The sequence below is a fragment of the Caldimonas sp. KR1-144 genome (assembly GCF_049446155.1).
Taxonomy (GTDB): domain Bacteria; phylum Pseudomonadota; class Gammaproteobacteria; order Burkholderiales; family Burkholderiaceae_C; genus Rivibacter.
The window spans coordinates 55,585-112,139 of the sequence record NZ_JBMSEE010000010.1 but is presented as its reverse complement, the minus strand read 5'-3'; the positions used below and the strand labels follow the sequence as shown (position 1 = coordinate 112,139).

Here is a 56,555-nt window from a genome sequence, read left to right as displayed (position 1 = left end):
CGGCAACGTGCGCCAGCTCGAGAACATCTGCCACTGGCTGACCGTGATGGCGCCGGCGCAGATGATCGACGCCAAGGACCTGCCGCCCGAGCTGCTGTCGAGCGCGCCGCTCGAGCTGCCGGTGGCCATGCCGCCGGCGTCCGCGCAGTCCGTGGCTGCCGAGCCCGCCGTGGCCGCGCCGTCGACCGGCGCCGCGGCGCTCGCGCCGGTGGCATCGGCGCCGGCAATGACGGCAGCCGGCTGGCTCGCCGACCTCGAACGCGAGGCGCGCAGCCTGCTCGAAGCCGGCGTGCCGGACGTGTGGGATTCGCTCACGCGCAAGTTCGAGGCGCAGCTCATCCATGCGGCGCTCGACATCACGCGCGGCAGGCGCATCGAGGCCGCGCACAAGCTCGGCATCGGCCGCAACACGATCACGCGCAAGATCCAGGAACTCGGCCTGGACGATTGAGCGACCCGCAGCGGCCGGCCACCGTGCCGCGCCGCCAGCTCAGCCCAGATCGATCTCCGCGAGTACCGGCGCGTGATCGCTCGGCCGCTCGTTCTTGCGTGGCAGCTTGTCGATGCTGCAGGCCTTGACGCTGGCCTTGAGCGCGTCGCTCACGAGGATGTGGTCGATGCGCAGTCCCTGGTTCTTGCGGAACGCGAGGTTGCGGTAGTCCCACCAGCTCCAGCTCTTGGGCGGCTGCTCGAACAGGCGAAACGCGTCGTGCATGCCCAGCCCGATCAGGCGCTGGAAATGCGCGCGCTCCTCGGGCGTGCAGTGGATCTGACCGGCCCACAGCACCGGGTCGAAGACATCGCGGTCTTCCGGCGCGATGTTGAAATCGCCCATCAGCACGAGGCGAGGGTGGCGCGCCATCTCGGCCTCGAGCCAGTCACGCAGCGCGCGCAGCCACTGCATCTTGTACTCGAACTTCTCCGTGCCCGGCGCCTGGCCGTTGGGGAAGTACGCGCCGATCACGCGCAGTCCGCCCACGGTGCCGGCGATCACGCGCGCCTGCTCGTCGCCGAACTCGGGAATGTTGCGCTGCAGATCGGTCGCGCCCACGCGGCTGAGCAGGGCCACGCCGTTGTAGGTGCGCTGGCCGTGGCATTGCGACTGGTACCCGGCGGCAGCCAGCTCGGCCGCGGGGAACTTGTCGTCGGTGAGCTTGGTTTCCTGCAGCACCATGACGTCCGGCTGATGCAAGGCCATCCAGTCGAGCAACTGGGGCAGGCGCACGGCCAGCGAGTTCACGTTCCAGGTGGCGAGCTTCACGGGGTGGATCCTTCCTGCATCGGCGGCGCGGCAGTCTAGCGCGCGGGCACGCGCGAGCCGGTCGCGAATTGATCACCGATCGGTCACGGGGCGTGGGCGGTGGCCGGCCACACTGGCGGCTCGCCATCGCCATCACGACGACCGACATGCTCGCCATGCCCCTTGCCTGCTCCCGGGCTGCCGCGGCGGTGACCATCGAGCCGCGCCAAACGTACCGGGGTGCGGCGTCGCCGAGGGACTGCCGATGAACGAGAGCGCGGGCGGCAAGCGCACATCGGCCCGCGTTCGCGTGCGACGCGGCGGCACCGCCGGACATGCGCGCCCGCCGCGCGATGCCTCGCCGTGGCAGCGCAAGCCGCGCGCCCAGGCGCGGCGCCGCTGCGGCGCCGTCGAGCGGGCCGCGCGCGTGTCCGATGGGCTGGACGAGCCGCTCGCCGCCTGGCTGCGCGATCTCTCGCGCGATGCCGCCGGCTGGACGCTGCTGGTTGCGCAGGGCCGGCCGCTGACCAGCCGGCGCGTGTGCCGGCGCCTGGGCCGATTCGTCACGGCAGCGCCGCTGCTGGCGCAACTCGCGCCGCGCCTGGCGAGCCAGCGCGCGGCCTGCGATGCCGTCGATGCGTGGCTGTTCGGCAGCCTGCTGCCGCATTGCATCGAGCACTTCGACGCGGTCGACGATGGCGAGTTCGATCTCGTGCGGCACTTCGCCGACGCGGTCGCCGGGATTGCCGCGTCGGGTTACGCGCCCGCCCAGGGCGCGGCCTTGCGTCGCGCCTTCGCCTGCCTGATCAAGGCCTGCCTGCACGGGCGGGCGCGCTCGCCGCGTGCGGCCGCCGCCGCGCTCGGGGCATTGGGCGTTGGACTGACGATCCGGGCGATCGGTGCGGCGACGCCCGGCGTCGGGCAGGCCTGCGAACACCTTGCGGCGCGCCTGGCCAGCGGGGAGCTGCAGCGCCTGGAGCCGTGCGTGCGCCAGCGGGCCTGCGCCGGGCTGCGCGCTGCGATCGAGCACGGCCTGCTGCGAGCGGCGAGCGACGCTTCGAATTGATCACGAATCCGTCACCGGCGGCGCGGTGTGCGAGAGACACACTGAGCCGAACCTCCCATCGCCATGGCCACCTTCATTCCCTTCGAGCATCCGTCGTTGACGCTGGGACGCGTCGTCGATGCCAGCATCCTCTCGCTGATGGGCGAGATCGGCGCGGCGCAGGCCAAGACCGACGCCGCGCTCGACAAGATGAATTCCCTGATCGCGATGCGCCGCGGCCTGCAGAACACGGTCAACGAGCTCATCAGCCTGGAGGTCGACATCGCTGAGCTCACCGAGCGCATCGCCGGTCTCAACGACGAGATCGCCAAGTCGGCGCGCGACTACATGACCACGCGCATCGCCAACGACAACGCGATCCAGGCCAGCCGCGAGAAGCTCGCCGTGGTGGATGTCGACGACACGCTGGAAACGCCCGTGGACTTCAGCGCCACCGAGATCCTGCGCAAGCCGCTGGCCTCGGACTCGATGCGCCTGGACCTGCAGTACTTCCGCTATGGCGACACCAGCGAGTCGGCCGAAACGACGGTGTCCGAGATCGAAGAGGCCATCCGCGAGATGACCGCGCCGCTGGGCTCCAGGTCGCGCGAGCTGGCCAAGGCCGCCAGCGCGCAGATCAGCCAGCAGCGCAAGAGCCACAACCTGACCGGCACGCTGGTGATCACGGCCACCTGCACGCACCGCAACGTGGCGATGCTGGTGCCGATGGTGCTGGACCCCGACCGCGCGCTGACGACGTGGAACCATCTCTATGGCGAGGCCGAGCGGATCGATCCCGACGACATCGAGGCGCTCGGCAAGCTCGCAGTGAGCGCCCGGCCCGGCGCCGACGCGCACAGCATCCCGCTGCTGAGCGGCGTCAACTACGGCTCGAGTTTCGTCGGCATGGTGCACACGGTCGACTTCGAGGACCTCGAAAGCAGCCGCAGCGTCGACGACATCGCGGGCATGGAAGACAAGGTCCGCCTGGGCGCCTGGCTCAGCGATATTGCCGGCAAGTTCGGCATGGACAGCGTCGTCAACCAGGAGATCCGCAGCGTGCTGGGAATGCGCCGCGTGTCGTCGCACGTGAACGTGATTGCGATGGGCGCGGTGCCGTCGTTCACGTCCAAGGCGCTCGCGGGCGGTGTCGACAAGGTGCTGCAGTCGGAGGGCAAGCGCACCGCGCAGCAGCTCAACAGCCTCAACAACGCGACGGCCAACCACCGCGAGACCGTGCAGACCGGGTCGCTGCGCGCCCGCGTGGGCAGTCAGCTGCTCAGCATGCAGGGTCAGATGGCCGACAGCATGATCCACAGCCTGGGCAAGCTCGACCAGGCGTCCAACAAGGCGCTGGACCTGAACTCGATGATGATCGCGTTCGAGAACTACATCGAGGACATCAAGGCCAAGGACAGTGCCGTCGGCGTGCCGATCGGCTTCCAGATCCGGCGCATCACCGCGCCGAACGTGGCGCAGCTGCTGCTCGACAAGTACTTCCCGGAGAGCTCGCCCAAGACGGCCCCCAAGACCACGCCCGCCGGCGGCGCGCCGCAGCAGCAGGCAAGTGATCAGCGGCGCCGGTAGGTGACCCAGGCCAGCGGCCAGCGTGCGTCGCTGGCTTCGCCGGTCTCGGCCTGGCGGGCGACTTCGACGAAGGTCTCGCGGTCCCAGGCGGGGAAGAAGGTGTCGGCATCGGGCACCGTGGCGTCGATTTCGGTGAGCTCGAGCGCGTCGGCTCGCTGCAGCGCCTGCGCATACAGCTCGGCCCCTCCGATGACGAAGACCTTGGGTTCGCCATCGAGCCGGGCCAGGGCCGCGTCCAGCGACGGCGCGGCCTCGGCGCCGGGCTCGGACCAGCTCGCATTGCGCGTGACGACGATGTTGCGCCGGCCCGGCAGCGGCCGGAATCGCGGCGGCAACGAGTCCCAGGTCTTGCGGCCCATCACGACCGGATGGCCTTGCGTCACGGCGCGAAAGTGCTTCAGGTCGGCCGGCAGGTGCCACGGCATCACGCCGCCGCGGCCGATGGCGCCGTCGCGGGCCACCGCGGCGATCACGATCAGTTCGCTCATCGCGTCACAGCCTCGACTCAGACGGCCACCGGCGCCTTGATCGCCGCATGGTGCTGGTAGTCCAGCACCTCGAAGTCCTCGTAGGCGTAGTCGAAGATCGACGGCGGGCGGCGCTTGATGTTCAGCACCGGGTAGGGGTAGGGCGTGCGCGAGAGCTGCAGGTCGACCTGCTCGCGGTGGTTGCTGTAGATGTGGCAGTCGCCGCCGGTCCAGACGAAATCGCCGACCTCGAGATCGCACTGCTGCGCCAGCATGTGGGTCAGCAGCGCATAGCTCGCGATGTTGAACGGCACGCCCAGGAAGATGTCGGCGCTGCGCTGGTAAAGCTGGCAGCTCAGCTTCCCGTCGGCGACATAGAACTGGAAGAACGCATGGCAGGGCATCAGCGCCATCTTGGGCAGATCGGCCACGTTCCAGGCGCTGACGATGATGCGGCGCGAATCGGGATTGGTCTTGAGCTGCTTGACCACCTCGGCGATCTGGTCGATATGGCCGCCGTCGGGCGTCGGCCAGCTGCGCCACTGCACGCCGTAGACCGGTCCGAGTTCGCCGTCGTCGCGGGCCCACTCGTCCCAGATCGTCACGCCGCGCTCCTGCAGCCAGCGCACGTTCGAGTCGCCGCGCAGGAACCACAGCAGCTCGAGGATGATGGACTTCAGGTGCACCTTCTTCGTCGTCACGAGGGGGAAGCCTTCGGACAGGTCGAAGCGCATCTGGTGGCCGAACACGCTGGTCGTGCCGGTGCCGGTGCGGTCGGTCTTGGGCGTGCCGTGATCCCGCACGTGGCGCATGAAGTCTTCGTATTGCGAGCGGACGGGGCGGGCGGTGGAGGTCATCGGGCGATTGTAGGGAGGGCATCAAAAAGGCCGCCCGAAGGCGGCCTTTCTGCGCAGGCGGAGTCGATCAGGACTTCTTTTCCGGCTCGCGCAGGAAGATCTCCACGCGACGGTTCCTCGCCCGGCCGTCGGCGGTCTCGTTGCTGGCGATCGGCTCGTGCGAGCCGCGCCCGGCGGTTTCGATGCGCGACGACGAGATGCCGCGGTCGGCGATGTAGGTCCGCACGCTTTCCGCGCGGCGCAGCGACAGCGGGTCGTTGATCGCGTCGCTGCCGGTGGCGTCGGTGTGGCCGACGATGCGCACGATGGTCGACGGGTCGCTGGACAGGCCGCTGGCGAACTGGTCGAGCACCGAGCGCAGCTCGGGGCGGATGTCGGCGCGGCCGGTGTCGAAGGAGATGTCGCTCGGCACGTTGACCTTGAGCTGGTTGTCCTGGGTGCGCGTGACCTCGACGCCGGTGCCCTGCGTCGCCTGCTCCATCGCGCGCTTCTTTTCCTCCATCTTCTTCGACCAGATGTTGCCGCCGACGGCGCCGGCCACCGCGCCGATCGCGGCACCGGTGGCAGCCGACTTCTTGCTGTCGCCGATGATCGCGCCGAGTGCGGCACCGGCCAGCGCACCGGCGCCGGCGCCGGTGGCCGTGTGACGCTGCTCGTCGGACATGTTCGCGCAGCCGGACAGGCCCGCGAGGCCGACCGAAGCCGCGACGATGGCGGCGAGCGGACGGGGGGAGCGAAGGTTCATGAGTGCTTCTCCTCGGTTCTTGGTGCCGCCCAGGATGCCCGAGGCGGCGCGGGGGATGTTGTATCGAACTGTGCTGCGGCTAGCCTTTGGTAGAGCTCGCAGCGCGACAGCAGTTCCGCGTGGCGGCCCTGATCGACGATGCGGCCCTGGTCCATCACGAGGATGCGGTCGGCATGCACAACGGTTGCGAGCCGGTGCGCGATGACGAGCGTGGTGCGCCCGCGCATCGCCGCGTCCAGCGCCGCCTGCACCGCTCGCTCGCTCTCGCTGTCGAGCGCACTGGTGGCCTCGTCGAGCAGCAGCAGCGGCGCGTTCTTCAGGATCGCGCGCGCGATCGCCAGGCGCTGCCGCTGTCCGCCCGACAGGCGCACACCGCGCTCGCCGAGGAAGCTCGCATAGCCTTCGGGCAGCGCGCGGATGAAGCCGTCGGCATGCGCTGCGCGCGCGGCCGCCTCGACCTCGGCGTCGCTCGCACCGGGGCGGCCGTAGCGGATGTTGTCGGCGGCGCTGGCCGAGAAGATCACGCTGTCTTGCGGCACCAGGCCGATGCGCTCGCGCAGCGCCTGCAGCGCCAGGCGCGGCACCGGCACGCCGTCGAGCCGCACCTCGCCGGACTGCGCGTCGTAGAAGCGCAGCAGCAGCTGGAACACCGTGCTCTTGCCGGCGCCGCTCGGGCCGACCAGCGCGACCGTCTCGCCCGCGTGGACCTCGAAGCTTACGCCGTCGAGCGCCGGCGTCTGCGGTCGCGAGGGGTAGTGGAAGCGCACGCGGTCGAATGCGACCACCGCCTGCTGCCGGCCGGATTCAGCCGGCAAGGCCAGCGGATGCGGTGCTTCGCGCACCGGCGAGCGCGCATCGAGCAGTTCCATCAGCCGCTCGGTCGCGCCGGCGGCGCGCAGCAGGTCGCCCCAGACCTCGGCCAGCACCGCGACCGAACTCACCAGCAGCAGCACGAAGACGATGGTCTGCCCCAGGTGGCCGGCGCTGATCTCGCCGCGGATCACCGCCTGCGTGCCCTGGTACAGGCCCCACAGCAGCGCGCCGAAGGTCGCGGTGATCAGGAAAGCGACGAGACCCGAGCGCAGCCGCGTGCGGCCGAGCGCGGCCGCGAAGGCGCGCTCGCTCGCGGCGGTGAAGCGCTTGGCCTCGCGCGCCTCGGCGGTGTGGCTTTGCACCACCGGCATCGCCGCCAGCACCTCGGCGGCGATGGCGCTGGTGTCGGCCACGCGGTCCTGGCTGGCGCGCGACAGGCGGCGCACGCGCCGCCCCGCCGCGATGGCCGGCAGCACCACCAGCACCAGGATGCCCAGCACCTGGGCCATCACCAGCGGGTTGGTCACGACCAGCATCGCCAGTGCCCCAAGGCCCATGACCGAGTTGCGCAGGCCCATCGAGAAGCTCGAGCCGATGACGGTCTGCACCAGCGTCGTGTCGGTGGTCAGGCGCGACAGCACCTCGCCCGAACGCGTGGTCTCGAAGAACTCGGGGCTTTGCTGCAGCACATGCGCGTAGACCGCGCTGCGCAGGTCGGCGGTGATGCGCTCGCCGAGCCAGGTCACGCAGTAGAAGCGCGCCGCCGAGAACAGGCCCAGCGCCGCGCCGACGCCGAACAGCGCCGCGAAATGGCCGCGCAGCGCCATCGCGCGCTCGCCCGGCGACGCGCCGACGATGCCCTGGTCGATCAGCGACTTCAAGGCCACCGGGACGGCCAGCGTCGCGAGCGCCGCCAGTAGCAGGAACAGCAGCGCCAGCGCGATGCGGCCGCGGTAGGGTGCGAGAAAAGGCAGCAGGGCGCGCAGCGGTCGCACCGAGCGCTGCCCGGCGGCGGCCGGCGTGATGGTCGGATCGGTCATCGTTGGGCCAGTGTAGGCAGCCGATGTTGCCGGCAGGTTGACGAATGGTGCATTGACAAAGACTGCATAGGCAACTAATATCCGCCCATGTCTCGTTCACCTGCCTGCTTCTACACCGGTGCCGACTACCGCCCGGAGGAAAGTGTCGGCTACCTGATGCGCCGCGTGCTCAACATGGTGTCGCAGGAGGCCGATCGCCGGCTCGGCGAGCATGAGCTCACCAACGCGCAATGGGCGCCGCTTTACAAGCTGCGCGCCGGCCACGTGAACACGGTGGCCGAGCTCGCGCGCGAGCTGCAGGTCGACACCGGCGCGATGACGCGCATGCTCGACCGGCTGGAGGCCAAGGGCCTGTGCAAGCGCGTGCGCTCCACGGTCGATCGCCGCGTGGTGCACCTCGAGCTCACGCCGGCCGGACGCCGCGTGGCCGACAAGGTGCCGGCGGTCCTGGCCGACGTGCTCAACGAGTGCCTGGCCGGCTTCAGCAAGGCCGAGTGGACGACGCTGAAGGACTCGCTGCGCCGCATGCTGGCCAACGCCGAGGCGATGCGCCAGGAGTCCGCCGACGACTGAGCGGGCCTGGACACAAGACCCGAACGCCCGCAGGGCGTTTTTTTCGCCCTGATACTTGTCTAAGCAAATGAAGCCTGAGCAATATATGAGCAGACAGGTAAGCGAATCGTCAGCTCGGCGGCTGGTGGTGCTGCCGTTCGCGTTGTCGCTGGCCGCGGCCGTGGTGCTGACGCTGGCCGGCTGTGCGACGCCGGGCGAGGCGACCTCGCGTTCGAAGCCGCTCGATGCCGCATCGCTGCAGCTCGACCCCGCCGCGACCACCGCGCCGGCCGCCGACTGGTGGAAGGCATGGCGCGACCCGCAGCTCGACGCGCTGGTCGAGCGCGCGCTGGCCGACAGCCCCTCGCTGAGGCTGGCGCAGTCGCGCCTGGCGCGCGCCGCGGCCTCGCGCGAGGGCGTCGATGCGCAAGGCGCGCCGCAGGTCGGCCTGGAGCTCGACGCCACGCGCCAGCGCTACACCGAGAACGGCCTGATCCCGCCGCCTTTGGCCGGCGCGACCGAAACCAGCGCCACGCTGCAGGCCAGTGCACGCTGGGAGATCGACTTCTTCGGCCGCCACCGCGCCGCGCTCGATGCGGCGCTCGGCAGCGAGCGCGCCGCCGCGGCCGACGCGCAGGCCGCGCGCGTGCTGCTGGCGACCAACGTCGTGCGCGGCTACGTGCAGCTCGCGCGCCTGGTCGAGCAGCGTGAGATCGCGCAGCGCACGCTGGCGCAGCGCGAGGAAACGCTGCAGCTCGTGGCCGCGCGCGTGTCCAGCGGGCTCGACACGAACGTCGAGTTGCGCCAGTCCGAAGGCTCGGTGCCCGACGCGCGCCAGCAGATCGCCGCGCTCGACGAACAGATCGCGCTGGCACGCCACGCGCTCGCCACGCTGACCGCGCAGCGCCCCGACGCGCTCGATGCGCTGGCGCCGCGCCTGGGCGCGCTGCCGCCGCTGGCCGCGCTGCCTTCGCGGCTGCCGGCCGACCTGCTCGGCCGCCGCGCCGACATCGAGGCCGCGCGGCAACGCGTGCAGGCCTCGCGCAGCGGCGTGGCCGAGGCGCGCGCGGCCTTCTATCCGAACGTCGACCTGGTCGCGTTCGCCGGCTTCAGCTCGCTCGGCCTGAACCAGCTGCTTGACGCCGGCAGCCGGCAGCTCGGCATCGGCCCGGCGATCACGCTGCCGATCTTCGACGGCGGTGCGCTGCGCGCGAACTACCGCGGCCGCAACGCCGAGCTCGACAGCGCGATCGAGAGCTACAACCAGGCGCTGCTCGGCGCCTTGCGCGAGGTCGCCGACCAGGTCGCCAGCACGCGTTCGATCGCGCAGCAGCAGTCCGAACAGGCGGCCGCGCAGGCCGCTGCCGAAAGCGCCTACGCGCTCGCGCTGCAGCGCTACCGCGCCGGCCTGGGCACCTACCTCACCGTGCTGAGCGCCGAGACCACGGTGCTCCAGCAGCGCCGACTCGGTGCCGACCTGCGCGCCCGCGCGCTCGACACCCAGGCCCTGCTGGCGCAGGCGCTGGGCGGCGGCTACGACGCCGAAGCCGCGCCGAGGCTCGCCGCCGCGCACTGAACCCGATCGACCGACTTCAACGAGAGACAGCCATGAATGCTCCTGTTGCCAATGCCGCGGCTGCCGCGTCGAACCCCAAGCGCCGCAAGGCGATGATCGCGATCGCCGTCGCGGTGCTTCTTGCCGGCGGCGCCTACACCGCGTGGCAGGTGCTCGCCGCGTCGCGCGTGGAGACCACCGACAACGCCTACGTGCAGGGCAATGTCGTGCAGATCACGCCGCAGGTCGGCGGCACGGTGCTCGCGATCCACGCCGATGACACCGACCGCGTGCAGGCCGGCCAGGTGCTGGTCAAGCTCGACGCCGCCGACGCGCGCGTCGCGCTCGACCAGGCCGAGGCCCAGCTCGCGCAGACCGTGCGCGAGGTGCGCACGCTCTACGCCAACAACGCGACGCTGGCGGCCCAGGTCGCGCTGCGCGATGCCGACGTCGCCAAGGCCCAGGCCGACGTGACCCGCGCTGCCGACGACGTCTCGCGCCGCGAGCCGCTGCTGGCCAGCGGCGCGGTCGGCAAGGAGGAGTTCCAGCACGCCACCGCGCAACTCGCCGCCAGCAAGAGCGCGCTGGCGGCCGCGCAGTCGGCCGCGGTGGCCGCGCGCGAGCAGCTCGGCGCCAATCAGGCGCTGACCGATGGCACCACCGTCGAGCAGCATCCCAACGTGCTGCGCGCCGCGGCGCGCGTGCGCGAAGCCTGGCTGGCGCTGGCGCGCGTCGAGCTGCCGGCGCCGGTCGACGGCATCGTCGCCAAGCGCAGCGTGCAGGTCGGCCAGCGCGTCGCGGCCGGCGCGCCGCTGATGTCGGTGGTGCCGCTCGACTCGCTGTGGGTCGACGCGAACTTCAAGGAAAGCCAGCTCAGGAAGCTGCGCGTCGACCAGCCGGTGACGCTCGAGGCCGACGTCTACGGCCGCAAGGTCGAGTACCACGGCCGCGTGGCCGGCCTGGGCGCGGGCACCGGCAGCGCGTTCTCGCTGCTGCCGGCGCAAAACGCCACCGGCAACTGGATCAAGATCGTGCAGCGCGTGCCGGTGCGCATCGCGCTCGATGCGAAGGAGCTTGCCGAGCACCCGCTGCGCGTGGGCCTGTCGATGGAAGTGACGGTCGACGTGCGCAACACCGACGGACCGCTCCTGGCCGAAGGCCGCGCCGGCCGGCCGGTCGCGCAGACCCAGGTCTACGACGCGACCGCGGCGCAGGCCGATGCCGATGTCGAGCGCATCGTCGCGGCCAACCTCGGCCGCGCGCCGCGCGTGCTGGCCAAGGCCGGCGCGGGCACGAACCAGCACTGATCGATCGTTCGACCGCGAGGCATCGGGCATGTCTTCTCCTTCAGCCGCGCCGGCGGAACTGCCGCCGCTGAGCGGATCGACGCTGGCGCTGGGCACGGTCGCGCTGTCGCTCGCGACCTTCATGAACGTGCTCGACTCGTCGATCGCCAACGTGTCGCTGCCCGCGATCGCCGGTGACCTCGGCGTGAGCCCGAACCAGGGCACCTGGGTCATCACGAGCTTCGGCGTCGCCAACGCGATCTCGGTGCCGCTGACCGGCTGGCTCACGCAGCGCTTCGGCGCGGTGCGGCTGTTCGTCACCAGCGTGCTGCTGTTCGTGCTGGCCTCGTGGCTGTGCGGCTTCGCGCATTCGCTCGAGGCGCTGATCGCGTATCGCGTGCTGCAAGGCCTGGTGGCCGGGCCGATGATCCCGCTGTCGCAGACGCTGCTGCTGTCGAGCTACCCCAAGGCCAAGGCCGGCATGGCGATGGCGATGTGGGCCATGACCACGCTGGTCGCGCCGGTGATGGGGCCGCTGCTCGGCGGCTGGATCACCGACAACATGTCGTGGCCGTGGATCTTCTACATCAACGTGCCGGTGGGCCTGCTCGCCGCGGGCATCGCGTGGTCGATCTACCAGCATCGCGAAACGCCGCGCAAGACGCTGCCGATCGACACCGTCGGCCTGGCGCTGCTGGTGCTGTGGGTCGGCGCGCTGCAGATCATGTTCGACAAGGGCAAGGAGCTCGACTGGTTCCACTCCGGCCAGATCGTCGCGCTCGGCGCGGTGGCGCTGGTGAGCTTCGCGTTCTTCGTCGCGTGGGAGCTGACCGAGAAGCATCCGGTGGTGGACCTCAAGCTGTTCGCGCGGCGCAACTTCGCGCTGGGCTCGCTGACGCTGGCGGTGGCCTACGGCCTGTTCTTCGGCAACGTGGTGCTGCTGCCGCTGTGGCTGCAGCAGTACATGGGCTACACCGCCACCGCGGCCGGCATGGCGCTGGCGCCGGTGGGCCTGCTGGCGATCGTGCTGTCGCCGCTGGTGGGCAAGAACGTCTCGCGCATCGACGCGCGCGTGCTCGCCAGCGTGGCCTTCATCGGCTTCGGCTTCGTGCTGTGGCTGCGCTCGAACTTCACGCCGCAAAGCGACCTCGAGACCATCCTGATCCCGACGCTGCTGCAGGGCGCGGCGATGGCCTTTTTCTTCATCCCGCTGAACTCGATCATCCTGTCGGGCCTCGCGCCCGAGCGGCTGCCGGCGGCCTCGGGGCTGAGCAACTTCGCGCGCATCACCGCGGGGGCGTTCGGCACCTCGATCTCGACCACGCTGTGGGACGACCGCGCGACGCTGCACCACGCGCACCTGGTCGAGCGCCTCGCCAGCGGCGACCCGGCCTTCACCGACGCGATGGGCAAGCTGGCCGCCGCCGGCCTGAGCCCCGAGCAGGCCGCCGCGCAGATCAACCGCCTGGTCGACCAGCAGGCCTTCACGCGCGCGGCCGACGACATCTTCCTCGGCTCGGCCTTCCTGTTCGTGACGCTGATCGCGATGGTCTGGCTCACGAAGCGCGCCCGCGGCGCGGCGGCCGATGCGGGCGGCGCGCATTGAGCGATTCGCGGCGCTAGATCGACAGCGGTGCCGCGTAGCCCGTCATCTCGAGGTAACCATCGCCGACGGGCTCGCCGCCGCCGGCGCGATGCAGCCGGCTCAAGCCCTCCCAGTAGACCGCGCCGCTCGATCGCCGCGCGTCGAGCTCCTGCGCAGCAAAGCGCGCTCGCAGCTCGTGCACGCCCAGCGGGGTCTCGAGCCGCCAGGCGACCGGATAGCGCCCGCCGGTTGCGGCGCTGGTCCAGTGCGCCAGCGGCGTGAAGCGCAGCTCGTCCGGCCCGAACGCGCGCGTCGCGCCACCGGCCGGGCGGTGGCTGCCGCCGGCCCACAGCGCGCTGCCGTCGGCGCGGCGCAGCCGAAAGGCGGTGAGGGCGCCGCCGTCGTCGAGGTTGATGCCGCACCAGTCCCAGCCGACCGCCTGGGGCGGCAGCAGCGCGTCGCTCCACTCGTGGTCGAGCCAGGCGCGTCCGCGCACCGCGACGCGCCGGCCGTCGAGCGTGATCTCGCCGGCAGCGTCGAGTTGAGGCTCGCTCAGGTAACCGCTCGCGTCCTCGGGACGCGGGCCCTTGCGCGACCAGCCGTGCTCGCCTTGCAGCAGCACCGGCTGCGTCGCCGCGAGCTGCAGCTCGAGGCCGATCTCGCCGCCCTGCAGGCGCGCGAGGTAGCGATGGCTACCGGCCTGCGCCTCGCGGCGCAGCGTCCAGTCGTGCAGGCGCAGGTCGGTGTCGTGCGTCGCGGCCTCGGCGAGCCCGAAGCCGGCGCGCGCGACGCGCTCGGCATGGCGCAACCGCTGCGCGCGCACGTCGCTGATCGCGAGGTGGCCGACGATGAGCTCGCGCGCCGCGAAGCGGCTCGGATGATCCGCCGCGGCCGGGCCGAGGCTGCGAAAGAAGGTGAGCTGGAAGCCGTACTCGGCCTGCGCGTCGGACTCGGCCAGCAGGCGGCCGGTGATGTACCACCACTCGATGCGCTGCTCGGGATGCGCGCCGAAATCGCGCGGCAGCGCGATCGTCATGCCGCGGTGCGGCGCGTCGGCGCGTGCGAGACCGAGCCCGCCCGAGGCTGCCAGCAGCGCGAGGCAGCGGCGGCGCGTGAAGCCGGGCACGTTCACCAGTCCTCCTTCACCGCCTGCACCGCGTCGTAGGACGACGCGCGGCGCGCCGCGAGCCATGCGGTCAGCGTGCCCGAGGCCAGCACCGCCGCGACCAGCGCGGCGACGCGCGCCAACGGCACGCGCAGCTCCATCGTCCAGTGAAAGCTCTGCGGATTGACGACGTACACGAGCACCACCGAGACCGCGAGCCCGAGCGCGAGGCCGACGACCGCGCCGGCGCCGGTCCACAGCGCCGCCTCGCCGGCCACGATGGCCAGCACCTGGCGGCGCGTGCAGCCCAGGTGCGCCATCAGGCCGAACTCGCGCCGCCGCGCCAGCACCTGGGCCGAGGTGCTGGCCGCCAGGCCGACCAGGCCGATGCCGATCGCGACCGCCTGCAGCCAGACGGTGACCGCGAAGCTGCGGTCGAAGATCGCCAGCGAGGTCGCGCGCAGCTCGTCGGCGCGCGCGAACTCGAGCAGCGCCGCGTCGCCGGCGAGCGCAACGAGCCGCGCGCGCACGGCATCGGCATCGGCGCCGCGGCGCAGCGTCAGCGCGAGGTCGTTGACGCGCTCGTCGCCGGTCAGCGCGACGTAGTCGGCGCGCGCAATGATCACCGCGCCGTGCTGTCGCGCGTAGTCGCGCCAGACGCCGCGCACGAGGAAGCGTACCTCGCGCGTGCGGCCGTCGGCGGCGGTGAGCGGCACGGCGACTTCGCGCCCGGGCGCGGCGTCGTAGAGCGCCGCGAAGGCTTCGCTGACGTAGGCGCTCGACAGGCCGGGGCGCGCGGGCCGCAGCGCGCCCACCAGCGGCAGGCTGGCCGCCGGATCGGGGCCCAGCTCGCGCGCCAGCAACGCGGGCGGCGCGCGATCGGGGCGCAAGGCGATCGGCAGCACGCGCTGCGCGCGCGCCTGCTCGACGCCGGGCAGCGCGGCAGCGGCGGCGACGAACGCCGGCGGCAGCCACGCGGCCTGCGACGAGCCGGGCGCGGTGCGCACGTAGAGGTCGGCCGGCAGCACCACGTCGAGCCAGCGCGAGACCGCGTCGCGAAAGCTCGCCACCATGATCGTCAGCGCGACCGACAGCGCCAGGCTCGCCACGACGCCGGCCACCGCGACCGTGGCGGTGGCGCGCTGGTGGCGTGCGCGCTCGATGGCGAGCAGTTTGAGCGGGTTGCGGCCGGGTCGCGCGTATCGCAGCAGCGCCGCGACGACGCTGGGCACGGCCGCGATGCCGCCCAGCAGCAGCACCGCGACCGAGGCATAGGCCGCCAGCGGCAGCCCGGCCACCGGCGGCAGCAGCGCGAGCAGGCTGCCGGCGGCCATCGCGCCGAGCGCGAGGCGCGGGTGTTCGCGGCGCCCGGCGTCGGTGCCCAGGCCCTTGAGCGCCTGGGCCGGCGGCAATTGTTCGGCCGCGCGCGCCGGCGCCCAGCCGCCCACCATCGCCGCGACGATGCCGAGCGCCCCGTAGCCGGCGGCCGCCAGCGGCGAGGCGCGCAGCGCCGGTGCCAGATCCTCGAAGTAGCCCCCGCCGAGGTCGCCGCCCAGCCAGCGCAGCGCGGCCAGCGCGAGCGCGGTGCCGAGCAGCAGCCCCAGCGCGCTGCCGATCACGCCGACCACGGCCGCCTCGGCGATCACGAGCCGGCGCCGCTCGCGCGCCGCCAGGCCCAGCACGCCCAGCAGCGCGAACTGCGGCTGGCGCTGCGCGACCGCCAGCGACAGGACCGAATAGACGAGGAAGGCCCCGGTGAACAGCGCCACGAGGGCCAGCACCGTGAGGTTGACGCGGTAGGCGCGCGAGACGTTGGACAGCCGCTGCTCGGAGGCGCGCGGCTCGAGCACGCGGCGCTCGCCGTCGAGCAAGCCGGCGCGCCGCGCCGCGGCCTCGAAGGCCGTGCGGTCCACGCCCTCGGCAAGCCGCAGGTCCACGCGCGTGATGCGCCCCGGCGCACCGAAGCGCGCCTGCGCACCGGCGATGTCCATCACCGCCAGCGGCGCGCCGGCCGCCGCCACGCCGCCAGCGATGCGCAACGGCACGCGGGCCAGCCCGCTTTGCAGCGCCAGCGTTCGGGCCGCGCCGACGTGCGCGCGCGCGGTCGGGTTGAGGAAGACCACGTCGGGGTCGAGCGCGACGCGCGCCGGCTGGGCTTCGTCGTCGTTGGGGCGCGGCAGCACGTCGGGCGCGAGCATCGGCGCGACCAGCGCGTCCAGCCCGAGCACGCGCAGCGTGAAGCGCCGGCCATCGGCGGCCTCGGCCTGCGTCTCGACCTCGATCACCGGCGACGCGAGCGCCACTTCGGGCAGCGCGGCGACGCGCGCGTAGTCGGCCTCGTCGAGGCTGCCGGCGCTGCCGGCCAGGATCAGGTCGGGCTCGCCGTTGACGCTGCGCACCGCGGCGCCGAACTCGGCCAGCGCCGAGGCGTTGATCAGGTGCACCGACCAGGCCAGCGCCACGCCCAGCATCACCGCCAGCACGGCGGTCGCGTGGCGCAGCGCGTGGCGGCGCGCTTCGGGCCACGACAGCGCGCGCAGCAGCGCGGCAAGCGGCACGTCGAAAGCGGCGGGAGCGGAAAGGGGAGCGGCCACGGTTCATTGTGGCGACGCGCCGGCCGGCGCCGCAGCGACCGCCGGGCAAAAAAAAAGGCCGCCCGTGAGGGCGGCCGGAGGGAGGGAGGAAAGAACAAATCGTCTGCCGGAGCAGACGAGCGGTAGATTAGCACCGACAGGCGGCGCGGTCGGTGTCTGGTTCCAAACGCTACCCCTGTTCGCGGGGGGGGGCCGGCACGACCCCTTGCGGCGTCAGCCGCAGCACGCGATGCGCACGCGCGGCCGCCGCCTGGGAATGCGTGACCAGCAGGCAGGCCGTGCCCTCGCTAGCCAATTCGGCGACCAGCAGGTCGAGCACGCGCTCGGCGGTGGCCGGGTCGAGGTTGCCGGTCGGCTCGTCGGCCAGCACCAGGCGCGGGCGGTGCACCAGCGCGCGCGCGATCGCCACGCGCTGCAGCTGGCCGCCCGACAGTTGCTGCGGCAGCCGCGCGCCCAGCGCGCCCAGGCCGACCGCGTCGAGCATGCGCTGCACGCGCGCGGCGTCGGGGCGGCCGAGCAGCAGCAGCGGCAGCGCGACGTTGTCGGCCACCGTCAGGTGCGGCAGCACGTGGAAGGCCTGGAACACGAAGCCTAGCGCGCTGCGGCGCAGCTGCGCGCGTCCGTCGTCGGGCAGTGCCTGCACGTCGCGGCCGTCCAGGCGCACGCGGCCGGCGTCGACCGGCTCCAGCCCGGCGATCGCATTGAGCAGGGTCGACTTGCCGACGCCCGACTCGCCGACCAGCGCGACGAACTCGCCCGCCGCGATGCGCAGCGACACCTGCTCGAACACGACCGTCTCGCCGAAGCGCTTGGCGAGGCCTTCGACCTCGAGCACCGCGGCGGGCTGCGTGCTCATGCGAGGCTCAGCCGGCGCGCCAGCGCGACCACACGTTCGGCGGCGTCGGGCGCGTCGCACTCGACCACGTGGCGCCACGGCATCGAGCGCAGCCAGGTGAGCTGTCGCTTGGCGAGCTGGCGCGTCGCGGCGATGCCGCGCTCGCGCAGCGCGGCGAGGTCATCGCCGGCGTCCAGCAGCTCCCAGCCCTGGCGGTAACCGACGCAGCGCATCGACGGCAGATCGGCGCGCAGATCGGCGCGCGCGTGCAATCGGCGCAGCTCGTCGACGAAGCCGGCCGCCAGCATCGCGTCGAAGCGCTGGGCGATGCGCTGGTGCAGCCAGGCGCGATCGGCGGGTTCGAGCGAGATCAAGGCGGTGCCCGAAGGTGCACCGCCCGCGCCGTCGAAGCGGCCGCTGTGAAAGCTCGACAGCGTGCGGCCGGTGGCCTGCCAGACCTCGAGCGCGCGCGAGATGCGCTGCGCGTCGGCCGGTGCGAGCCGCGCGGCGGTCGCGGGGTCGATGCGCGCGAGCTCGGCATGCAGCGCCGGCCAGCCCTCGCGCTGCGCGCGCGACTCGATCGCCGCGCGCCGTGCCGCGTCGGCGGGCGGCAGCGCGTCGAGGCCGTCGAACAAGGCCTTGAAGTACAGCATCGTGCCGCCCACCAGCAGCGGCAGCGCGCCGCGCGCGCGGATCTCGGCGACGAGCCGCGTCGCATCGGCCACGAAGGCGGCGGCCGAATAGCTCTGCGTCGGCTCGATGAGATCGATCAGGTGGTGCGGCACCGCGGCGCGTTCGGCGGCGCTGGGCTTGGCGGTGCCGATGTCCATGTCGCGGTAGACCAGGGCCGAGTCGACGCTGACGATCTCGACCGCGCGGCCCTCGGCCGCGAAGGCGCGCGCAACGGCCAGCGCCGCGGCGGTCTTGCCGGAGGCGGTGGGGCCGGCGAGGCACAGGTAGTCGATCGCCATCGCGCGGGCTCAGGCGGGCTTGGGCACCGCGGCTTGCGGCTCGCCGTGCCGCTGCACGCCGGTCCACGCGATCGCGGCCGTGAGGATCGACCAGAACGCGATCGTCAGCACCACCGGCGTCGCGCTGCCGTCCATCGCGAGGCCCAGCCAGGCGCCGACCGCGAACGCGCCGCCGGCCAGAACGAAGCCGGCGAGCGCCGAGGCGGCGCCGGCCTGGCGCGGGAAGGGCCCCACCGCGCCGGCCTGGCCGCAGGGCTGGTGGATGCCGTGGCCGAAGGCATAGAACCACTGCGGAACGAGGAGGCTCCAGGCGCTGGCGCCGGCCCCCAGCGTCAGCGCGGCCATGCCGACGCCGCCGACCAGCGTGCACCAGCCGGCGCGCCGCACCGCGACGCGCGCGCCGTGCAGCGCGAGCCAGCGCCGGCACGCGAAGGTGCCCAGCAGGTAGGCGACCGAGCTCGACGCGACCGACAGGCCGTAGGCCGTGCGCGACAGCCCGAGCGCCTCGATGAAGACGAACGACGAGCCGGCGAGAAAGGTGTAGAGGCCGGCGTAGGTCGCGAACGTGAGGCCGGCGTAGGCGCGAAAGGTCGGGTGCGCGGCGATCTCGCGCCATGAGGCCATCAGTGGCTTGAGCCGCGTGGCCTGCGGGTTGCGCTGCACGATGGTCTCGGGCAGGCGCCACAGCACGAAGGCCAGCGTGGCGGCGCCGAACAGGGCCAGCACCGCGATCGCGGCGCGCCAGCCCAGCCACGCGGCGATCACGCCGCCGAGCGCCGGGCTGGACAGCGCGATCACGCCCAGGCCCGACATGCCGCGCGACATCACGCGCATGCCCTCGTGCGGCGGATAGAGGTCGCGCACCATCGCGCGCGCGCACACGACCGCGGCGGCCATGCCGGCGCCTTGCAGCGCGCGCCAGGCGATCACGGCCTCGATCGTCGCGGCGAACATCGCGCCGAGTGCGGCGACCACGTAGGCCGCAAGACCCGCCAGCAGCACCGGCTTGCGCCCGGTGCGGTCGGCCAGCGGCCCGAGCGCGAGCTGGCCGAAGCCGAAGGCGAGGATCAGCGCCGACAGCGTGAGCTGGGCCGCGCCCATCGGCGCGTTCAGCTCGGCCTTCAGGCCGGGCAGGGCGGGCAGGTAGAGGTCGGTGGTCAGCGGCTGGATGCCCAGCAGCAGGGTCAGCGCCCAGACCACCAGCACCGGGTCGAGCAAGGGGCGCTGCACGCCGCCCTCGGGCGTGCCGCCGGGGGCGGATTGGGACATGTACCGAGAGTAACAAAGCGGTTCCGGGGGCACGCTGCTTGCCAGTTACGATTTCCGGGCGCTGCGGCCGCTGGCCGTGGTCATCTTCAACACGCAACGTGGAGCGAGAAAGAACATGAACCGCAAGAACCGCCTGATTGCCATGTGCGTCGCGGCGAGCCTGAGCTACGCCGGCGCGCTGCAAAGCGCCCAAGCCGCATTGATCGGCACCGAGCAGGTCGCCGCCGCGCAAGGCGTGGTGTCGGCCGATGCCCAGGCTGCCCAGCAGCGCGCGCACGTGTTGTCCTTCCTCGATCGCGCCGACGTTGCCGCCGGCCTGGCCGAGCGCGGCGTGAGCGTCGATGCCGCGCGTGCGCGCGTCAACTCGCTGACCGACGCCGAGGTCGCCCAGCTCGCCCACACGATCGACACCGCGCCGGCCGGCGCCGACAGCATCCTCGGCGTGCTGGTGTTCATCTTCGTGCTGCTGCTGGTCACCGACATCCTCGGCCTGACCAAGGTGTTCCCGTTCACGCGCTCGGTGCGCTGAGCCAACGAAGCCGATGCGCTTGCGCAGCAGGCTGGCGGCGACCCTCGCGGTCGCCGCTTTCGTTTTCGGCGTCGCGGGCTGTGCCTCGCTCGACGCGCCGCAGACCGCGGCGCTGAAGGCCGCGCCGCCGGCGGGGCTGCCCGAGCGTGTCGAGCTGAAGGACACGCCGTTCTTCCCGCAGGAGATCCAGCAGTGCGGGCCGGCGGCGCTGGCCACGGTGCTCAGCGCCGGCGGCGTCGCCGGCGTGAGTCCCGAGCGACTGGGCGAAGAGGTGTTCGTGCCGGCGCGCGGCGGCAGCCTGCAAGTCGAGATGCTGGCCGCCGCCCGGCGCCACGACCGCTTCGCGGTGCGGCTGCCGGCGCGGCTCGATGCGCTGCTGGGCGAGGTCGCGGCGGGGCATCCGGTGGTCGTGCTGCAGAACCTGAGCCTGCCGATCGCGCCGCGCTGGCACTACGCGGTGGTGATCGGCTTCGACCGCCCGCGCGGCGAGATGCTGCTGCGCTCGGGCACGACCGAGCGGCTGGCGATGTCGATGGCGGTGTTCGAGCGCACCTGGGCGCGCAGCGGACGCTGGGCCTTCGCCGCGCTGGCGCCGGGCGAGCTGCCGCGGGACGTCGAGCCCAACGAGCTGGCGTCGGCGGCGGTGGCCTACGAGCGCAGCGCGGCGCCGCGCGACGCAGCGCGCGTCTACGCCGCGGTGGCCACGCGACTGCCCGACGACGTGACGATCGCCATCGGCCTGGGCAATGCACGCCACGCCGGCGGCGACCTGCGCGGCGCGGCCGACGCGTTCGAAGCCGCCGCCCGGCGCTTCGACAGCGCGCCGGCCTGGATCAACCTGGCCCACACGCGGCTCGCGCTCGGCGAGCGCGCTGCCGCGCGCGAGGCCGCGCAGCGCGGCCTGGCACGCGCGCAGCAGGCCGAGCCGCAGTGGCTCGACGCGGCGCGCGAGGCGGTCTCAGCGACCGCTCAGAAGGACTCCCAGGCAGCCAGGTAGCGCCACTGCCCCAGCGGCAGTTTTCCGAGCGCGATGCGCCCGATGCGCACGCGCTTGAGCCCCACCACCTTCAGTCCCACCAGCTCGCACATGCGCCGGATCTGGCGCTTGCGGCCTTCGCGCAGCACGAAGCGCAGCTGCTGCTCGTTCTGCCACGAGACCTGCGCGCGCTGCAGCTGGCGGCCGTCGAGCTCGAGGCCGTGGCGCAGGCGCTCGATCTGCTCGGGCGGAAAGGCCGACATCAGGTCGCTCACGTCCGGCCGCGCCGGCCAGGTCACGCGCACGAGGTACTCCTTCTCGGTCGTGCTGTCGGCACCGATCAGCTGCTTCGCGACGCGACCGTCTTGCGTCAGCACGAGCAGGCCGGTGGAGTCGATGTCGAGCCGGCCGGCGGGCGCCAGGTGCGGCAGCGGCGCGCGCGGCGGGCGCAGGGCGCTGGCGTCGCCGGACCAGTGGTTTTCGGCGCGGATCAGCACCGCGGCGCTCTCGTGGCCGTCTTCGGGCTGGCCGCTGACGTAGCCGATCGGCTTGTTGAGCAGCACGGTGGCGCGCTTGGCCTGCTGCTCGCGGGCGCGCGGGTCGATCTCGATCTTCTGCTCGAGGCCGACGCGCGAGCCCAGCTCGTTGACGACGACGCCATCGACGGTCACCAGGCCGGCGGCGATCCACTCGTCGGCCTCGCGGCGCGAGGCCAGGCCCAGCTCGCTCAGGCGCTTGGACAGGCGCGGGCGCAGCGGCTCGTCTGCCTCGGCGCGTGGGGCCGGGCGCGGCGCGGGGCCGGTGGGCCGCGGCTTGGAGGACGGGCCGGCGCGCGCCGGCGTGGGCGCGGAGCGGGGCGCGTCCGGGCGCCGTGCGGTACGCGCATCGCTGCGGTCGCGGGCGTCGCGCGGTGCGCGGCGTTCGTCGCGGGCGGCCTCGCGCTCGTCGCGTTCACGCGGCTCGCGCTGGGCGCGCGCTTCGCGCTCGGCCTGCGCCTGCGCGAGGGTCGGCCGGGTGCGGGGCGCGTTGGCGCCGCGCACCGGCGCGCGGGGGGACGAGGCGGGCGCGCCCGCCTTGGGTTTGTTCAGTTTCAGCGTGGCCATGGTCGCAATCGACGTCGATGCCGATTGGACCACGCGAGGCTCACTCGCCCAGGCCGAACAGCTCCCGCAGCGCTTCCCGGATGGCCACCTGGCCGAGTGCGCTGCTGTTGTGGTGGTTGCCGCCTTCGACCAGCACCAGCCGCTTGGGCGTGACCGCGCGCTCGTACAGCGCGCGGCCAAGCTCGGGGCGGATCGTCGCGTCGTGGCTGCCATGCACCACCAGCACCGGCGCCTTCACGAGCGCGATGCGCGTGGCCGCATCGAAGCGCTGCGTGATCAGCGGCGCCAGCGGCAGCCAGCCGAAGCTCATCGAGGCGTAGACGTCGGGAATCGACGTGAAGCTGGCCTCGACGACGAGCCCGGCCTCGTCGTTGACCTCGCTGGCCAGGCGCACCGCGATCGCACCGCCGAGCGAATGACCGTAGACGAAGCGCGGCGCGTCTTGCGCCGCGGGCGTCTGCGCGGCCAGCCACTCCCAGGCGGCGCGGGCATCCTCGGCTGCGCTCTCCTCGGACGGCAGGGCGTCGCTGCTGCGGCCGAAGCCGCGGTAGTCGATCGCCAGCACCGAGAAGCCGAGGTCGTGCAGGCGCTGGATGCGCCGCGCGCTGCTGGCCACGTCCCAGCGCGCGCCGTGCAGGTAGAGCACGCGCGGCGCGTCGGCGCGCGCCTGCGGATGCCACAGCCCGTGCAGGCGCACCGGCTCGCCCGACTCCGCCGAGGCGAAGTCGATCCACACGCTTTGCATCTGCTCGGACAGCGCCGCCGCGCCGCCCCAGGTGTTCTTGCTGGGCTGGAAGATCCAGCGCCGCTGCTGCGCATCGAGCGATGCGCAACCGATCAGTCCGGCGCTGGCAAGGCCGGCGATCGCGAGGCCGCGCCACCATGCGCGGCCGGTGAGGCGGATGCGGTTTTCCATGGCGCGATCCGAGTCTGGACCTGCGCCGAAAGTTCATCGACCCCGCAACAAGAGGTCAGCGCCCCCGCAAGAAGAGGGTGTCGAGTTCTTTCAGCGTGACCTGCCGCCAGGTGGGCCGGCCGTGATTGCACTGGTCGGCGCGCTCGGTCGCTTCCATGTCGCGCAGCAGCGCGTTCATCTCGACCAGCGTGAGCTGGCGGTTCGCGCGCACCGCGCCGTGGCAGGCCATGGTGGCGAGGATCTCGTGCTGGGCGCGCTCGATCGCGCCGCTGGCGTCGAAGCGGGCCAGCTCCGCGAGCACCGAGCGCGCGAGCTCGACCACGTCGCCTGCGGCCAGCGCGGCCGGGCGCGCACGGATCGCCAGCACGCCGGGCGACAAGGGCGCGATGTCCAGGCCCAGGCGCGCGAGCGCCTCGGCCTGCGCCTCGGCGGTGGCCACCTCGGTCGGCGTCGCGGCGAAGGTGGCCGGGATCAGCAGCGGCTGCGACTCGATGCGGGCCGCGCCCAGGCCGGCCTTGAGGCGCTCGTAGACGATGCGCTCGTGCGCCGCGTGCATGTCGACGATCACGAGGCCATGGCGGTTCTCGGCCAGCACGTAGGCGCCGCCGAGCTGGGCGAGCGCGCGGCCGAGCGGCCAGTCCTCGGCATCGGCGTGCCCGGCATGGCCATCGGCACGCGGCGGCACGGCTTCGGCGAGTGGCAGCGTTGCAGGCGCCGTCGCCTCGATCGGCTCGGCAAAGCGCCACGGCCCGGGCGGTTCGTTCGCGTCGAAGCGCGGCGTGGCGAGGCCCAAGGGCGCTTGCGCGCCCCAGGTTGGCGCCACGGCGGGGGCGAAGGCGGGCGCCGTGAACGCAGGCGCCGCGGCGGCCGATGCCGGCGCGGCATCCGCGCCATGGCGCGGCAATGCCAGCGCCGCTTCCACCGCGCGGCGCACCGCCTGGTGCACCTCGCGGCCGTCGCGAAAGCGCACCTCGATCTTGGTCGGGTGGACGTTGACGTCGACGCGCTCCGGCGCGATCTCGATGTGCAGCAGGTAGACCGGCTGGCGCGCGCCGTGCAGCACGTCTTCGTAGGCGCTGCGCACGCCGTGGGCGATGAGCTTGTCGCGCACGAAGCGGCCGTTGACGTAGACGTACTGCGTGTCGGCGCGCGAGCGCGCGGCATCGGGCAGGCCGGCGCGGCCGCGGATGCGCATCGGCCCGAGCGAAAGCGCGACCGCGCGGCTCGCGGCGACGAAGTCCTCGCCGAGCACGGCGCGCGCGCGTGCCTCGAACGCGGCCTCGTCGCCCGGCGCGCCGGCGGCGCGCCACTGCTCGACCAACTTGCCCTCGTGCCAGACCGCGAAGCCGACGTCGGGGCGCGCCAGCGCGTGGCGGCGCACCGCCTCGACGCAATGCGCGAGCTCGGTCGCGTCGGTCTTGAGGAACTTGCGGCGCGCGGGCGTCGCGAAGAACAGCTCGCGCACCTCGATGCTGGTGCCGACCGCACGCGCCGCCGGCGCCAGCTCGCCGCTGCGCGCGTCGATGCGCATCGCATGCGCGGCGTCGGCGGTGCGGCTGGCGATCGAGACCTCGGCCACCGAGGCGATCGCCGCCAGCGCCTCGCCGCGAAAGCCCATCGTTGCGACCTGCTCCAGCTCGGCGAGGTTGCCGATCTTGCTGGTCGCGTGGCGCTTGAGCGCCAGCGGGAGCTCGTCGGGTGCGATGCCGATGCCGTCGTCCTCGACGACGATGCGGCGCACGCCGCCGGCCTCGAGCTTGACCGTGACCTGGGCCGCGCCGGCATCGAGCGCGTTGTCGACCAGCTCGCGCACCACCGAGGCGGGGCGCTCGACCACTTCGCCGGCGGCGATCTGGCTGACCAGTTCGTCGGGCAGCTCGCGGATCGGTCGGCGCGCGCGCGCGGCGCTCAGCACGTCATTCATCGTGCGATTCTAGGAGCGCCCTGCGGCGGATCCGTCGTGATCTGCTGGTATGGTCCGCGCAGCTAGGAAGAAGCCCCGACGCTCACGGTGCTCGCTGCCCCCGCGGGGGTCTCGGCGCGCTGGGGGCGGCCCTGCTGCGCGCGCTGACCGCCCCCATGCACAACCTCGACATCATCATCACCCTCGCCGGCGGGCTCGCCGCGGCGCTCGTGCTGGGATGGATCACGCAGCGGCTCGGCCTGTCGACCCTGGTCGGCTACATGGCCGCCGGCATCATCGTCGGGCCGCACACGCCAGGCTTCGTCGCCGACCAGTCGCTCGCTTCGCAGCTGGCCGAGATCGGCGTGATCCTGCTGATGTTCGGCGTCGGCCAGCATTTCCATCCGCAGGAGCTGCTGCGCGTGTGGCGCCTCGCGGTGCCGGGCGCGGTGGCGCAAAGCGCGCTCGCCGCGGCGGCCGGCTGGGGCGTGGCGCGCTGGTTCGGCTGGTCCAACACGGCGGGCCTGGTGTTCGGCATGGCGCTGGCCGTGGCCAGCACCGTGGTGCTGACGCGCATGCTGGTCGAGCGACAGCGCCTGAGCTCGCGCGACGGCCATGTGGCCGTGGGCTGGCTGATCGCGGAGGACTTGTTCACCGTGGCGGCGCTGGTGGTGCTGCCGGTGATCGCCAGCGGTGGCGCCGACGCGCTCGAGACCGGCGAGGCGCTGCTGATCGCGCTGGGCAAGGTGGTGGCGTTCGGCGCCGTCGTGATGCTGGTCGGATCGCGCCTTGCGCACCGCGCACTGGAGCGCGCGGCCGGTTCGCAATCGAGCGAGCTGTTCACGCTGACCGTGTTCGTGCTGGCGCTGGGCATCGCGGTGATCGCGGCGGAGGTCTTCCATGTCTCGGTGGCGCTGGGCGCCTTCTTCGGCGGCCTGGTGGTCGGCCAGTCGCGCTTCGGCCCGCAGGCGGCGGCCGACATGGGGCCGTTTCGCGACGTCTTTTCGGCGCTGTTCTTCGTTTCGGTCGGCATGCTGTTCAACCCGGCCTTCGTGGCCGAGCAGCCCCTGATGGTGCTGGCGGTGCTGGGCGTGGTGCTGGTGCTCAAGCCGCTGGTTGCGGTGGGCATCGTGCTGGCCTATCGCGACACGCCGCGCACCGCGGCGACGGTCGGCGTGGGCCTGGCCCAGATCGGCGAGTTCTCGTTCATCCTCGCCAGCCTGGGACTTGGCCTGGGCGTGCTGCCGCGCGAGGCGCTCGATGCGCTGGTGGTGGCGGCCATCGTCTCGATCGCGCTGAACCCGCTGCTGTTTCGCGCCGTCGAGCGCTTCGTGCCGTCCGAGCGGCCGACCAGCGCCGCGATGGCCGAGGCCGTCGAGGCCGCGCCCGCCTCGGACCTGGCGGCCGACGCCGCCGCACCGCCGGTGCTGCTGGCAGGCGGCGGCTCGCTGGGCGGGCGCGTGCTGCAGCGCCTGGCAGGCGCCGGCGTGCCGATGACGCTCCTGCAGCCCGAGGCCGGTGGCGCGCTCGACAGCCTGCCGCAGCGGGTCAGCCAGCTCGTCGGCGACGTCGCCAGCCCCGGCCTGCTCGAGGCGGCCGGCGCGCGACGCGCGCGGCTGCTGGTGGTGGCCGACCTGCCGCTGGTCGAGAAGATGCGCGTGTGCCGCGCCGTGCGCGAGCTGAACCCGCGCATCGCGATCATCGGCGCGGCCGCCAACGACGCCGAGGGCGCGTGGCTGCGCGACTTCGGCGCCGCCTTTGTCTGCGACGCGCTCGACGAGCAGGCGCAGCAGATCGCGCGCGCGGTGCGAGCGCGCCTGTGACCTCCACATCCCCGAATCTTCCTTTCGACGCCAGCGCCCAACGATGGACCTCCTGAGCTTCCTGATTGACTTCATCCTCCACGTCGACGCGCACCTCGCCGCGTTCGTCGCCCAGTACGGCATCTGGGTGTACGCGCTGCTGTTCGTGATCGTCTTCGTCGAGACCGGCGTGGTCGTGATGCCCTTCCTGCCGGGCGATTCGCTGCTGTTCGTGGTCGGCACGCTGGCCGGCGCGGGCCTGTTGAACCTGCCGCTGGCGATGGCGCTGCTGCTGGCCGCGGCCATCCTGGGCGACCAGTGCAACTACACGATCGGGCGCTGGTTCGGTCCGAAGGTGTTTCGATGGGAGCAGTCGCGCTGGTTCAACAAGCGCGCGTTCGACCAGGCCCACGCCTTCTACGAGCGCTACGGCGGCATCACCATCGTCATTGCGCGCTTCATGCCCTTCATCCGCACCTTCGCGCCCTTCGTCGCCGGGGTGGCCGCGATGAGCCGCACGAAGTTCACACTGTTCAACGTGGGCGGAGCGCTGCTGTGGGTCGTGGGCGTCACGCTGGCCGGATACTTCTTCGGCAACCTGCCGTTCGTGCAGCGGCATCTCGAGAAGATCATCTGGGCGCTGATCCTCGTGCCCGGGCTGATCGCGATCGGCGGCGCGTGGCGCGCGCGCCGCGCCGCGGCTTCGAGCTGAGACCACGCGGCTCCAACCGGCCCGCAGGCGCGCAGAAGGCCTGACGTGAACCGTCTGCGATTCCTCCCCCTGTCGGAACTCCCGAGCTTTCGCACCCGGGTGGCGATCGGCTTCGGCCTGCTCGCGGCGGCAGTGACGGCGCTGCTGTCGGTGGTCGCCGGCTCGATGGTCGGCGAGCGCCTGGCGCGCGAGCAGGGCGAGTACCTGCGCATGGTGGCGGTGAGCGTCTCGGCGTTGCTGGCCGATGGCGTGGCCGAGCGCATGAACGACCTCGAGCTGCTCGCCGCGACGCCGGAGGTGGCCGCCCGCGGCCTCGACCCATCGCGCTGGAACGAGCTGCTGCACCAGCTGCACGCGCAGAACCCGAGCTTCGCCTGGATCGGCGTCACCGGCATCGACGGCCGCGTGCGCGCCGCGACCGGCGGCCTGCTGGTCGGCGCCGATGTCGGCTCGCGCGAGTGGTTCCGGCGCGGTCGGTCAGGCGCGTTCACCGGGGACGTCCACCCGGCACAGCTGCTGGCCACGCTGCTGCCGAGCTCGGCCCCGGGCGAGCCGCCGCGCTTCATCGACTTTGCGACGCCGCTGCGCGACCCCGCAGGCAGCGTGATCGGGGTGCTGGCCGCGCACGGCCACTGGTCATGGGCGCGCGACGTGATCGGCCAGGTGCAGCGCGACACCGGCGCGCGCGGCGTGCGCGTGTTCATCCTCGACCGCCGCGGCGCGGTGATCCTGCGTCCAGACGGCGAGGGCGCTTCGCTGCAGCCGCCGGGAACGCTCGCCGACGAACCGGCGCTGCAGGTCTGGAGCGACGGCGAACGCTACCTGACCGTGCACGCGCCGATGCTGCCGCGCAGCCCGGTCACGGACCTCGGCTGGACCGTGGTGGTGCAGCAGCCGGCCGAGGCGGCGCTGGCCAGCGCGATGGCGGCTCGCCACGCCATGCTGGCGGTCGGCGCGCTGATCGCCCTGGCGGCCGCGGCCGTGGGCTGGTGGAGCGCCGGGCGCTATGCACGGCCGCTGGAGCGCATGGCGCAGGCGGCGCAGCGCATCGAGCGCGGCGACCTGGAGGTCGCGATCCCGGCCGGCGGCCCAGCGCGCGAGCTGGAACAGCTGTCGTCCGCGCTGAACGCGATGACGCGCAGGCTGGTCGCGCGCGAGCATGCGCTGGAGGAGGCCAACCGCACGCTGGAGTCGCGCGTGGAGGAGCGCACCGCCGAGCTCGAGCGCGCCAACGAGGAGCTCGACCGCCTGGCGCGGCGCGACGCGCTGACCGGCCTGCACAACCGCCGCAGCGCCGACGAGCGGCTGCTCGACGAGATCGCGCGCGTGCGCCGCCACGGCCGTCCGCTGTCGGCGCTGGTGGTCGACGTCGACTGCTTCAAGCGCATCAACGATCAGCATGGCCACGAGGCCGGCGACGCGGTGCTGCGCGAGCTCGCGCAGCGCCTGCCGCGCATGCTGCGCGCCACCGACTTCGTCGCGCGCCAAGGCGGCGAGGAGTTCCTCGTGCTGCTGCCGGCCACCGGCGCGCCGCAGGCGCACGAGGTGGCCGAGAAGCTGCGCCGCGCGATCGCGCTGGAGCCGGTCGAGCCGGTCGGCACCGTGACCGCGAGCATCGGCGTCGCGACGCTGACGCCGCAGATGGAGGCCGTGAGCGATCCGGTCGCGCTGCTGCGCCGCGCCGACGACGCGCTCTATGCCGCCAAGCGCGGCGGGCGCAACCGGGTGGCCGTGGCCGGCTGAATGGGACTCGAGCGGCGTTCGAGCAGTGGTTGACGGCGCGCGCTGGGTCGTCGACCCTTCGGGTCCGATGAGCGCAGACGATCTCTCCCGCTTCGGCCGCTGGCAGTTCTGGATCGACCGCGGCGGCACCTTCACCGACCTGGTCGGGCGCGCGCCCGACGGCCGGCTGCACACGCTCAAGCTGCTGAGCGAACACCCCGAGCAGTACCGCGACGCGGCGGTCGAAGGCATTCGCCGCCTGCTGAGGCTGGCGCCCGGCGAGCCGATCACGCCCGCGCGCGTCGAGTGCGTGAAGATGGGTACCACGGTCGCCACCAACGCGCTGCTCGAGCGCCGCGGCGAGCGCGTGCTGCTGGTGGCCACGCGCGGCTTTCGCGACGCGCTGCGCATCGGCTACCAGGCGCGCCCGCGGCTGTTCGAGCGTCACATCCGGCTGCCGCAGCAGCTCTACGAGCGCGTCATCGAAGCCGACGAGCGCGTCGGCGCCGATGGCACGCTGCTGCGTCCGCTCGACGAAGCGGCGCTGCGCGTCGAGCTGCAGCGCGCGCTCGACGACGGCATCCGCGCCTGCGCGATCGTCTTCCTGCACGGCTGGCGCTTCACGGCGCACGAGCAGCAGGCCGCGCGGCTCGCGCGCGCGCTCGGCTTCGCGCAGGTGTCGGCCTCGCACGAGGTCAGCCCGCTGATGAAGCTGGTCTCGCGCGGCGACACCACGGTGGTCGACGCCTACCTGTCGCCCGTCCTCGCGCGCTACGTCGAGCAGGTCGCCTCGCAGATGCCGGGCGTGCGGCTGCTGTTCATGCAGTCCTCCGGCGGGCTCGCGCAGGCGCGGCGCTTTCGCGGCAAGGATGCGATCCTGTCGGGACCGGCCGGCGGCATCGTCGGCATGGTGCGCACCGCGCTGGCGGCCGGCCACCGCAAGCTGATCGGATTCGACATGGGCGGCACCTCGACCGACGTGTCGCACTACGCCGGCGAGTTCGAGCGCGCATTCGAGACCGAAGTCGCCGGCGTGCGCATGCGTGCGCCCATGATGAGCATCCACACGGTGGCCGCAGGTGGCGGCTCGATCGTGCGCTTCGACGGCAGCCGGCTGCGCGTCGGACCCGAGTCGGCCGGCGCGAACCCGGGGCCGGCGAGCTACCGCCGCGGAGGGCCGCTGACGACCACCGACGCCAACGTGATGCTTGGCAAGCTGCAGCCCGCGTGGTTCCCCAAGGTGTTCGGCCCCGGCGCCGACCAGCCGCTGGACCGCGACGGGGTGGTCGAGCGCTTCGGCGAGCTGGCGCGCGCGATGTCGCAGACCAGCGGCCGGGCGGTGCGGCCCGAGGAAGCAGCAGCTGGCGCCTTGCGCATCGCGGTGCAGAACATGGCCAACGCGATCAAGCGCATCTCGGTCGCGCGCGGCTACGACGTCGGCGGCTACACGCTGCAGTGCTTCGGCGGCGCCGGCGGCCAGCACGCCTGCCAGGTTGCCGACGCCCTGGGCATGACGCGCATCTTCCTGCACCCGCTGGCCGGCGTGCTGTCGGCCTACGGCATGGGCCTGGCCGAGCAGGTCGCGATGCGCCAGGCCTCGATCGAGCAGCCGCTTGATGCTGCCGGCTGGCGGGCTGCCGACGCGCGTCGGCAGTCGCTGGCCGATGCCGCGCTCGACGAGCTGGCCGAGCAGGGGCTCGCGCGCGGCGCGCTGCGCACGCGCGCGCAGCTGCACCTGCGCTACCAGGGCACGGACACCGCGCTGGCCGTAAACTGGCCTGAGGCGGGCGATCACGACGGCGCGCTCGTCGCGGCGCGCCGCGACTTCGACGCGGCCTACCGCCAGCGCTTCGCCTTCCTGATGCCGGACAAGCCGCTGGTGATCGAGGCGGTGTCGGTCGAGGCGGTCGGCGCCGGCGACGCGGGGGCGCAGGCGCCGGCCGACGCCGCGGCGCCGGTCGAGCACCGCCCGGCACCGGCCGCGACGGTGGCGGTGTGTTGCGAGGACGACGACGGCGGCGAGCTCGCCTGGCGCGACGCGCAGCTGCATGTCGGCGAATCGCTCTCGGCCGGTGCGCGCATCGACGGGCCGGCCATCATTGCCGCGCGCAACGCGACCACGGTGGTCGAGCCGGGCTGGCAGGCGCGCATCGCCCCGGGCGGCGCGATCGAGCTGCAGCGCGTGCGCGCCCGTACGCAGCGCCACGCGATCGGCACGCGTGCCGACCCGGTGATGCTGGAGGTGTTCAACAACCTGTTCATGAACATCGCCGAGCAGATGGGCCTTCGGCTCCAGAACACCGCCCACTCGGTCAACATCAAGGAGCGGCTGGACTTCTCCTGCGCGCTGTTCGACGCGCGCGGCCAACTGATCGCCAACGCACCGCACATCCCGGTGCACCTGGGCTCGATGAGCGACTCGATCCGCAGCGTGATCGAGCGCAACCCGGGGATGCAGCCGGGCGACGTCTACCTGCTCAACGACCCCTACCACGGCGGCACGCACCTGCCCGACGTCAGCGTCGTCACGCCGGTGTTCCTTGGCGAGCAGGAGGCGGCACCATCTTTCTTCGTCGCCTCGCGCGGCCACCATGCCGACATCGGCGGCGTCACGCCCGGATCGATGCCGCCGTTCTCGGCATCGATCGCCGACGAGGGCGTGCGCATCGACAACTTCCTGCTCGTCTCGCAGGGCCGGCTGCGCGAGCGCGAGCTGCTGGGGCTGCTGTCCTCGGGGCCGTACCCGGCACGCAACCCGGCGCAGAACCTGGCCGACCTGCGCGCGCAGATCGCCGCCAACGAGAAGGGCGTGCAGGAGCTGCGCGCGATGGTTGCGCAGTTCGGCCGCGAGACCGTGGCGGCCTACATGCGGCACGTGCAGGACAACGCCGAGGAATCTGTGCGACGCGTGATCACCGCGCTCAAGGACGGGCGCTTCACGCTGCCGCTGGACAACGGCGCGCGCATCGAGGTGGCGGTGCGCGTGGATGCCGCGAACCGCAGCGCGACGATCGACTTCAGCGGCACCAGCGAGCAGCTTCCCAACAACTTCAACGCGCCGCGCTCGATCACCACCGCGGCGGTGCTCTACGTGTTTCGCACCCTGGTCGACGACGACATCCCGCTCAATGCCGGCTGCCTGAAGCCCTTGTCCATCGTCGTGCCCGAGGGCTGCATGCTCAACCCGCGGCCGCCCGCGGCGGTGGTGGCCGGCAACGTCGAGACCTCGAGCTGCGTGACCAATGCGCTGTACGGCGCGCTCGGCGCGATGGCCGCCAGCCAGTGCACGATGAACAACTTCACCTTCGGCAACGCGCGCCACCAGTACTACGAAACCATCGCCGGCGGCTCGGGCGCCGGCCCCGGCTTCGACGGCACCAGCGTCGTGCAGACCCACATGACCAACTCGCGCCTGACCGACCCCGAGGTGCTCGAGGCGCGCTTCCCGGTGCGGCTGGAGAGCTATTCGATCCGCGAGGGGTCAGGCGGTGCGGGCCGCTGGCACGGCGGCGACGGCGGCGTGCGGCGTGTGCGCTTCCTGGAGTCGATGACGGCCTCGATCCTCAGCAACGGCCGCGTGGTGCCGCCCTTCGGGCTGGACGGCGGACAGGCCGGCGCGTTGGGCGTCAATCGCGTCGAACGTGCCGATGGGCGCGTCGAGACGCTCGGCCACATCGGCTCGGTCGAGATGGCCGCAGGCGACGTGTTCGTGGTCGAGACGCCGGGCGGAGGCGGTTTCGGGCCGGCCTGACCGGCGAGGCTCGCGTGCCGTGCCTTGCGCCAGGTCAAGGGCGCGCGCAAGGCTCGTCCTAGTCTGGCGCCATGGACAAGCCGACCTACGTGCGCTGGTTCACCGAGCTGGGCGTCGACGACGTTCCCTTGGTCGGCGGCAAGAACGCGTCGCTCGGCGAGATGGTTCGGGAGTTGTCGTCCCAGGGCGTGCGCGTGCCCAACGGCTTTGCTGTCACGGCCGAGGCCTACCGTCACACGCTGGACCGCGCCGGTGCCTGGCCGCGGCTGCACCGCGCGCTGGACGGGCTCGATGCGGCCGACGTGGAGGACCTGGCGCGGCGGGCACAGGCGGCGCGAGACGCGGTCCAGGCCGCGGCGCTGCCCGACGAACTGGCCGACGAGATCAGGGCCGCCTATGCGAAGCTGCGCGCCGAGTACGGCGACGATGTCACGCTGGCGGTGCGCAGCTCGGCCACCGCCGAAGACCTGCCCGGTGCCAGCTTCGCCGGCCAGCACGAGAGCTTTCTGAACATCGCGGGTGAAGCCAGGCTGCTGGACGCGGTGAGGCTGTGCTTCGTCAGCCTCTTCAAGGACCGCGCCATCGCCTATCGGGCCGGCAAGGGTTTCGACCACTTCAAGGTGCTCCAGTCGGTGGGCGTCATGAAGATGGTTCGATCCGACCGTGGCTCCAGCGGCGTGATGTTCACGCTCGACACCGACAGCGGCTTTCGCGACGTGGTGTTCGTCACCGGCGCCTGGGGTCTGGGCGAGAACGTGGTCCAAGGCACCGTGGACCCGGACGAGTTCTATGTCTTCAAGCCCACGCTGCAGGCCGGGCATCGCGCGGTGCTGCGCCGCAAGCTCGGCGGCAAGGACGTGCGCATGGTCTATTCGCAAGGCGCCGGGCGCGAGACCACGCGCAACGTGCCGACGTCCAAGGAGGACCGGGATCGCTTCTGCCTCGACGATGCCGACGTGCTCGAACTGGCCGATGCCGGCGTGGCCATCGAGCGGCACTACAGCCGCAAGGCCGGCTGCTCCACGCCCATGGATATCGAGTGGGCCAAGGACGGCCTCGACGGCCGGCTTTACATCGTGCAGGCGCGGCCCGAGACCGTGGCTTCGCGGCGCCCGCTGCACGAGGTGGAGGAGGTGCGCCTGCATGCCAAGGCCGCGCCACTGGTCACCGGTCGCGCAGTGGGCGCGCGCGTGGCCAGCGGACGCGTTCGCGTGGTGTCGAACGTGTCCGAGCTGAGCGACTTCCGGCCCGGCGACGTGCTCGTGGCCGACACCACGATGCCGGACTGGGGCACGGTGATGAAGGCGGCTGCCGCGGTGGTCACCAACCGCGGCGGGCGCACCTGCCATGCGGCCATCGTGGCGCGCGAGCTGGGCATCCCGGCCGTGGTCGGATGCGAAGACGCCACCACGCGCATGCGCACCGGTGACGAGGTCACGGTCTCGTGTGCCGAAGGCGCGGTGGGTCGCGTCTACGCCGGTGTCCTGCCATTCGAGACGACACGCGTGGACCTGTCCACGCTGGCGCGGCCGCAGACGCGGGTGATGGTGAACGTGGGCAACCCCGACACGGCCTTCCAGACGGCGCTGCTGCCCACCGACGGGGTCGGGCTGGCGCGCATGGAGTTCATCGTGGCCGAGCACATCAAGGTGCACCCGATGGCACTGGTGCATCCCGATCGCGTGCAAGACCCCGCCGAGCGCGACCAGCTGCTGCGCCTCGCGCACGGCCACGCGCGGCCGGCTGACCATTTCGTGCGCGAGCTCGCCGAAGGCGTGGGCACCATCGCCGCGGCCTTCTTTCCCGAGCCGGTGATCGTGCGCCTGTCGGACTTCAAGACCAACGAGTACGCCAGCCTGCTCGGCGGTCGCTGGTTCGAGCCCAAGGAAGAGAACCCGATGATCGGTTTCCGGGGCGCCTCGCGCTACGCGCACCCGGCCTATGCCGAAGGCTTTGCGCTCGAGTGCGCGGCGATGAAGCGCGTGCGCGAGGACATGGGCCTTGCCAACGTGAGGTTGATGATCCCGTTCTGCCGCCGCGTGCCCGAGGCCGAGCGGGTGCTCGCGGCGATGGCGTCCCACGGCCTGGTGCGCGGCGAGCGCGGACTGGAGGTGTACGTGATGTGCGAGATCCCGAACAACGTCGTGCAGATCGACGCCTTCGCGCGCCTGTTCGACGGCTTCTCCATCGGCTCGAACGATCTCACCCAGCTCGTGCTCGGCGTGGACCGCGACTCGGCGCTGGTGGCCTTCGACTTCGACGAGCGCGACGAGGGCGTGAAGGCGATGATCGCGCAGGCCGTCGAGGGCGCGCGGCGCAATGGGCGCCATGTGGGCATCTGCGGCCAGGCGCCGTGCGACCACCCCGAGATGGCCGCATGGCTGGTGGAGCTGGGCATCACCTCGATCAGCGTCACGCCCGACACCTTGCTGGGCGTGACCCGCACGGTGCTGGCCGCCGAGCACCGGCTCGGACGCGCCCCTCGCGCCGCCGCGAAGTCCGCGCCATGAAGCCGACCGTCGCGGCCGTCATGGAGCGGCAGATCTGCTGCGTGGGCATGGACGACACGGTGCAGTCGGTGCAGACCCTTCTGGTGCAGCGCGGCTTTTCGTGGGCGCCCGTGCTCGATCCTGCCGGCGATATCGTCGGCGTCATCAGTGAAACCGACCTCGCGCGCTTTGGCGCGGCCTCGCCGGGCGCTACCGATGCGCGCGCATGGCAGCTGTGCACCTACAAGCCGGTCTGCGTCGACGTCGCGATGCCGTTGCAGGACGCCGCGACGCTGATGGTGGCGCGCCGCATCCATCACCTCGTGGTCACCGAGGGCGGGCAAACGGTCGGCGTGGTGTCGTCGCTCGATCTCCTGCGCGGGCTCACGCAGGGGTGAACCGGCGCTGCCTACAACGCGCGCTGCCGCGCCAGCGGCGGGTTCTTCGCGAAGTAGCGCTCGATGCCGCTCATCAGCGCCGACACGAGCTTGGACTGGTAGTCGCCGTCGCGCAGCTTGGCTTCTTCTTCCGGGTTGGAGATGAAGGCCGTCTCGACCAGGATCGAGGGAATGTCGGGCGCCTTGAGCACCGCGAAGCCGGCTTGCTCGACGCGCGGCTTGTGCAGCCGGCCGACCTGGCCGATGCGGCCCAGCACCTCGCTGCCCAGCCGCAGGCTGTCGCGGATCTGCGCCGAGGTGCTCATGTCGAGCAGCGCGCGCGTGACCGCGGCGTCCTTGGTCTTGATGTTGACGCCGCCCACGAGATCGGCGGCGTTCTCCTTCTGCGCCATCCAGCGCGCCTCGACGCTGCTGGCGCCCGATTCGCTGAGCGCGAACACCGAGGCGCCGCGCGCGTGCGGCTTGATGAAGGCGTCGGCGTGGATCGAGATGAAGAGGTCGGCCTGCACGCGCCGCGCCTTGCGAACGCGCTCGTGCAGCGGCACGAAGAAATCCGCGTCGCGCGTCAGGAAGGCGCGCATGCTGGGCTGGGCGTTGATGCGCTCGCGCAAGGCCAGCGCGACCTGCAGCACCACGTCCTTCTCTCGCAGGCCGCTGGGTCCGATCGCGCCCGGGTCCTCGCCGCCGTGGCCGGGATCGAGCGCGACGACGATCAGGCGCTCGGTGCCGCGCGGGCGCGAGGGCTCGGCCTCGATCGGCCGCGACGCGCCCGGGGCCGGCGCGGCGGTGCGTGGCGGACTCATCTTTCCGATGAACTCGCCGAGCGCGTCGCCGACCTCCGAGGCGGCGCGCTCGCTCGGCGTTGCCGCGCCCGGCGCGCTGTCGCGCGGCGGCGGGTCGCCGAGCCGGTCGGCGATCAGCGCGAGCAGCGGGTCGCGCTCGACGGTGGGGTAGAGGTCGAACACCAGCCGGTGGCCATAGGCCGCGACCGGTTCGAGCGAGAACACCTGCGGCGCGCTCGGCTGCTTGAGGTCGATCACCAGGCGCACGACGCGCGGCTGGTTCTGGCCGATGCGCACGCCGGCAATGAACGGGTCGTCGGAGGCGACCTTGCCGACCAACTCGCGCAGCTGCGGGCTGAGCTCGAGGCCTTCGATGTCGATCACGACGCGCTCGGGGCCGTGGGCGGTGAAGTGGCGCGCCGAGAGCCGCGCGTCGGACTCGAGCGTGACGCGCGTGTAGTCCTCGGCCGGCCACACGCGCACGGCCAAGAGCGTGGCGCCGTGAGCGAGCTGCAGCGGCCCGAGCGCGAGCACGAGCAGGCCGCCTTTCGAGAGGCGGGCGAGGGCGGTGCGGCGGTCCATCGGGCCGCGCCTCACAGCCGCAGCGGCGCGCAGCCGCGTTCGAGCAGCGCGCGCCCGCGCTCGGTGTGCGCGGTGTGCAGCACGCGGCGCGCGGATTCGCGGTCGGGGTCGGGGTCGGTCTCGATCGCGATCACGAGGTCGGGTTGCGGGCGCGCGTCGCCGGCGTTCTCGGCCCACTCCACCAGCTTGAGGCCAGGGCCCGCGAAAACCTCGCGAAAGCCCGCGTCTTCCCATTCGCGCGGGTCGCCGAAGCGGTAGAAGTCGAAGTGGAAGGCTTGGCGCGGCTGGCCGTCGGCGCCCCTCCAGTTGTGCGGCTCGACCACCGCGTAGCTCGGGCTCTTGATGCGGCCGGCCACGCCGAGCGCGCGCAGCAAATGGCGCGTGAAGGTGGTCTTGCCGGCGCCCAGCGGGCCCTGGAGTTCGATGCAGACGTCGCGAAGCGGCGCAGAACCCGCGGGCGCCTGATCCAGCGCATGCGCCAGCGCATGGGCGCGGGCGGCGCAATCGGTCTCGTCGGACCAGTGTTCGTGTCGCGTTCCTAGAATCTGGGCATGCATCCCGAAGCGCTGCGCGCCGACGTCACCGGTCAAGACCCGCAGGTCCTGCTCGACGACTTGCGCGCCTGGGCCAAGACGCTGGGATTCTCCCAGATCGGCGTGGCCGATGTGGACCTTCGCGCGGCCGAGCCGGGGCTGCTTGCATGGCTTGCGGCCGGCTTCCACGGCTCGATGGACTACATGGCCGCGCACGGCCTCAAGCGCGCGCGCCCGGCCGAGCTGGTGCCGGGCACGGTGCGCGTGATCACGGCGCGCATGGACTACCTGCCCACCACGGCGCCCGAGGGCTGGCAGGCGATCGAGTTCGATCGCCTCGCGCGGCCCGGCGCCGCGGCAGTCTCGATGTACGCGCGCGGTCGCGACTATCACAAGGTGCTGCGCCAGCGCCTGCAAAGGCTCGCCGACCGGCTGCGCGAGCGCATCGGGCCGTTCGGCCACCGCGTGTTCACCGACTCGGCTCCGGTGCTGGAAGTGGAGCTCGCGCAGCGCAGCGGCATCGGCTGGCGCGGGCAGCACACCTTGCTGCTGTCGCGCGAGGCCGGCTCCACCTTCTTTCTCGGCGAGATCTACGTCGACCTTGCGCTGCCTCTGACCGAGCCGGTGCAGCCGCACTGCGGCAGCTGCCGTGCCTGCATCGACGTGTGCCCGACGCAGGCCATCGTCGCCGCGCAGCGGCTCGATGCGCGGCGCTGCATCTCGTACCTCACGATCGAACACGATGGGCCGATCCCGCTCGAGCTGCGTGCGGCGATGGGCAACCGCATCTATGGCTGCGACGACTGCCAGCTGGTCTGCCCCTGGAACAAGTTCGCGCAGCGCGCGGCGCTGCCCGACTTCGACGTGCGCGAACAGCTCGCCGACCCGATGCTGCTCGAGCTGTGGCGCTGGAGCGAGGCCGAGTTCCTGCGCCACACCGAAGGCAGCGCGATCCGCCGCATCGGCCACGAGCGCTGGCAGCGCAACCTCGCGGTCGCGCTGGGCAACGCGTGGCGCGACCGCGGCGACGAGGCCTTTGCGCAGGCGCTGGCGCACGCGCGCGATGCCGCGACGCCGCTGGTGCGCGAGCACATCGACTGGGCGCTGGCCCAGCGCGAACGGCCTTCGGCTACAGCGCGTGCTGCAGGGCCAGCCAGGCCGGCAGCGTGAGCATGCCCAGCAGCGTCGACATCGTCACCAGCCCGGCCGTGAACGGGCCGTGGCCGCCCATGCGGATCGCCAGCACGTAGGCGCTCGAGGCGGTCGGCATCGCCGCGAACGCGAGCAGCACCATGCGCTGGCCGGCCGGCAGCGCGAACGCATGGCCCAGCAGCAGGCCGGCGACCGGCAGCGCCGCGTGGCGGATCGACAGGAAGCCTGCCGCCAGCCAGGGCGCGGCCGCGAGGCCGCCAAGCTGCAGGCCGGCCCCGACGGCCATCAGGCCCAACGGCAGCGCGGCATTGCCGATGCGCTGCAACACCACGCCGACCGGCTCGGGCAGGGTGAGTCCGGCCAGGTTGGCCACGAGGCCGGCAACCGTGCTGACGATCAGCGGGTTGCGCATCAACTCGCGGCCGTAGTGCTGGCCGCCATGGCGCGCGAGCGGATAGACCGCGGCGACGTTGCACACCGGCACCGCCACCGCGACCAGCAGCGCCATCCATGCCACGCCTGGCGGACCGGCCAGGCGCTCGGCCAGCGCCAGCGCGACATAGGAGTTGAAGCGAAACGCGGTCTGCGCACCGGAGGCGTGCAGCCGGGCATCGACGCCGGGCCAGCGCTTGAGTGCGTAGGCCAGAGCGATGCCCAGCCCCACGGTCGCGAGGCCGCCGGCGGCGAGCGTTGCCGTCTCGCCGGGGCGAAGCGGGCTGCGCACGATGGACGTGAACAGCAGCACCGGGAACAGCAGGTAGTAGACGAGCTTCTCGGCCGACTCCCAGACCGTGCGGTTGAGCGGCGTGTAGCGGCAGACGACAAAGCCGCAGACGATGAGCAGGAAATCGGGCAGCAGCAGGAGAAGATCGCGCATGCGCCGAGGTTAACTGCCGCGAAGCGCGACCCTGGGGCTTACCATGATCGCGGGCACTTCACGCTGCGGGCAGAGTCCGACCGCGTCGAGCGGGCGACCGCCTCATCCGACCGCATCGAGCGGTCGGTTGTCTCATCTTTCCAAGGAGCATTCATGACCCTAGCCACTCGCCGAACCGTTCTTGCCCTGGCCGCGCTGGCGCTGGGCGCCGCGTCCGCGGCCCATGCGCAGAGCTATCCGAGCAAGCCGGTCCGGCTGGTGGTGCCGTTCGCGCCCGGCGGCACCACCGACATCGTCGCGCGCGTGATCGCCGAGAAGATCAACGGCCCGCTGGGCCAGACCATGGTCGTCGACAACAAGGCCGGCGGCGGCGGCATCATCGGCGCGGCCGAGATCGCCAAGTCGGCGCCCGACGGCTACACGATCGGCATGGCCACCGTGTCGACCACGGCCTCCAACCCGGCCGTGAACCCGAAGACGCCGTACAACCCGCTGACCGACTTCACGTCGATCATCAACATCGCGGCCACGCCCAACGTGATCGCGGTGCACCCGAGCTTTCCGGCCAAGGACTACAAGAGCTTCGTCGAGGTGCTGAAGAAGAACCCCGGCAAGTACAGCTTCGCGAGCTCGGGCACCGGCGGCATCGGCCACCTGCAGATGGAGCTCTACAAGAGCCTGGCGGGCGTGTTCGTGACGCACATTCCATACCGCGGTGCGGGCCCGGCGCTCAACGACACGGTGGCCGGCCAGGTGCCGATGATCTTCGACAATCTGCCCTCGGCGCTGCCATTCATCAAGGACGGCCGCCTGGTGCCGATCGTCGTCGCCGCGCCCGAGCGGCTGGCCGTGCTGCCCAACGTGCCGACCTTCAAGGAAGTGGGCCTGGAGCCGGTGAACCGCATGGCTTACTACGGCTTCCACGGCCCCAAGGGTTTGCCGAAGGAGGTGGTCGACAAGCTCAACGCCGCGGTGAAGAAGACCCTGGAAGACCCGGCGGTGCGCAAGCGCATCGAGGACACCGGCTCGCTGATCGTTGCCAACACGCCGGAGCAGTTCGCGGCACAGGCCAAGGCCGAGTTCGAGGTCTACAAGAAGGTGGTCGACCAGCAGAAGCTGAAGCTGGACTGACGTTCGTGCACCCTCTCCCGCACGCGGGAGAGGGCTTCTTCGGGACAAGCGCGCTTCGTGAAGGAAGACATTCCAGACCCGCTCGGTCTCGAAAGCGCCGCGGCCATCGACGCCTTCGCCGATGCGCTGTGGATCGAGGAGGGCCTGTCGGCCAACACGCTGGCCGCTTACCGGCGCGATCTGACGCTGCTGGCGCGCTGGCTCGCCGCGAACGGCGGCAAGGCGCTCGACGCGACCACCGAGAACGACCTGCGCGCCTATGCCGTCGCGCGCCACGAAGGTTCGAAGGCCTCGAGCACGAACCGGCGCCTCACGGTCTTCAAGCGCTATTTCCGCTGGGCCCTGCGCGAGCATCGCGTCGCGGCCGACCCGACGCTGAAGCTTTCGCCGGCGAAGCAGCCGCTGCGCGTGCCCAAGACGCTGACCGAGGCGCATGTCGAGGCGCTGCTCGCCGCGCCCGAGGTCGACACGCCGCTGGGCCTGCGCGACCGCGCGATGCTCGAGCTGATGTATGCCAGCGGCCTGCGCGTGAGCGAGCTGGTCGCGCTCAAGAGCGTTCACGTCGGGCTCAACGAAGCGGCGCTGCGCGTCACCGGCAAGGGCAGCAAGGAGCGCATGGTGCCGTTCGGCGAGGAGGCGCATGCCTGGCTCACGCGCTACCTGAACGAGGGCCGGTCCGCGATCCTCGACGGCCAGCGCAGCGATGCGCTGTTCGTCACCGCGCGCGGCGCCGCGATGACGCGCCAGGCTTTCTGGCTGCTGATCAAGAAGCATGCGCGCGCGGCCGGCATCGCGGTGCCGCTGTCGCCGCACACGCTGCGCCACGCCTTCGCGACGCACCTGCTCAACCACGGCGCCGACTTGCGCGCGGTGCAGATGCTGCTCGGCCACGCCGACATCTCGACGACGACGATCTACACCCACGTGGCGCGCGAGCGGCTCAAGACGCTGCATGCGCAGCACCATCCGCGCGGCTGACGCGGTGGGCGGCGACAATCGCCGCCCATGGACCACAGCTTCCTCTCCGCCCTCGTCCTCCTGCTCCTGGTCCTCGACCCCTTCGGCAGCCTGCCGATCTTCATCTCGGTGCTGGGCAAGGTGCCGCGCTCGCGCCGCCCGACGGTCGCGATCCGCGAGGTGCTGATCGCCTTCGGCGTGCTGGTGGCGTTCATGTTCGGCGGCCAGCATTTCCTCGCGCTGATGCACCTCTCGGAGCGCTCGCTCGAGGTGGCCGGTGGCGTGATCCTGCTGATCATCGCGATCCGCATGATCTTCAGCCACGGCGAGATCTACGCCTCCGAAGGCGGCACGAAGGAGCCGTTCATCTTTCCGCTCGCGGTGCCGCTGCTGGCCGGGCCGTCGGCGATGGCCACCGTGCTGCTGCTGGCCTCGCGCCAGCCGGACAAGACCTGGCAGTGGATCGGCGCGCTGACCGTGGCGATGCTGATCAGCGGCACCGTGCTGCTCGCGGCCGACCGGCTGCGGCGCTGGCTGGGCTCGTCGATGGTCTCGGCGATCGAGAAGCTGATGGGCCTGGTGCTGACCGCGATCGCGGTCGAGATGATCCTCGCCGGCCTGAAGCGCTATTTCGTCGGCACGCTGTAGTCTTGCCGCAGCCAGGCGAGCTCGTCCTCGCTGAAGCCGGCCGCCTCGCGCGCGGCCAGGTTGAACGGCGGGCGCGGTCTGGGCGCCTCGTAGCGCGCCGCCAGTTGCGGGTACAGCGCCACCGGATCGAGCCCGGCGCGCTCGCACAGCCAGCGGTACCAGCGGTTGCCGATCGCTACGTGCCCGACCTCGTCGCGCAGGATCACCGCCAGGATCTCGACTGCGCGCGCATCGCCCGCCTGCGCGAACTTCTTCTGCAGCGGCGGCGTCGCGTCGAGGCCGCGCGCTTCCAGCGTGCGCGGCACCAGCGCCATGCGCGCGAGCACGTCGTGCGCGGTTTTGGCGGTCATGCTCCACAGGCCGTCGTGGGCCGGGAAGTCGCCGTAGTCGTGGCCGTGCGCGAGCAGGTGCTCGCGCAGCAGCGTGAAATGCAGCGCCTCCTCGCCGGCGACCTGGACCCAGTCGCGGTAGAAGGCCGCGGGCAGGCCGGGAAAGCGCCACACCGCATCGAGCGCGAGATTGATCGCGTTGAACTCGATGTGCGCGATCGCGTGCAGCAGTGCCGCGCGGCCCTCGCGCGTGGCGGGCGAGCGCGTGGGCACCTGCTTGGGCTCGACCAGCGGTGGCCGCTCGGGCCGCCCGGGCAGGGCGCCGGCCGGCTCGAGCACCGCGGCGGTGTCGAGCGCCAGGCTGTCGCGCTGTGCCAGCAGCGCGCGCGCCGCGGCGGCCTTGGCGGGCGGGTCGCGCAGCTCGAGCACCTGGAGCGCCTGGCGCCGCAGCTCGGGCAGCGCGGACGAAGACGGCCTTGCGGCATCGGGGGACATGGCAGCCATCCTTAAAATTATCCCTTTGCCGGAGTTCCGCATGGCCTTGTTCCAGCTCGACGACCGTGTGCCGCAGGTGCACGCCAGCGCCTACGTGGCCGACAGCGCGGAGCTGATCGGCGCGGTCGTCATCGGCGAGGGCGCGAGCGTGTGGTCCAACGTGACGATGCGCGGCGACAACGAGCCCATCGTGCTGGGACGCCACTCCAACGTGCAGGAGTCGAGCGTGCTGCACACCGATCCGGGCCATCCGCTGTCGATTGGCGAGCGCGTCACGGTGGGCCACCAGGCCATGCTGCACGGCTGCCAGATCGGCGATGGCGCGCTGATCGGCATCCAGGCGGTGGTGCTCAACGGCGCGAAGATCGGGCGCAACTGCCTCGTGGGCGCCGGCGCCCTGGTCACCGAGGGCAAGGTGTTCGAGGACGGCATGCTGATCCTCGGCAGCCCCGCCAAGGCGGTGCGGCCGCTGACCGAGGAGGAGATCGCCAAAATGCAGCGCGGCACGCAGACCTACGTCGATCGGGCGCAGCGCTACAAGACCTCGCTCAAGCGCCTCGGGGAAGCGCGATGAGCCCGGCGCCGAGCCGCCTCAAGCAGGGCTCCGCCCCCTCGGGGGGCAGCGCAGCGGCGCAGCCGCAAGCGTGGGGGCCGTCTTCATGAGCGAGCTGCACAAGTTCATCTTCGAAGGCCTGCCGGTGCGCGGCATGCTGGTGCGCCTGACCGACGCGTGGGTCGAGCTGCTCAGGCGCCGCGAGGCGGCCGGCGGCTATCCGGCGCCGGTGCGCGCGCTGCTCGGCGAGATGGCCGCCGCCGGCGTGCTGATGCAGTCGAACATCAAGTTCGACGGCGCGCTGATCCTGCAGATCCAGGGCGACGGCCCGGTCAAGCTGGCGGTCGCCGAAGTGAAGTCCGACCTGGCGCTGCGCGCCACCGCGACGCTGGCGGGCGAGATCGCCGAAGACGCGCGGCTCGAGGCGCTGGTCAATGCGCACGGGCGCGGGCGCTGTGCGATCACGCTCGACCCCAAGGATCGCAAGCCCGGCGTCCAGCCCTACCAGGGCATCGTTCCCCTGCATGGCGATCACCGCGAGCCGCTGCAGGACATCGCCCAGGTGCTCGAACACTACATGCTGCAGTCGGAGCAGCTCGACACGCGCCTCGTGCTGGCCGCGAACGACCAGGTCGCCGCCGGCCTGCTGATCCAGCGTCTGCCGATCGAAGGCGAGGGCAATCTCGAACGCTTGGCGCGCGAGGACGAGATCGGCTTGTCGGAGGGCTTCAATCGCATCGCGCACCTGGCGGCCACGCTGACGCGCGAGGAGCTGCTGACGCTGGACGCGAACACCATCTTGCGCAGGCTGTTTTGGGAAGAGCGCATGCAGCGCTTCGAGCCGCTGTCGGGCGCCAACGGCCCCCGCTTCGCCTGCAGCTGCTCGCGGGACAAGGTCTCGGCGATGCTGCGCGGCCTCGGGCGCGACGAGATCGAGGCGCTGATCGACGAGCGCGGCGCCGCCGAGGTGGCTTGCGAGTTCTGCGGCGCGCAGTACCGCTTCGACGCGGTCGACGCGGCGGACCTCTTCACCCCCGGACGCAACCAGGCGCCGCGGTCGTCCACCCTGCATTGAGCGGCGTCAGGCGTGCAGTGCTACAGTCACGCCCGACTCCATCGGTCCTTCCCGTCCCCTTCCTGGTTTCAACTCAGTAAGGCGGGTCGCAATCCGCCAACCGGTCAAGCCGTGTCGCGGAAGGTTCAATAACCAGCCATGAGCTCCGGAAACCGGGGCGAAAGGTGAGCGAGAAATGATGCAACAGTACCGGGCGAACTCGTACCTGTTCGGCGGGAACGCGCCGTACGTCGAGGAACTCTACGAGGCCTACCTCGACAACCCGGGATCCGTCCCGGACAACTGGCGTTCGTACTTCGACGCCCTGCAGAACGTGCCCGCGGTCGACGGCTCCGAAAGCCGTGACGTCGCGCATGCGCCCGTCGTCGAATCCTTTGCTCAGCGCGCCAAGGCCAACGCCTTCGCCGTCAAGGCCAGCGCGGCCGAGCTGGCCGTCGCGCGCAAGCAGGTCCATGTCCAGTCGCTGATCGCCGCGTACCGCTCGCTGGGCGCGCGCTGGGCCGACCTCGACCCGCTCAAGCGCCAGGAGCGCCCCAAGATTCCCGAGCTGGAGCCGGCGTTCTACGACCTGACCGAGTCCGACATGGACATCACGTTCAGCGCGACGAACACCTACTTCACGACCGCCGAACAGCAGACGCTGCGCGAGATCCTGCAGGCGCTGCGCGAGACCTACTGCGGCACCATCGGTGCCGAGTTCATGCACATCACGGATCCGACCGAGAAGCGCTGGTGGCAGGAGCGGCTCGAGTCGATCCGCGCCAAGCCCAGCTTCTCGCCGGACAAGAAGCGCCACATCCTCGACCGCCTGACCGCCGCCGAGGGCCTGGAGCGCTACCTGCACACCAAGTACGTCGGCCAGAAGCGCTTCTCGCTCGAAGGCGGCGAGAGCTTCATCGCCTCGATGGACGAGCTCATCCAGCGCGGCGGCGAGAAGGGCGTGCAGGAGTTCGTGATCGGCATGGCCCACCGCGGCCGCCTCAACGTGCTGGTCAACACCCTGGGCAAGATGCCCAAGGACCTGTTTGCCGAGTTCGACCACACCGCCAAGGAAGACCTGCCGGCCGGCGACGTGAAGTACCACCAGGGCTTCTCGAGCGACGTCACCACGCCTGGCGGCCCGGTCCACTTGAGCCTGGCCTTCAACCCCTCGCACCTGGAGATCGTCAACCCGGTGGTCGAGGGTTCGGTCAAGGCGCGCCTCGACCGCCGGGGCGACACGGACGGCGTCTCGGTGCTGCCGGTGCTGGTGCACGGCGACGCCGCGTTCGCCGGGCAGGGCGTGGTGATGGAGACGCTGGCGCTGGCGCAAACGCGCGGCTACTACACCGGCGGCACGCTGCACATCGTCATCAACAACCAGATCGGCTTCACCACCAGCGACCCGCGTGACACGCGCTCGACGCTGTACTGCTCGGACGTCGTCAAGATGATCGAGGCGCCGGTGCTGCACGTGAACGGCGACGACCCGGAAGCGGTCGTGCTGTGCACCCAGCTCGCGCTCGAGTACCGCCAGCAGTTCAACAAGGACGTGGTGGTCGACATCGTCTGCTTCCGCAAGCTGGGCCACAACGAGCAGGACACGCCGAGCCTGACCCAGCCGCTGATGTACAAGAAGATCAGCCAGCATCCCGGCACCCGCAAGCTGTACGCAGACAAGCTGGTGGCGCAGGGCGTGCTGGGCGCCGACGGCCCCGACGCGATGGTCAAGGCCTTCCGCGCCGCGATGGACGCGGGCAAGCACACCGTCGATCCGGTGCTGACCAACTACAAGAGCAAGTACGCGGTCGACTGGAGCCCCTTCCTCGGCAAGAAGTGGACCGACGCGGCCGACACCGCGATCCCGGTCGCCGAGTTCAAGCGCCTGGCCGAGCGCATCACGACCATTCCGGCCAACTTCAAGGTGCATCCGCTGGTCGAGAAGGTCATTGCCGATCGCGCCGCGATGGGCCGCGGCGAGATCAACATCGACTGGGGCATGGGCGAGCACATGGCCTTCGCCTCGCTGGTGGCCAGTGGCTACCCGGTGCGCCTGTCCGGCGAGGACAGCGGGCGGGGCACTTTCACGCACCGCCACGCGGTGCTGCACGACCAGAACCGCGAGAAGTTCGACGAAGGCTTCTTCATCCCGCTGCAGCACGTGGCCGAGGGCCAGGCGCCGTTCGTGGTGATCGACTCGATCCTGTCGGAAGAAGCGGTGCTCGGCTTCGAGTACGGCTATGCGAGCGCCGACCCGAACACGCTGACGATCTGGGAGGCGCAGTTCGGTGATTTCGTCAACGGCGCGCAGGTCGTGATCGACCAGTTCATCGCCTCGGGCGAGGTCAAGTGGGGCCGCGCCAACGGCCTGACGCTGATGCTGCCGCACGGCTACGAAGGCCAGGGCCCCGAGCACAGCTCGGCGCGCCTGGAGCGCTTCATGCAGCTGGCCGCGGACAACAACATGCAGGTCGTGCAGCCCACCACGGCGAGCCAGATCTTCCACGTGCTGCGCCGCCAGCAGGTGCGCATGTTCCGCAAGCCGCTGGTCATCATGACCCCGAAGTCGCTGCTGCGGAACAAGGACGCGACCTCTCCGCTGTCCGAGTTCACCAAGGGCGAGTTCCGCACCGTGATCGGCGAGCTCGACGCCGCGATCGATGCCGCCAAGGTCAAGCGCGTGATCGCTTGCTCGGGCAAGGTCTACTACGACCTGGTCAAGAAGCGCGAGGAGAAGAAGGCCGCCGACGTCGCGGTCATTCGCGTCGAACAGCTCTACCCGTTCCCGCACAAGGCCTTTGCGGCTGAGCTCAAGAAGTACCCGAACCTGACCGAGATCGTGTGGTGCCAGGACGAGCCGCAGAACCAGGGCGCCTGGTTCTTCGTGCAGCACTACATCCACGAGAACATGGCCGACGGCCAGAAGCTCGGCTACGCCGGTCGTGCTGCCTCGGCCTCGCCGGCGGTGGGCTACGCCCACCTGCACCAGGAGCAGCAGAAGGCGCTGCTCGACCAGGCCTTCAACAAGCTCAAGGGCTTCGTCCTGACCAAGTGAGTTCGGTGAGGCGCGCGAGCGCCAACGCCAGCGGCTGCGCGCCGCTGGCGGCCCACCTGCTCAACCCCACCGAACACAGCGAAAAACATCATGGCAATCATTGACGTCAAGGTTCCCCAGCTGAGCGAGTCCGTGGCCGAGGCCACCCTGCTGCAGTGGAAGAAGAAGCCCGGCGAGGCGGTCGCGGTCGACGAGATCCTGATCGAGATCGAGACCGACAAGGTCGTGCTCGAAGTCCCCGCGCCCTCGGCCGGCGTGCTGGCTCAGATCGTCAAGAACGACGGCGAGACCTGCGTGAGCGACGAAGTCATCGCGAAGATCGACACCGAAGGCACGGCCGCCGCCGCGGCGCCTGCCGCAGCGGCCGCGCCCGCCGCCGCGCCGGCCGCCGCCCCTGCGGTGGCAGCCGCGGCCGTCGGCGGCAGCAAGGCCGGCGTCGCGATGCCGGCCGCCGCCAAGCTGCTGGCCGATCACAACCTGTCGGCCGGCCAGGTTGCCGGCACCGGCCGCGACGGCCGCGTGACCAAGGGCGACGTGCTGAGCGTGATCGAAGGCGGTGCCAAGCCGGCCGTCGCGGCGCCGGTGGCCGCGCCGGTCGCGGCCGCGGTGGCCAAGCCGCTGCCGGCCGTCGCCGCACCGGTGGCGCAGAACCTGGGCGATCGCCCCGAGCAGCGCGTGCCGATGTCGCGCCTGCGCGCGCGCGTCGCCGAGCGCCTGCTGCAGTCGCAGGCCACCAATGCCATCCTGACCACGTTCAACGAAGTGAACATGGCTCCGGTGATGGAGATGCGCAAGCGCTTCCAGGAGAAGTTCGAGAAGGAGCACGGCGTCAAGATCGGCTTCATGAGCTTCTTCGTGAAGGCCGCGGTCGCCGCGCTCAAGAAGTACCCGGTGCTCAACGCCTCGGTCGACGGCAACGACATCGTCTACCACGGCTACTTCGACATCGGCATCGCGGTCGGCTCGCCGCGCGGCCTCGTCGTGCCCATCCTGCGCAATGCCGACCAGATGAGCTTTGCCGACATCGAGAAGAAGATCGCCGAGTTCGGCCAGAAGGCCAAGGACGGCAAGCTCTCGCTCGACGACCTCTCGGGCGGCACCTTCTCGATCTCCAACGGCGGCGTGTTCGGCTCGATGCTCTCCACGCCGATCATCAACCCGCCGCAATCGGCGATCCTCGGCGTGCATGCGACCAAGGACCGCGCGGTCGTGGAGAACGGCCAGGTCGTCGTGCGCCCGATCAACTACCTCGCGATGTCCTACGACCACCGCATCATCGACGGCCGCGAAGCCGTGCTGGGCCTGGTGGCGATGAAGGAAGCGCTGGAAGACCCGGCGCGCCTGCTGTTCGACATCTAAGCCGAGGCCCAACACACCATGAGCAAGCAATTCGACGTCGTCGTGATCGGCGGCGGCCCCGGCGGCTACATCGCGGCGATCCGCGCCGCGCAGCTCGGCTTCAACGTCGCCTGCATCGACGACTGGAAGAATGCCAAGGGCGGCCCGGCCCCGGGCGGCACCTGCACGAACGTCGGCTGCATTCCCTCGAAAGCGCTGCTGCAGTCGAGCGAGCACTTCGAGCATGCCGGCCACCACTTCGCCGACCACGGCATCGGGCTCAAGGACTTGAGCATCGATGTCGCCAAGATGCTCGGCCGCAAGGACACCGTCGTGAAGCAGAACAACGACGGCATCCTCTACCTGTTCAAGAAGAACAAGGTCAGCTTCTTCCACGGCCGCGGCTCGTTCGCCGCTGCGAAGGAGGGCGCCTACGAGATCAAGGTCGCCGGTGCCGCCGAGGAGACGCTGGTCGCCAAGCAGGTGATCGTCGCCACCGGCTCGAACCCGCGCGCGCTGCCGGGTGCCGCGTTCGACGAGGAGAACATCCTCAGCAACGACGGCGCGCTGCGCATCCCGGCAGTGCCCAAGACGCTGGGCGTGATCGGCTCCGGCGTGATCGGCCTCGAGATGGGCTCGGTGTGGCGTCGCCTCGGCGCCGACGTGACCGTGCTCGAAGCGCTGCCGACCTTCCTCGGCGCGGTCGACGAGCAGATCGCCAAGGAAGCGCACAAGGCCTTCACCAAGCAGGGCCTGAAGATCGAGCTGGGCATCAAGATCGCCGAGGTGAAGAACGCCAAGGGTGGCGTGACGGTGTCGTACGCCGACGCCAAGGGCGAGGCGAAGACGCTCACGGTCGACAAGCTGATCGTCTCGATCGGCCGCGTGCCCAACACCAACGGCCTCAATGCGGAAGCGGTGGGCCTCAAGCTCGACGAGCGCGGCGCGATCGCCGTCGACGACGAGTGCAAGACCAACCTGCCGGGCGTGTGGGCGATCGGCGACGTGGTGCGCGGCCCGATGCTGGCGCACAAGGCCGAGGAAGAGGGCGTCGCGGTGGCCGAGCGCATCGCCGGCCAGCACGGCCACGTCAACTTCAACACCATCCCGTGGGTGATCTACACCTCGCCCGAGATCGCGTGGGTGGGCCAGACCGAGCAGCAGCTCAAGGCCGCGGGGCGCGCCTACAAGGCCGGCACGTTCCCGTTCATGGCCAACGGCCGCGCGCGCGCGCTGGGCGACACGACCGGCATGGTGAAGTTCCTCGCCGACGCCAAGACCGACGAGATCCTCGGCGTGCACATCGTCGGCCCCTTCGCCAGCGAGCTGATCTCCGAAGCCGTGGTCGCGATGGAGTTCAAGGCCAGCGCCGAGGACATTGCACGCATCTGCCACGCGCATCCGTCGCTCAGCGAGGCGACCAAGGAGGCCGCACTCGCGGTCGACAAGCGCACGCTGAACTTCTAAGGCCGTGGGAGTCCGCGCGCTGTACGAGCGCTCGCTCGCGGAGCGCGGCTACCGCAGCGACGCGGCCCAGCTCGCCGCGATCGACGCCCTCGAGCGCTGCGAGAACGAGTGGATCGACTACAAGGCGCGGCGCAGCAACGCGGTGACGCGGCTGCTGCGCCATCCGCCGTTGCCGCGCGGCGTCTACATGTGGGGCGGCGTGGGGCGCGGCAAGAGCTTCCTGATGGAATGCTTCTTCGAGTCGGTGCCGCTGCTGCGCAAGACCCGGCTGCACTTCCACGAGTTCATGCGCGAGGTGCACCGCGAGCTGCAGGACCTCAAGGGCACGGTCAATCCGCTCGACGAGCTGGCGCGGCGCATCTCGCGCAAGCACCGGCTGATCTGCTTCGACGAGTTCCATGTCGCCGACGTCACCGATGCGATGATCCTGCATCGCCTGCTCGAGGCGATGTTCGCGCATCGGGTCAGCATCGTGACGACGTCGAACTTCCACCCCGACGGCCTGTACCCGAACGGCCTGCACCGCGACCGCATCCTGCCGGCGATCGAGCTGCTCAAGGAGAAGCTCGAGATCGTCAACGTCGATGCCGGCACCGACTACCGGCGACGCACGCTGGAGCATGTGCGGCTTTACCACACGCCGCTGGGACCCGAGGCCGAGGCTGCGCTCGAGTCCACCTTCGAGCAGCTTGCCGAGGTGCGCGACATCGATCCGGTGCTGCACATCGAGCATCGCGCGATCCGGGCGCGCCGTCGTGCCGGCGGCGTGGTCTGGTTCGACTTCAAGGAGCTCTGCGGCGGCCCGCGCTCGCAGAACGACTACCTCGAGATCGCGAGCCAGTTCCACACCGTCATCGTCTCCGGCGTGCCGGCGATGTCGCCGCGGCTGGCCTCGGAGGCGCGGCGTTTCACCTGGCTGGTCGATGTGCTCTACGACCGGCGCGTCAAGCTGGTGCTCTCGGCGGCGGTGTCGCCTGAGCAGCTCTACACCGAAGGTCCGCTCGCGCACGAGTTCCCGCGTACCGTGTCTCGGCTGGTGGAGATGCAGTCGTCCGAGTTCCTCGCGCTCGCGCATCGCGAGGTCGATACTGCCTTGACGTGATCCACGCCCCAAGCACCTTCGAGCGGTCCGGCAAGACCGGAACCGTGGCGGCCGTCTGGCTCGCCCGTGCGGTGGCGTTCACGCTGGTCGTCGCGTCGATGAGCGCGAGCCTCGCCGTGGAGCCCGAAGCGGCCGAGCGCGCCGCACTGGCCCACCAGCGCGCCGCCGTGCGGGAGCGCGCGGCGGCCGAGGAGCGCGAATGCGCATTGCGCTTCGCGGTGAATGCCTGCCTCGACGACGTGCGCGCGCGGCGCCGCGAAGCGCTGGCGCCGATCGAGGCGCGCGACGCCCAGCTCGATGCGGTGATGCGCCAGCGCCGCGCGCAAGAACGACGCGAGCGCATCGACGAGAAGCAGGCCGAGCGCGCACGCCGCGAGGCCCGCGCGAGCGAAGCGCAGCCGCCTCAGCCCTTGGAGGGCCTGCCTGCAAGGCCGCGGCCGAAGGCGCAGCCGGCGTCGGCCCACGCCGCGGCCGCGGAGCCTACGCCGGCCGAGCGCTCGGCGCGCGAACAGGCCGCGCGCGGGCGCTTCGAGGAGAAGCAGCGAGAAGCCGCGACGCACCGCGAGCAGATCGAGCGGCGCAATGTCGAGGCGAGCAAGCCGGCTGCGCAGCCGCTGCCGCCGGTGCCGGCGGCCTCCCGCTAGCTCAGGCGCTCACAGCGCCTCGATGCGAACGAGGGCGAGCGAGAGGTTGTCGCCGCCGCCGCGCGCGCGATGGCGCGCCTTGCCGATCAGCATCTCGCTGGCCTCGCGGGGCGGCAGCGTGTGCACGATGGCGCCGAGTTCGCGCGGCGTGAAGTAGTGCCACAGGCCGTCGGAGCAGGCCAGCAGCGAATCGCCGATCTCGAGCCGGCCGACGTGGTGCAGCGTGATCGGCGGGTCTTGCTGCGTGCCGAGGCAGCCGGTCAGCAGGTTGGCCTGCGGGTGCGTGTTGGCCTCGTCTTCGCTGATCTGGCCTTCGTCGACCAGGCGCTGCACGAAGGAGTGGTCGCTGGTGCGGCTGACCATGTCGGGGCCGCGAAAGTGGTAGACGCGGGAATCGCCGGCATGAACGATGTGGCAGTCGCGCGAGGGATCGATCAGGATCGCGGCGACCGTGCTGTGCGGCTCTTCCTCGGCCGTGATCGCGGTGAGCTTGATCATCAGGTGCGATTCGAGCACCAGCTGCTTGAGCGCCTCGGCGGGGTCGTCACGCATCGGCGTGTAGCGCTCGAACAGCTGCTTGGCGGTCAGCAGCACCTGATCGGCCGCCTTGCGCCCGCCGCTCTTGCCACCCATGCCGTCGGCGACGATGGCCAGCAGGCAGCCCGGTACCCGTGCGTGCGGCAGGATCTCGACTTGGTCCTGCTGGTACATCCGGTCGCCGCGGTGAAGGCCCGTGGCAGCGGCGAGGCGGTGACCGGAGGTGGGTGGCGTCATGGCCGGAAACTATAATCGCTCGCCTGCAAAACGGCCGCGCGGCTTCCCTCGTGAGGCATTCAGTGTGGCGTCCGTTGAACGTCGATGGACGATAACCTGCACTCCCCTCAGCGCCGCCTGATCGAACTGCGCATCGAACACGCCGACCTCGACGGCCTGATCGATCGCGCCGCGCTGCAATCGCCGCTCGACGACCTGATGCTGCGTCGCCTGAAGAAGCGACGCCTGGCGCTGCGCGACCAGATCGCGCAGCTCGAAGCCCGGCTCGAGCCGCCCGAGCCGGCATGACCGACGACCATCGCGACAGCGCACTCGCCGCTGCCGTTGCGCGTGCTTTCGCGGCCGATGGCGCGCTCGCCGAGGTCGACGCCGGCTATCGCCCGCGCGACGCGCAGCAGCGCATGGCGCAGGCCGTGGCCGAGGCGATCGACGCCGACGAGGTGCTGGTGGCCGAGGCCGGCACCGGCGTCGGCAAGACCTTTGCCTACCTCGTGCCGGCGCTGCTGTCCGGCAAGCGCGTGATGGTCAGCACGGCCACCAAGAGCCTTCAGGACCAGCTCTTCCTGCGCGACCTGCCGCGGCTCGCCGGCGCCCTCAAGGTGCCGGTGACGATCGCGCTGCTCAAGGGCCGCGCGAGCTACCTCTGCACGCACCGACTGGCGCAGGCGCGCGACGACGCGCAGCTGTCCGACCGCCTGTCACTGCGCACGCTGGCCAAGATCGAGGCCTGGGCGCAGGGCACGCGCACCGGTGACCTCGCCGAACTCGACGGGCTGGACGAGCGTTCCCCGGCCATACCGCTGGTCACGTCGACGCGCGAGAACTGCCTGGGCAGCGACTGCCCGCAGTACCGCGGCTGCCACGTGATGAAGGCGCGCCGCGACGCAATGGCGGCCGACGTCGTCGTCGTCAACCACCATCTCTTCTTTGCCGACCTGGCGCTGCGCGACACGGGGCTGGCCGAGCTGCTGCCGTCGGTCGAGGTCGCGGTGTTCGACGAGGCGCACCAGCTGCCCGAAGCCGGCGTGGCCTTCCTCGGCACCGTGCTCGGCAGCTCGCAGGCGATCGACCTCGCGCGCGACCTGCTCGCCGCGGGCCTGTCGCAGGCGCGCGGCCTGCAGCCCTGGAACGACCTCGCCGCCGCCATCGACCGCGCGGCGCGCGACCTGCGCATCGCGAGCGCCGGCACGTTGCGCGACGTGCGCGCCACGATCAAGCTGCGCTGGGAAGAGCGCGCCGGCCGGCCGGGCTTCGAATCGGCGCTGGCCGCGCTGGGTCAGGTGGCGCGCGATGCCTCGCTGGCGCTCGACGCGGTCGCCGAGATCGGGCCCGACTTCGATCGCCTGGCGGAGCGCGCGCGCGTGCTGTCGCAGCGCGCCTCGGGCTTTGCGCTCGAGGCCGCGCCGGGCCGCGTGCGCTGGATCGATCTCGGCGCGCAGTCGGTGCGCCTGGTCGAGTCGCCGCTCGACGTGCGCGAGGCGATGCGCACGCAGATCGAGGCCGCGCCGCGCGCTTGGGTGTTCACGTCGGCCACGCTGGGCGCCGAACCGACGCTGGCGTGGTTCACCGCGCAGGCCGGCCTCGACGACGCGCGCACATTGCGCGTCGACAGTCCGTTCGACTATCCGAGCCACGCGCGGCTGTACGTGCCGCAGCGCTTTCCCAAGCCCAACGAGCCCGGCCATCCGTCGGCGGTGGCGCGGCTCGGCGCCGCCTGCGCGCGCGCTGCGGGCGGGCGCAGCTTCGTGCTGACGACCACGCTGCGCTCGCTGTCGCAGGTGGCCGAGGCGCTGCGCGACGACTTCGCCGCCGCGGGCGACGGCATCGAGGTGCTCGTTCAAGGCAGTGCGCCCAAGCGAGCGCTGCTGCAGCGCTTCGTGTCGGCGTCGCGGGCTGTGCTGGTCGGCTCGCAGAGCTTCTGGGAAGGCATCGACGTGCCCGGCGACGCGCTGCAGTGCGTCGTGATCGACAAGCTGCCGTTTCCGCCGCCGAACGATCCGCTGGTCGAGGCGCGCGTCAAGCGCATCGAGTCCGAGGGCCGCAGCGCCTTTGGCGAGTACTTCGTCGCGGAGGCGGCGATCTCGCTGAAGCAGGGCGCCGGCCGGCTGATCCGCAGCGAGACCGACCGCGGCCTGCTCGTGATCTGCGATCCGCGCCTGGCCGCCAGCAGCTACGGCCGCCAGCTGATCGCGGCGCTGCCGCCGATGACGCGCGTGCCCGACGAGGCCGGCGCGCTCGACTGGCTGGCCGAGATCGCCGCCACGCCGGCCTGAGGCGCCGGAAACGACGAGGGGCCCGAAGGCCCCTCGCTGATTCGCGTCACTCGCGGCTCCGGCGCTGCGTCACCAGAGCTGCCACCAGGCCTTGGGCGCCGCGACCAGGCCATCCTTCAGGAACCTGCTGTCGGGAAAGTTCTGCACCAGCACCCGCTGCGCGTCGTCGCGCAGCTGCGGCAGGCCGAGCTGGTCGTAGCTCATCGCCATGATGTAGAGCGCTTCCTCGACAGCCGGCGAACGCTGGAACTCCTGCACCGCCTGCTGCGCGCGGTTGGCCGCGGCGATGTAGGCGCGGCGCTTGTAGTAGTAGCGCGCGACGTGCACCTCGTACTGCGCGAGTGTGTTGACGATGTAGTTCATGCGCAGCGCCGCGTCGCTCGCGTAGCGCGATTGCGGGAACTGCGTGACGAGCTGGCGAAACGACTGGTAGGCGTCCTTGGAGGCCTGCTGGTCGCGTTCCGAAAGGTCCTGGCCGGCCAGGCTGCCGAGCAGGCCGAGGTTCTCGTTGAAGTTGATCAGGCCTTGCAGGTAGTAGGCGTAGTCGATTGCCGGGCTCGAGGGGTTGAGCTTGATGAAGCGGTCGATCGTGGACTGCGCCTGCGCCTTCTCGCCGCCCTTGTAGTAGGCATAGGCGAGGTCGAGCGTGGCCTGCTGGGCCAGCGGCGTGCCGGCCGCGCGCGCCTCGACGCGCTCGTAGAGCTTGGCGGCGCGGTCCCAGTTGCCGTTGGAGGCGTCGTCGCGGGCCTCTTCGTACAATTTGTCGGTGGCCATGCCGGCCGTCTCGTCCTTCTCGAGCGAGCCGCAAGAGGCCATCAGAACGGCCATCGCCGCGAGACCCACCGCGCGCGCCCAGGCCCGTGCGCCGTGCCCCACCAGATCCTGCGCGCTCCGCGAAGAAGCGCTCGACCGCATCCACATCATTGCCACACCGTGCGGCTGGGCCGCATCGAAGAAAGCGC

Annotated in this window: 47 protein-coding genes (1 of these 47 running past the window's edge); 28 read left to right on the top strand and 19 right to left on the bottom strand. The window is 71.6% G+C overall.

Annotation, left to right across the window (positions count from 1 at the left end):
• Positions 1-451, top strand: partial view of a nitrogen regulation protein NR(I) gene (gene ntrC, locus ACO2TI_RS20580; RefSeq protein WP_423287049.1) — the final stretch only. The gene continues 1,052 nt to the left of window position 1, outside the view; only the last 451 of its 1,503 coding nucleotides appear in the window; the start codon falls outside the window, past its left edge; its stop codon occupies positions 449-451.
• A gap of 39 nt (positions 452-490) precedes the next feature.
• Here the strand turns inward: ntrC and xth are convergent, their stop codons facing one another.
• A complete protein-coding gene (gene xth, locus ACO2TI_RS20575) occupies positions 491-1,261 on the bottom strand; it encodes an exodeoxyribonuclease III (RefSeq protein WP_423287048.1) in 771 nt (256 codons plus the stop codon).
• Between the two features lie 244 nt (positions 1,262-1,505).
• Between xth and ACO2TI_RS20570 the strand changes: the two genes are divergently transcribed.
• Positions 1,506-2,306, top strand: coding sequence for a hypothetical protein (locus tag ACO2TI_RS20570; protein WP_423287047.1), 801 nt, complete (start codon positions 1,506-1,508; stop codon positions 2,304-2,306).
• 63 nt (positions 2,307-2,369) lie between these two features.
• Positions 2,370-3,872 (top strand): hypothetical protein, encoded by a 1,503-nt coding sequence (locus tag ACO2TI_RS20565; protein ID WP_423287046.1) that lies wholly within the window; start codon positions 2,370-2,372, stop codon positions 3,870-3,872.
• Here ACO2TI_RS20565 and ACO2TI_RS20560 read toward each other — a convergent pair.
• From ACO2TI_RS20560 to ACO2TI_RS20545, 4 genes are all read right to left on the bottom strand, one after another.
• On the bottom strand, positions 3,857-4,360 hold the full coding sequence (locus tag ACO2TI_RS20560; RefSeq protein WP_423287045.1) for a dihydrofolate reductase: 504 nt from the start codon (positions 4,358-4,360) through the stop codon (positions 3,857-3,859). The genes ACO2TI_RS20565 and ACO2TI_RS20560 overlap by 16 nt on opposite strands.
• A 17-nt stretch (positions 4,361-4,377) precedes the next feature.
• Positions 4,378-5,196 (bottom strand): thymidylate synthase, encoded by an 819-nt coding sequence (locus tag ACO2TI_RS20555; RefSeq protein ID WP_423287044.1) that lies wholly within the window; start codon positions 5,194-5,196, stop codon positions 4,378-4,380.
• 67 nt (positions 5,197-5,263) lie between these two features.
• On the bottom strand, positions 5,264-5,941 hold the full coding sequence (locus tag ACO2TI_RS20550) for an OmpA family protein (RefSeq protein ID WP_423287043.1): 678 nt from the start codon (positions 5,939-5,941) through the stop codon (positions 5,264-5,266).
• Positions 5,938-7,794 (bottom strand): ABC transporter transmembrane domain-containing protein, encoded by a 1,857-nt coding sequence (locus ACO2TI_RS20545; RefSeq protein WP_423287042.1) that lies wholly within the window; start codon positions 7,792-7,794, stop codon positions 5,938-5,940. The genes ACO2TI_RS20550 and ACO2TI_RS20545 overlap by 4 nt, the downstream gene beginning before the upstream one ends.
• Positions 7,795-7,881: 87 nt before the next feature.
• Here ACO2TI_RS20545 and ACO2TI_RS20540 point away from each other — a divergent pair, with 87 nt between their 5' ends.
• The 4 genes from ACO2TI_RS20540 (at position 7,882) to ACO2TI_RS20525 (ending at position 12,793) form a co-directional block, all read left to right on the top strand.
• Positions 7,882-8,367, top strand: a complete 486-nt coding sequence (locus ACO2TI_RS20540) for a MarR family winged helix-turn-helix transcriptional regulator (RefSeq protein ID WP_423287041.1) — start codon at positions 7,882-7,884, stop codon at positions 8,365-8,367.
• Between the two features lie 85 nt (positions 8,368-8,452).
• A complete protein-coding gene (locus ACO2TI_RS20535) occupies positions 8,453-9,922 on the top strand; it encodes an efflux transporter outer membrane subunit (RefSeq protein WP_423287040.1) in 1,470 nt (489 codons plus the stop codon).
• A gap of 32 nt (positions 9,923-9,954) precedes the next feature.
• Positions 9,955-11,208 carry an efflux RND transporter periplasmic adaptor subunit gene (locus tag ACO2TI_RS20530; protein ID WP_423287039.1) on the top strand — a complete coding sequence of 418 codons (1,254 nt, stop codon included), beginning with the start codon at positions 9,955-9,957 and terminating at the stop codon, positions 11,206-11,208.
• A gap of 28 nt (positions 11,209-11,236) precedes the next feature.
• The gene (locus tag ACO2TI_RS20525; RefSeq protein WP_423287038.1) at positions 11,237-12,793 is read left to right on the top strand and encodes a DHA2 family efflux MFS transporter permease subunit; all 1,557 of its coding nucleotides are present in this window, start codon (positions 11,237-11,239) and stop codon (positions 12,791-12,793) included.
• Positions 12,794-12,806: 13 nt separating this feature from the next.
• Here the strand turns inward: ACO2TI_RS20525 and ACO2TI_RS20520 are convergent, their stop codons facing one another.
• From ACO2TI_RS20520 to ACO2TI_RS20500, 5 genes are all read right to left on the bottom strand, one after another.
• Positions 12,807-13,904: a lipocalin-like domain-containing protein gene (locus ACO2TI_RS20520; RefSeq protein ID WP_423287037.1), complete on the bottom strand. Its 1,098-nt coding sequence runs from the start codon at positions 13,902-13,904 to the stop codon at positions 12,807-12,809.
• Positions 13,901-16,471 carry an FtsX-like permease family protein gene (locus ACO2TI_RS20515; RefSeq protein ID WP_423287036.1) on the bottom strand — a complete coding sequence of 857 codons (2,571 nt, stop codon included), beginning with the start codon at positions 16,469-16,471 and terminating at the stop codon, positions 13,901-13,903. Before ACO2TI_RS20515 ends, ACO2TI_RS20520 begins: the two co-directional genes overlap by 4 nt.
• A gap of 169 nt (positions 16,472-16,640) precedes the next feature.
• On the bottom strand, positions 16,641-17,327 hold the full coding sequence (locus ACO2TI_RS20510) for an ABC transporter ATP-binding protein (protein ID WP_423287035.1): 687 nt from the start codon (positions 17,325-17,327) through the stop codon (positions 16,641-16,643).
• On the bottom strand, positions 17,324-18,277 hold the full coding sequence (miaA, locus tag ACO2TI_RS20505) for a tRNA (adenosine(37)-N6)-dimethylallyltransferase MiaA (protein ID WP_423287034.1): 954 nt from the start codon (positions 18,275-18,277) through the stop codon (positions 17,324-17,326). The genes ACO2TI_RS20510 and miaA overlap by 4 nt, the downstream gene beginning before the upstream one ends.
• A 9-nt stretch (positions 18,278-18,286) precedes the next feature.
• Positions 18,287-19,546: a multidrug effflux MFS transporter gene (locus ACO2TI_RS20500; protein ID WP_423287033.1), complete on the bottom strand. Its 1,260-nt coding sequence runs from the start codon at positions 19,544-19,546 to the stop codon at positions 18,287-18,289.
• A gap of 115 nt (positions 19,547-19,661) precedes the next feature.
• Between ACO2TI_RS20500 and ACO2TI_RS20495 the strand changes: the two genes are divergently transcribed.
• Positions 19,662-20,075: a PA2779 family protein gene (locus tag ACO2TI_RS20495; protein ID WP_423287032.1), complete on the top strand. Its 414-nt coding sequence runs from the start codon at positions 19,662-19,664 to the stop codon at positions 20,073-20,075.
• A gap of 13 nt (positions 20,076-20,088) precedes the next feature.
• Positions 20,089-21,072: a PA2778 family cysteine peptidase gene (locus ACO2TI_RS20490; protein ID WP_423287031.1), complete on the top strand. Its 984-nt coding sequence runs from the start codon at positions 20,089-20,091 to the stop codon at positions 21,070-21,072.
• On the opposite strand, the gene ACO2TI_RS20485 is transcribed toward ACO2TI_RS20490, so the two are convergent.
• Genes ACO2TI_RS20485 through mutL form a run of 3 tightly spaced genes read right to left on the bottom strand, consistent with a single transcriptional unit; the run spans position 21,045 to position 24,994 of the window.
• A complete protein-coding gene (locus ACO2TI_RS20485) occupies positions 21,045-22,154 on the bottom strand; it encodes a pseudouridine synthase (RefSeq protein ID WP_423287030.1) in 1,110 nt (369 codons plus the stop codon). The two genes, ACO2TI_RS20490 and ACO2TI_RS20485, sit on opposite strands and share 28 nt — an antisense overlap.
• 40 nt (positions 22,155-22,194) lie before the next feature.
• A complete protein-coding gene (locus ACO2TI_RS20480) occupies positions 22,195-23,070 on the bottom strand; it encodes an alpha/beta hydrolase (RefSeq protein ID WP_423287029.1) in 876 nt (291 codons plus the stop codon).
• A gap of 55 nt (positions 23,071-23,125) precedes the next feature.
• A complete protein-coding gene (gene mutL / locus ACO2TI_RS20475; protein WP_423287028.1) occupies positions 23,126-24,994 on the bottom strand; it encodes a DNA mismatch repair endonuclease MutL in 1,869 nt (622 codons plus the stop codon).
• A 155-nt stretch (positions 24,995-25,149) separates the two neighbouring features.
• Here mutL and ACO2TI_RS20470 point away from each other — a divergent pair, with 155 nt between their 5' ends.
• The 6 genes from ACO2TI_RS20470 to ACO2TI_RS20445 all read left to right on the top strand — a co-directional run bounded on the left by ACO2TI_RS20470 (position 25,150) and on the right by ACO2TI_RS20445 (position 35,847).
• Positions 25,150-26,796, top strand: coding sequence for a cation:proton antiporter (locus tag ACO2TI_RS20470; RefSeq protein WP_423287027.1), 1,647 nt, complete (start codon positions 25,150-25,152; stop codon positions 26,794-26,796).
• Between the two features lie 43 nt (positions 26,797-26,839).
• Entirely contained in the window at positions 26,840-27,487 is a 648-nt protein-coding gene (locus ACO2TI_RS20465; protein ID WP_423287026.1) for a DedA family protein, read from the top strand.
• Between the two features lie 45 nt (positions 27,488-27,532).
• Positions 27,533-29,230: a sensor domain-containing diguanylate cyclase gene (locus ACO2TI_RS20460; protein WP_423287025.1), complete on the top strand. Its 1,698-nt coding sequence runs from the start codon at positions 27,533-27,535 to the stop codon at positions 29,228-29,230.
• A 67-nt stretch (positions 29,231-29,297) separates the two neighbouring features.
• Positions 29,298-32,960 (top strand): hydantoinase B/oxoprolinase family protein, encoded by a 3,663-nt coding sequence (locus ACO2TI_RS20455; protein WP_423287024.1) that lies wholly within the window; start codon positions 29,298-29,300, stop codon positions 32,958-32,960.
• A 71-nt stretch (positions 32,961-33,031) separates the two neighbouring features.
• Positions 33,032-35,470 carry a phosphoenolpyruvate synthase gene (gene ppsA / locus ACO2TI_RS20450; protein WP_423287023.1) on the top strand — a complete coding sequence of 813 codons (2,439 nt, stop codon included), beginning with the start codon at positions 33,032-33,034 and terminating at the stop codon, positions 35,468-35,470.
• Positions 35,467-35,847 carry a cyclic nucleotide-binding/CBS domain-containing protein gene (locus tag ACO2TI_RS20445; protein WP_423287022.1) on the top strand — a complete coding sequence of 127 codons (381 nt, stop codon included), beginning with the start codon at positions 35,467-35,469 and terminating at the stop codon, positions 35,845-35,847. The genes ppsA and ACO2TI_RS20445 overlap by 4 nt, the downstream gene beginning before the upstream one ends.
• 11 nt (positions 35,848-35,858) lie before the next feature.
• Here ACO2TI_RS20445 and ACO2TI_RS20440 read toward each other — a convergent pair whose 3' ends face one another.
• Complete coding sequence (locus ACO2TI_RS20440; protein WP_423287021.1) at positions 35,859-37,211, bottom strand: N-acetylmuramoyl-L-alanine amidase; 1,353 nt, start codon at positions 37,209-37,211, stop codon at positions 35,859-35,861.
• 11 nt (positions 37,212-37,222) lie between these two features.
• Positions 37,223-37,768: a tRNA (adenosine(37)-N6)-threonylcarbamoyltransferase complex ATPase subunit type 1 TsaE gene (gene tsaE, locus ACO2TI_RS20435; RefSeq protein WP_423287020.1), complete on the bottom strand. Its 546-nt coding sequence runs from the start codon at positions 37,766-37,768 to the stop codon at positions 37,223-37,225.
• Here tsaE and queG point away from each other — a divergent pair.
• Complete coding sequence (gene queG / locus ACO2TI_RS20430; protein ID WP_423287019.1) at positions 37,763-38,914, top strand: tRNA epoxyqueuosine(34) reductase QueG; 1,152 nt, start codon at positions 37,763-37,765, stop codon at positions 38,912-38,914. The genes tsaE and queG overlap by 6 nt on opposite strands.
• Here the strand turns inward: queG and ACO2TI_RS20425 are convergent.
• On the bottom strand, positions 38,874-39,773 hold the full coding sequence (locus ACO2TI_RS20425) for an AEC family transporter (protein WP_423287018.1): 900 nt from the start codon (positions 39,771-39,773) through the stop codon (positions 38,874-38,876). The two genes, queG and ACO2TI_RS20425, sit on opposite strands and share 41 nt — an antisense overlap.
• A 153-nt stretch (positions 39,774-39,926) precedes the next feature.
• On the opposite strand from ACO2TI_RS20425, the gene ACO2TI_RS20420 reads away from it, so the two are divergent.
• Genes ACO2TI_RS20420 through ACO2TI_RS20410 form a run of 3 tightly spaced genes read left to right on the top strand, consistent with a single transcriptional unit; the run spans position 39,927 to position 42,509 of the window.
• On the top strand, positions 39,927-40,904 hold the full coding sequence (locus ACO2TI_RS20420; RefSeq protein WP_423287017.1) for a tripartite tricarboxylate transporter substrate binding protein BugE: 978 nt from the start codon (positions 39,927-39,929) through the stop codon (positions 40,902-40,904).
• A 57-nt stretch (positions 40,905-40,961) separates the two neighbouring features.
• Positions 40,962-41,882, top strand: a complete 921-nt coding sequence (gene xerD / locus ACO2TI_RS20415; RefSeq protein ID WP_423287016.1) for a site-specific tyrosine recombinase XerD — start codon at positions 40,962-40,964, stop codon at positions 41,880-41,882.
• Between the two features lie 27 nt (positions 41,883-41,909).
• Positions 41,910-42,509 (top strand): MarC family protein, encoded by a 600-nt coding sequence (locus ACO2TI_RS20410; RefSeq protein WP_423287015.1) that lies wholly within the window; start codon positions 41,910-41,912, stop codon positions 42,507-42,509.
• Here the strand turns inward: ACO2TI_RS20410 and ACO2TI_RS20405 are convergent.
• A complete protein-coding gene (locus ACO2TI_RS20405; protein ID WP_423287014.1) occupies positions 42,488-43,333 on the bottom strand; it encodes a ferritin-like domain-containing protein in 846 nt (281 codons plus the stop codon). The two genes, ACO2TI_RS20410 and ACO2TI_RS20405, sit on opposite strands and share 22 nt — an antisense overlap.
• A gap of 40 nt (positions 43,334-43,373) precedes the next feature.
• On the opposite strand from ACO2TI_RS20405, the gene ACO2TI_RS20400 reads away from it, so the two are divergent.
• From ACO2TI_RS20400 to ACO2TI_RS20370, 7 genes are all read left to right on the top strand, one after another.
• Positions 43,374-43,907, top strand: coding sequence for a gamma carbonic anhydrase family protein (locus ACO2TI_RS20400; protein WP_423287013.1), 534 nt, complete (start codon positions 43,374-43,376; stop codon positions 43,905-43,907).
• Between the two features lie 85 nt (positions 43,908-43,992).
• Positions 43,993-44,961, top strand: coding sequence for an Hsp33 family molecular chaperone HslO (locus ACO2TI_RS20395; protein ID WP_423287012.1), 969 nt, complete (start codon positions 43,993-43,995; stop codon positions 44,959-44,961).
• Positions 44,962-45,136: 175 nt separating this feature from the next.
• On the top strand, positions 45,137-47,995 hold the full coding sequence (locus tag ACO2TI_RS20390) for a 2-oxoglutarate dehydrogenase E1 component (RefSeq protein WP_423287011.1): 2,859 nt from the start codon (positions 45,137-45,139) through the stop codon (positions 47,993-47,995).
• Positions 47,996-48,085: 90 nt separating this feature from the next.
• On the top strand, positions 48,086-49,354 hold the full coding sequence (odhB, locus tag ACO2TI_RS20385; RefSeq protein WP_423287010.1) for a 2-oxoglutarate dehydrogenase complex dihydrolipoyllysine-residue succinyltransferase: 1,269 nt from the start codon (positions 48,086-48,088) through the stop codon (positions 49,352-49,354).
• 18 nt (positions 49,355-49,372) lie between these two features.
• Complete coding sequence (lpdA, locus tag ACO2TI_RS20380) at positions 49,373-50,800, top strand: dihydrolipoyl dehydrogenase (RefSeq protein WP_423287009.1); 1,428 nt, start codon at positions 49,373-49,375, stop codon at positions 50,798-50,800.
• Between the two features lie 4 nt (positions 50,801-50,804).
• Positions 50,805-51,902 carry a cell division protein ZapE gene (gene zapE / locus ACO2TI_RS20375; protein WP_423287008.1) on the top strand — a complete coding sequence of 366 codons (1,098 nt, stop codon included), beginning with the start codon at positions 50,805-50,807 and terminating at the stop codon, positions 51,900-51,902.
• Positions 51,899-52,546, top strand: a complete 648-nt coding sequence (locus ACO2TI_RS20370; protein WP_423287007.1) for a hypothetical protein — start codon at positions 51,899-51,901, stop codon at positions 52,544-52,546. Before zapE ends, ACO2TI_RS20370 begins: the two co-directional genes overlap by 4 nt.
• A 9-nt stretch (positions 52,547-52,555) precedes the next feature.
• On the opposite strand, the gene ACO2TI_RS20365 is transcribed toward ACO2TI_RS20370, so the two are convergent.
• Complete coding sequence (locus ACO2TI_RS20365; RefSeq protein ID WP_423287006.1) at positions 52,556-53,320, bottom strand: PP2C family protein-serine/threonine phosphatase; 765 nt, start codon at positions 53,318-53,320, stop codon at positions 52,556-52,558.
• Between the two features lie 84 nt (positions 53,321-53,404).
• On the opposite strand from ACO2TI_RS20365, the gene ACO2TI_RS20360 reads away from it, so the two are divergent.
• Both ACO2TI_RS20360 and ACO2TI_RS20355 read left to right on the top strand, forming a co-directional pair.
• The gene (locus ACO2TI_RS20360) at positions 53,405-53,608 is read left to right on the top strand and encodes a YdcH family protein (RefSeq protein WP_423287005.1); all 204 of its coding nucleotides are present in this window, start codon (positions 53,405-53,407) and stop codon (positions 53,606-53,608) included.
• The gene (locus ACO2TI_RS20355; RefSeq protein WP_423287004.1) at positions 53,605-55,593 is read left to right on the top strand and encodes an ATP-dependent DNA helicase; all 1,989 of its coding nucleotides are present in this window, start codon (positions 53,605-53,607) and stop codon (positions 55,591-55,593) included. The genes ACO2TI_RS20360 and ACO2TI_RS20355 overlap by 4 nt, the downstream gene beginning before the upstream one ends.
• 69 nt (positions 55,594-55,662) lie before the next feature.
• Here ACO2TI_RS20355 and ACO2TI_RS20350 read toward each other — a convergent pair whose 3' ends face one another.
• Positions 55,663-56,508, bottom strand: coding sequence for an outer membrane protein assembly factor BamD (locus ACO2TI_RS20350; protein ID WP_423287154.1), 846 nt, complete (start codon positions 56,506-56,508; stop codon positions 55,663-55,665).
• Between the last annotated feature and the right edge of the window lie 47 nt (positions 56,509-56,555).

Coding starts and splice junctions, on each gene's coding strand:
- mutL (WP_423287028.1), bottom strand. CDS start 24,994: ATGAATGACGTGCTGAGCGCCGCGCGCGCGCGCCGACCGATCCGCGAG.
- odhB (WP_423287010.1), top strand. CDS start 48,086: ATGGCAATCATTGACGTCAAGGTTCCCCAGCTGAGCGAGTCCGTGGCC.
- ACO2TI_RS20490 (WP_423287031.1), top strand. CDS start 20,089: ATGCGCTTGCGCAGCAGGCTGGCGGCGACCCTCGCGGTCGCCGCTTTC.
- ACO2TI_RS20500 (WP_423287033.1), bottom strand. CDS start 19,546: ATGTCCCAATCCGCCCCCGGCGGCACGCCCGAGGGCGGCGTGCAGCGC.
- ACO2TI_RS20470 (WP_423287027.1), top strand. CDS start 25,150: ATGCACAACCTCGACATCATCATCACCCTCGCCGGCGGGCTCGCCGCG.
- ACO2TI_RS20355 (WP_423287004.1), top strand. CDS start 53,605: ATGACCGACGACCATCGCGACAGCGCACTCGCCGCTGCCGTTGCGCGT.
- ACO2TI_RS20365 (WP_423287006.1), bottom strand. CDS start 53,320: ATGACGCCACCCACCTCCGGTCACCGCCTCGCCGCTGCCACGGGCCTT.
- ACO2TI_RS20390 (WP_423287011.1), top strand. CDS start 45,137: ATGATGCAACAGTACCGGGCGAACTCGTACCTGTTCGGCGGGAACGCG.
- queG (WP_423287019.1), top strand. CDS start 37,763: ATGCATCCCGAAGCGCTGCGCGCCGACGTCACCGGTCAAGACCCGCAG.
- ACO2TI_RS20395 (WP_423287012.1), top strand. CDS start 43,993: ATGAGCGAGCTGCACAAGTTCATCTTCGAAGGCCTGCCGGTGCGCGGC.
- ACO2TI_RS20350 (WP_423287154.1), bottom strand. CDS start 56,508: ATGCGGTCGAGCGCTTCTTCGCGGAGCGCGCAGGATCTGGTGGGGCAC.
- ACO2TI_RS20535 (WP_423287040.1), top strand. CDS start 8,453: ATGAGCAGACAGGTAAGCGAATCGTCAGCTCGGCGGCTGGTGGTGCTG.
- ACO2TI_RS20495 (WP_423287032.1), top strand. CDS start 19,662: ATGAACCGCAAGAACCGCCTGATTGCCATGTGCGTCGCGGCGAGCCTG.
- ACO2TI_RS20465 (WP_423287026.1), top strand. CDS start 26,840: ATGGACCTCCTGAGCTTCCTGATTGACTTCATCCTCCACGTCGACGCG.
- ACO2TI_RS20555 (WP_423287044.1), bottom strand. CDS start 5,196: ATGACCTCCACCGCCCGCCCCGTCCGCTCGCAATACGAAGACTTCATG.
- ACO2TI_RS20360 (WP_423287005.1), top strand. CDS start 53,405: ATGGACGATAACCTGCACTCCCCTCAGCGCCGCCTGATCGAACTGCGC.
- ACO2TI_RS20420 (WP_423287017.1), top strand. CDS start 39,927: ATGACCCTAGCCACTCGCCGAACCGTTCTTGCCCTGGCCGCGCTGGCG.
- miaA (WP_423287034.1), bottom strand. CDS start 18,277: ATGGCGATCGACTACCTGTGCCTCGCCGGCCCCACCGCCTCCGGCAAG.
- ACO2TI_RS20530 (WP_423287039.1), top strand. CDS start 9,955: ATGAATGCTCCTGTTGCCAATGCCGCGGCTGCCGCGTCGAACCCCAAG.
- ACO2TI_RS20485 (WP_423287030.1), bottom strand. CDS start 22,154: ATGGCCACGCTGAAACTGAACAAACCCAAGGCGGGCGCGCCCGCCTCG.
- ppsA (WP_423287023.1), top strand. CDS start 33,032: ATGGACAAGCCGACCTACGTGCGCTGGTTCACCGAGCTGGGCGTCGAC.
- ACO2TI_RS20410 (WP_423287015.1), top strand. CDS start 41,910: ATGGACCACAGCTTCCTCTCCGCCCTCGTCCTCCTGCTCCTGGTCCTC.
- ACO2TI_RS20570 (WP_423287047.1), top strand. CDS start 1,506: ATGAACGAGAGCGCGGGCGGCAAGCGCACATCGGCCCGCGTTCGCGTG.
- ACO2TI_RS20510 (WP_423287035.1), bottom strand. CDS start 17,327: ATGAGCACGCAGCCCGCCGCGGTGCTCGAGGTCGAAGGCCTCGCCAAG.
- ACO2TI_RS20455 (WP_423287024.1), top strand. CDS start 29,298: ATGAGCGCAGACGATCTCTCCCGCTTCGGCCGCTGGCAGTTCTGGATC.
- ACO2TI_RS20550 (WP_423287043.1), bottom strand. CDS start 5,941: ATGAACCTTCGCTCCCCCCGTCCGCTCGCCGCCATCGTCGCGGCTTCG.
- ACO2TI_RS20400 (WP_423287013.1), top strand. CDS start 43,374: ATGGCCTTGTTCCAGCTCGACGACCGTGTGCCGCAGGTGCACGCCAGC.
- ACO2TI_RS20440 (WP_423287021.1), bottom strand. CDS start 37,211: ATGGACCGCCGCACCGCCCTCGCCCGCCTCTCGAAAGGCGGCCTGCTC.
- ACO2TI_RS20565 (WP_423287046.1), top strand. CDS start 2,370: ATGGCCACCTTCATTCCCTTCGAGCATCCGTCGTTGACGCTGGGACGC.
- ACO2TI_RS20545 (WP_423287042.1), bottom strand. CDS start 7,794: ATGACCGATCCGACCATCACGCCGGCCGCCGCCGGGCAGCGCTCGGTG.
- ACO2TI_RS20480 (WP_423287029.1), bottom strand. CDS start 23,070: ATGGAAAACCGCATCCGCCTCACCGGCCGCGCATGGTGGCGCGGCCTC.
- ACO2TI_RS20405 (WP_423287014.1), bottom strand. CDS start 43,333: ATGTCCCCCGATGCCGCAAGGCCGTCTTCGTCCGCGCTGCCCGAGCTG.
- ACO2TI_RS20525 (WP_423287038.1), top strand. CDS start 11,237: ATGTCTTCTCCTTCAGCCGCGCCGGCGGAACTGCCGCCGCTGAGCGGA.
- ACO2TI_RS20540 (WP_423287041.1), top strand. CDS start 7,882: ATGTCTCGTTCACCTGCCTGCTTCTACACCGGTGCCGACTACCGCCCG.
- lpdA (WP_423287009.1), top strand. CDS start 49,373: ATGAGCAAGCAATTCGACGTCGTCGTGATCGGCGGCGGCCCCGGCGGC.
- ACO2TI_RS20445 (WP_423287022.1), top strand. CDS start 35,467: ATGAAGCCGACCGTCGCGGCCGTCATGGAGCGGCAGATCTGCTGCGTG.
- ACO2TI_RS20560 (WP_423287045.1), bottom strand. CDS start 4,360: ATGAGCGAACTGATCGTGATCGCCGCGGTGGCCCGCGACGGCGCCATC.
- ACO2TI_RS20425 (WP_423287018.1), bottom strand. CDS start 39,773: ATGCGCGATCTTCTCCTGCTGCTGCCCGATTTCCTGCTCATCGTCTGC.
- tsaE (WP_423287020.1), bottom strand. CDS start 37,768: ATGCATGCCCAGATTCTAGGAACGCGACACGAACACTGGTCCGACGAG.